At 72.5% G+C, this 55,944-nt stretch carries 52 protein-coding genes and 1 pseudogene (1 of these 53 running past the window's edge); 21 read left to right on the top strand and 32 right to left on the bottom strand.

All coding sequences use genetic code 11. The annotated features are described in order from the left end of the window. Positions 1 to 466 precede the first annotated feature (466 nt). Positions 467 to 913, top strand: coding sequence for a type II toxin-antitoxin system PemK/MazF family toxin (locus tag AMK33_RS25305; RefSeq protein ID WP_030863986.1), 447 nt, complete (start codon positions 467 to 469; stop codon positions 911 to 913). Here the strand turns inward: AMK33_RS25305 and AMK33_RS25300 are convergent. After that, a complete protein-coding gene (locus AMK33_RS25300) occupies positions 867 to 1,742 on the bottom strand; it encodes a TIGR02452 family protein (RefSeq protein ID WP_073935247.1) in 876 nt (291 codons plus the stop codon). The two genes, AMK33_RS25305 and AMK33_RS25300, sit on opposite strands and share 47 nt — an antisense overlap. Before the next feature lie 301 nt (positions 1,743 to 2,043). Here AMK33_RS25300 and egtA point away from each other — a divergent pair, with 301 nt between their 5' ends. Genes egtA through egtD form a run of 4 tightly spaced genes read left to right on the top strand, consistent with a single transcriptional unit; the run spans position 2,044 to position 6,411 of the window. Continuing rightward, the gene (gene egtA / locus AMK33_RS25295) at positions 2,044 to 3,384 is read left to right on the top strand and encodes an ergothioneine biosynthesis glutamate--cysteine ligase EgtA (protein WP_073935246.1); all 1,341 of its coding nucleotides are present in this window, start codon (positions 2,044 to 2,046) and stop codon (positions 3,382 to 3,384) included. After that, positions 3,381 to 4,697, top strand: coding sequence for an ergothioneine biosynthesis protein EgtB (gene egtB, locus AMK33_RS25290; RefSeq protein WP_073935245.1), 1,317 nt, complete (start codon positions 3,381 to 3,383; stop codon positions 4,695 to 4,697). Before egtA ends, egtB begins: the two co-directional genes overlap by 4 nt. Continuing rightward, the gene (gene egtC / locus AMK33_RS25285; RefSeq protein ID WP_073935244.1) at positions 4,697 to 5,452 is read left to right on the top strand and encodes an ergothioneine biosynthesis protein EgtC; all 756 of its coding nucleotides are present in this window, start codon (positions 4,697 to 4,699) and stop codon (positions 5,450 to 5,452) included. Before egtB ends, egtC begins: the two co-directional genes overlap by 1 nt. Continuing rightward, a complete protein-coding gene (gene egtD, locus AMK33_RS25280) occupies positions 5,449 to 6,411 on the top strand; it encodes an L-histidine N(alpha)-methyltransferase (RefSeq protein WP_073935243.1) in 963 nt (320 codons plus the stop codon). The genes egtC and egtD overlap by 4 nt, the downstream gene beginning before the upstream one ends. Before the next feature lie 28 nt (positions 6,412 to 6,439). Here egtD and AMK33_RS25275 read toward each other — a convergent pair whose 3' ends face one another. After that, positions 6,440 to 7,690, bottom strand: coding sequence for an extracellular solute-binding protein (locus tag AMK33_RS25275; protein WP_073935242.1), 1,251 nt, complete (start codon positions 7,688 to 7,690; stop codon positions 6,440 to 6,442). A gap of 186 nt (positions 7,691 to 7,876) precedes the next feature. Here AMK33_RS25275 and AMK33_RS25270 point away from each other — a divergent pair, with 186 nt between their 5' ends. Next, positions 7,877 to 8,092, top strand: coding sequence for a dodecin (locus AMK33_RS25270; protein WP_073935241.1), 216 nt, complete (start codon positions 7,877 to 7,879; stop codon positions 8,090 to 8,092). 30 nt (positions 8,093 to 8,122) lie between these two features. Here AMK33_RS25270 and AMK33_RS25265 read toward each other — a convergent pair whose 3' ends face one another. The 7 genes from AMK33_RS25265 to AMK33_RS25235 form a co-directional block, all read right to left on the bottom strand. Next, complete coding sequence (locus AMK33_RS25265) at positions 8,123 to 8,614, bottom strand: phosphatase domain-containing protein (protein ID WP_073935240.1); 492 nt, start codon at positions 8,612 to 8,614, stop codon at positions 8,123 to 8,125. Positions 8,615 to 9,068: 454 nt separating this feature from the next. Continuing rightward, complete coding sequence (locus AMK33_RS25260; protein ID WP_073935239.1) at positions 9,069 to 10,025, bottom strand: DUF2382 domain-containing protein; 957 nt, start codon at positions 10,023 to 10,025, stop codon at positions 9,069 to 9,071. Positions 10,026 to 10,128: 103 nt separating this feature from the next. Continuing rightward, the gene (locus tag AMK33_RS25255) at positions 10,129 to 10,929 is read right to left on the bottom strand and encodes a lysophospholipid acyltransferase family protein (protein ID WP_073935238.1); all 801 of its coding nucleotides are present in this window, start codon (positions 10,927 to 10,929) and stop codon (positions 10,129 to 10,131) included. Continuing rightward, a complete protein-coding gene (locus tag AMK33_RS25250; RefSeq protein WP_073935237.1) occupies positions 10,926 to 11,699 on the bottom strand; it encodes a GNAT family N-acetyltransferase in 774 nt (257 codons plus the stop codon). The genes AMK33_RS25255 and AMK33_RS25250 overlap by 4 nt, the downstream gene beginning before the upstream one ends. 277 nt (positions 11,700 to 11,976) lie before the next feature. Beyond that, positions 11,977 to 12,726: a succinate dehydrogenase/fumarate reductase iron-sulfur subunit gene (locus AMK33_RS25245; protein WP_073935236.1), complete on the bottom strand. Its 750-nt coding sequence runs from the start codon at positions 12,724 to 12,726 to the stop codon at positions 11,977 to 11,979. After that, on the bottom strand, positions 12,723 to 14,672 hold the full coding sequence (locus AMK33_RS25240) for a fumarate reductase/succinate dehydrogenase flavoprotein subunit (RefSeq protein ID WP_073935235.1): 1,950 nt from the start codon (positions 14,670 to 14,672) through the stop codon (positions 12,723 to 12,725). Before AMK33_RS25240 ends, AMK33_RS25245 begins: the two co-directional genes overlap by 4 nt. 2 nt (positions 14,673 to 14,674) lie before the next feature. Next, a complete protein-coding gene (locus AMK33_RS25235) occupies positions 14,675 to 15,346 on the bottom strand; it encodes a succinate dehydrogenase (protein ID WP_073935234.1) in 672 nt (223 codons plus the stop codon). 120 nt (positions 15,347 to 15,466) lie between these two features. Between AMK33_RS25235 and AMK33_RS25230 the strand changes: the two genes are divergently transcribed. Further along, on the top strand, positions 15,467 to 16,351 hold the full coding sequence (locus AMK33_RS25230; protein ID WP_073935233.1) for a LysR family transcriptional regulator: 885 nt from the start codon (positions 15,467 to 15,469) through the stop codon (positions 16,349 to 16,351). Positions 16,352 to 16,626: 275 nt separating this feature from the next. Here AMK33_RS25230 and AMK33_RS45250 read toward each other — a convergent pair whose 3' ends face one another. From AMK33_RS45250 to AMK33_RS25215, 4 genes are all read right to left on the bottom strand, one after another. Continuing rightward, the gene (locus tag AMK33_RS45250) at positions 16,627 to 16,752 is read right to left on the bottom strand and encodes a hypothetical protein (RefSeq protein WP_383460566.1); all 126 of its coding nucleotides are present in this window, start codon (positions 16,750 to 16,752) and stop codon (positions 16,627 to 16,629) included. A 167-nt stretch (positions 16,753 to 16,919) separates the two neighbouring features. Then, positions 16,920 to 19,061 (bottom strand): putative bifunctional diguanylate cyclase/phosphodiesterase, encoded by a 2,142-nt coding sequence (locus AMK33_RS25225; RefSeq protein WP_073935232.1) that lies wholly within the window; start codon positions 19,059 to 19,061, stop codon positions 16,920 to 16,922. Continuing rightward, positions 19,058 to 19,870, bottom strand: coding sequence for an SAM-dependent methyltransferase (locus AMK33_RS25220; RefSeq protein ID WP_073935231.1), 813 nt, complete (start codon positions 19,868 to 19,870; stop codon positions 19,058 to 19,060). Before AMK33_RS25220 ends, AMK33_RS25225 begins: the two co-directional genes overlap by 4 nt. Before the next feature lie 335 nt (positions 19,871 to 20,205). Continuing rightward, the gene (locus tag AMK33_RS25215) at positions 20,206 to 21,135 is read right to left on the bottom strand and encodes an SCO0930 family lipoprotein (RefSeq protein ID WP_073935230.1); all 930 of its coding nucleotides are present in this window, start codon (positions 21,133 to 21,135) and stop codon (positions 20,206 to 20,208) included. Between the two features lie 181 nt (positions 21,136 to 21,316). On the opposite strand from AMK33_RS25215, the gene AMK33_RS25210 reads away from it, so the two are divergent. Both AMK33_RS25210 and AMK33_RS25205 read left to right on the top strand, forming a co-directional pair. Then, entirely contained in the window at positions 21,317 to 21,922 is a 606-nt protein-coding gene (locus AMK33_RS25210; RefSeq protein WP_201263084.1) for a hypothetical protein, read from the top strand. A 36-nt stretch (positions 21,923 to 21,958) separates the two neighbouring features. Beyond that, complete coding sequence (locus AMK33_RS25205) at positions 21,959 to 22,723, top strand: bestrophin-like domain (RefSeq protein ID WP_073935228.1); 765 nt, start codon at positions 21,959 to 21,961, stop codon at positions 22,721 to 22,723. Positions 22,724 to 22,824: 101 nt separating this feature from the next. On the opposite strand, the gene AMK33_RS25200 is transcribed toward AMK33_RS25205, so the two are convergent. Further along, positions 22,825 to 23,322 (bottom strand): hypothetical protein, encoded by a 498-nt coding sequence (locus tag AMK33_RS25200; protein WP_073935227.1) that lies wholly within the window; start codon positions 23,320 to 23,322, stop codon positions 22,825 to 22,827. Between the two features lie 334 nt (positions 23,323 to 23,656). Between AMK33_RS25200 and AMK33_RS25195 the strand changes: the two genes are divergently transcribed. Next, positions 23,657 to 24,325, top strand: a complete 669-nt coding sequence (locus AMK33_RS25195) for a class F sortase (protein WP_073935226.1) — start codon at positions 23,657 to 23,659, stop codon at positions 24,323 to 24,325. Positions 24,326 to 24,356: 31 nt separating this feature from the next. Here the strand turns inward: AMK33_RS25195 and AMK33_RS25190 are convergent, their stop codons facing one another. Further along, a complete protein-coding gene (locus AMK33_RS25190) occupies positions 24,357 to 25,196 on the bottom strand; it encodes a polysaccharide deacetylase family protein (RefSeq protein WP_201263080.1) in 840 nt (279 codons plus the stop codon). A 146-nt stretch (positions 25,197 to 25,342) separates the two neighbouring features. Between AMK33_RS25190 and AMK33_RS25185 the strand changes: the two genes are divergently transcribed. After that, complete coding sequence (locus AMK33_RS25185; RefSeq protein ID WP_073935225.1) at positions 25,343 to 25,804, top strand: universal stress protein; 462 nt, start codon at positions 25,343 to 25,345, stop codon at positions 25,802 to 25,804. A gap of 33 nt (positions 25,805 to 25,837) precedes the next feature. Here the strand turns inward: AMK33_RS25185 and AMK33_RS25180 are convergent, their stop codons facing one another. Further along, positions 25,838 to 26,662: an alpha/beta fold hydrolase gene (locus AMK33_RS25180; protein ID WP_073935224.1), complete on the bottom strand. Its 825-nt coding sequence runs from the start codon at positions 26,660 to 26,662 to the stop codon at positions 25,838 to 25,840. A 57-nt stretch (positions 26,663 to 26,719) separates the two neighbouring features. On the opposite strand from AMK33_RS25180, the gene AMK33_RS25175 reads away from it, so the two are divergent. Then, on the top strand, positions 26,720 to 27,193 hold the full coding sequence (locus tag AMK33_RS25175; protein ID WP_073935223.1) for a MarR family winged helix-turn-helix transcriptional regulator: 474 nt from the start codon (positions 26,720 to 26,722) through the stop codon (positions 27,191 to 27,193). A gap of 6 nt (positions 27,194 to 27,199) precedes the next feature. On the opposite strand, the gene AMK33_RS25170 is transcribed toward AMK33_RS25175, so the two are convergent. After that, on the bottom strand, positions 27,200 to 28,354 hold the full coding sequence (locus tag AMK33_RS25170; protein ID WP_073935222.1) for a CapA family protein: 1,155 nt from the start codon (positions 28,352 to 28,354) through the stop codon (positions 27,200 to 27,202). 211 nt (positions 28,355 to 28,565) lie between these two features. Between AMK33_RS25170 and AMK33_RS25165 the strand changes: the two genes are divergently transcribed. From AMK33_RS25165 to AMK33_RS25155, 3 genes are all read left to right on the top strand, one after another. Continuing rightward, positions 28,566 to 29,111: a sigma-70 family RNA polymerase sigma factor gene (locus AMK33_RS25165; RefSeq protein WP_073935365.1), complete on the top strand. Its 546-nt coding sequence runs from the start codon at positions 28,566 to 28,568 to the stop codon at positions 29,109 to 29,111. A gap of 136 nt (positions 29,112 to 29,247) precedes the next feature. After that, positions 29,248 to 29,769: a hypothetical protein gene (locus AMK33_RS25160; protein WP_073935221.1), complete on the top strand. Its 522-nt coding sequence runs from the start codon at positions 29,248 to 29,250 to the stop codon at positions 29,767 to 29,769. A 151-nt stretch (positions 29,770 to 29,920) separates the two neighbouring features. Next, a complete protein-coding gene (locus AMK33_RS25155) occupies positions 29,921 to 30,574 on the top strand; it encodes a zf-HC2 domain-containing protein (RefSeq protein ID WP_073935220.1) in 654 nt (217 codons plus the stop codon). Between the two features lie 429 nt (positions 30,575 to 31,003). Here AMK33_RS25155 and AMK33_RS25150 read toward each other — a convergent pair whose 3' ends face one another. After that, positions 31,004 to 33,100, bottom strand: coding sequence for a SpoIIE family protein phosphatase (locus tag AMK33_RS25150; protein WP_073935219.1), 2,097 nt, complete (start codon positions 33,098 to 33,100; stop codon positions 31,004 to 31,006). A gap of 146 nt (positions 33,101 to 33,246) precedes the next feature. Between AMK33_RS25150 and AMK33_RS25145 the strand changes: the two genes are divergently transcribed. After that, a complete protein-coding gene (locus AMK33_RS25145) occupies positions 33,247 to 34,668 on the top strand; it encodes a lipase maturation factor family protein (RefSeq protein ID WP_073935218.1) in 1,422 nt (473 codons plus the stop codon). Here AMK33_RS25145 and AMK33_RS25140 read toward each other — a convergent pair. From AMK33_RS25140 to AMK33_RS25125, 4 genes are read right to left on the bottom strand one after another with little or no spacing between them, the layout of a single operon-like run. Beyond that, positions 34,656 to 35,498 carry an amidohydrolase family protein gene (locus AMK33_RS25140; protein ID WP_073935217.1) on the bottom strand — a complete coding sequence of 281 codons (843 nt, stop codon included), beginning with the start codon at positions 35,496 to 35,498 and terminating at the stop codon, positions 34,656 to 34,658. The genes AMK33_RS25145 and AMK33_RS25140 overlap by 13 nt on opposite strands. Continuing rightward, positions 35,495 to 36,475, bottom strand: a complete 981-nt coding sequence (locus AMK33_RS25135) for an aldo/keto reductase (protein ID WP_073935216.1) — start codon at positions 36,473 to 36,475, stop codon at positions 35,495 to 35,497. The genes AMK33_RS25140 and AMK33_RS25135 overlap by 4 nt, the downstream gene beginning before the upstream one ends. Next, entirely contained in the window at positions 36,472 to 37,227 is a 756-nt protein-coding gene (locus AMK33_RS25130; RefSeq protein WP_073935215.1) for an SDR family NAD(P)-dependent oxidoreductase, read from the bottom strand. Before AMK33_RS25130 ends, AMK33_RS25135 begins: the two co-directional genes overlap by 4 nt. Beyond that, positions 37,224 to 38,615, bottom strand: coding sequence for an L-fuconate dehydratase (locus AMK33_RS25125; protein WP_073935214.1), 1,392 nt, complete (start codon positions 38,613 to 38,615; stop codon positions 37,224 to 37,226). Before AMK33_RS25125 ends, AMK33_RS25130 begins: the two co-directional genes overlap by 4 nt. A gap of 122 nt (positions 38,616 to 38,737) precedes the next feature. On the opposite strand from AMK33_RS25125, the gene AMK33_RS25120 reads away from it, so the two are divergent. Next, on the top strand, positions 38,738 to 39,439 hold the full coding sequence (locus AMK33_RS25120; protein WP_073935213.1) for a FadR/GntR family transcriptional regulator: 702 nt from the start codon (positions 38,738 to 38,740) through the stop codon (positions 39,437 to 39,439). A 5-nt stretch (positions 39,440 to 39,444) separates the two neighbouring features. Here the strand turns inward: AMK33_RS25120 and AMK33_RS25115 are convergent, their stop codons facing one another. After that, on the bottom strand, positions 39,445 to 42,465 hold the full coding sequence (locus tag AMK33_RS25115; protein ID WP_073935212.1) for an alpha-mannosidase: 3,021 nt from the start codon (positions 42,463 to 42,465) through the stop codon (positions 39,445 to 39,447). Between the two features lie 82 nt (positions 42,466 to 42,547). Beyond that, positions 42,548 to 42,982, bottom strand: a complete 435-nt coding sequence (locus AMK33_RS25110) for a DUF3291 domain-containing protein (RefSeq protein ID WP_073935211.1) — start codon at positions 42,980 to 42,982, stop codon at positions 42,548 to 42,550. Positions 42,983 to 43,066: 84 nt separating this feature from the next. Between AMK33_RS25110 and AMK33_RS25105 the strand changes: the two genes are divergently transcribed. Beyond that, a complete protein-coding gene (locus AMK33_RS25105; protein ID WP_073935210.1) occupies positions 43,067 to 43,732 on the top strand; it encodes a MerR family transcriptional regulator in 666 nt (221 codons plus the stop codon). Between the two features lie 207 nt (positions 43,733 to 43,939). Continuing rightward, on the top strand, positions 43,940 to 44,335 hold the full coding sequence (locus AMK33_RS25100; protein ID WP_073935209.1) for a VOC family protein: 396 nt from the start codon (positions 43,940 to 43,942) through the stop codon (positions 44,333 to 44,335). Between the two features lie 29 nt (positions 44,336 to 44,364). On the opposite strand, the gene AMK33_RS41645 is transcribed toward AMK33_RS25100, so the two are convergent. The 7 genes and pseudogenes from AMK33_RS41645 to AMK33_RS25070 form a co-directional block, all read right to left on the bottom strand. Continuing rightward, entirely contained in the window at positions 44,365 to 44,538 is a 174-nt protein-coding gene (locus AMK33_RS41645) for a hypothetical protein (protein ID WP_107425205.1), read from the bottom strand. Between the two features lie 628 nt (positions 44,539 to 45,166). Next, positions 45,167 to 46,660, bottom strand: coding sequence for an SDR family NAD(P)-dependent oxidoreductase (locus tag AMK33_RS25095; protein WP_073935208.1), 1,494 nt, complete (start codon positions 46,658 to 46,660; stop codon positions 45,167 to 45,169). Positions 46,661 to 46,764: 104 nt separating this feature from the next. Continuing rightward, positions 46,765 to 48,192: a wax ester/triacylglycerol synthase family O-acyltransferase gene (locus AMK33_RS25090; protein ID WP_073935207.1), complete on the bottom strand. Its 1,428-nt coding sequence runs from the start codon at positions 48,190 to 48,192 to the stop codon at positions 46,765 to 46,767. Between the two features lie 252 nt (positions 48,193 to 48,444). Further along, positions 48,445 to 49,080: pseudogene (locus tag AMK33_RS40555) on the bottom strand (glycoside hydrolase family 2); the annotation flags it as partial. A 174-nt stretch (positions 49,081 to 49,254) separates the two neighbouring features. Continuing rightward, positions 49,255 to 50,475 (bottom strand): glucose-1-phosphate adenylyltransferase, encoded by a 1,221-nt coding sequence (gene glgC, locus AMK33_RS25080; protein ID WP_073935205.1) that lies wholly within the window; start codon positions 50,473 to 50,475, stop codon positions 49,255 to 49,257. A 51-nt stretch (positions 50,476 to 50,526) separates the two neighbouring features. Next, positions 50,527 to 51,678 carry a glycogen synthase gene (glgA, locus tag AMK33_RS25075; protein WP_073935204.1) on the bottom strand — a complete coding sequence of 384 codons (1,152 nt, stop codon included), beginning with the start codon at positions 51,676 to 51,678 and terminating at the stop codon, positions 50,527 to 50,529. Positions 51,679 to 51,716: 38 nt separating this feature from the next. Continuing rightward, the gene (locus AMK33_RS25070; protein ID WP_235618193.1) at positions 51,717 to 52,472 is read right to left on the bottom strand and encodes a (2Fe-2S)-binding protein; all 756 of its coding nucleotides are present in this window, start codon (positions 52,470 to 52,472) and stop codon (positions 51,717 to 51,719) included. Between the two features lie 210 nt (positions 52,473 to 52,682). On the opposite strand from AMK33_RS25070, the gene AMK33_RS25065 reads away from it, so the two are divergent. After that, positions 52,683 to 53,789 carry a DMT family transporter gene (locus AMK33_RS25065; RefSeq protein ID WP_201263078.1) on the top strand — a complete coding sequence of 369 codons (1,107 nt, stop codon included), beginning with the start codon at positions 52,683 to 52,685 and terminating at the stop codon, positions 53,787 to 53,789. On the opposite strand, the gene AMK33_RS25060 is transcribed toward AMK33_RS25065, so the two are convergent. Continuing rightward, positions 53,779 to 55,056: a transglycosylase family protein gene (locus tag AMK33_RS25060; protein ID WP_073935202.1), complete on the bottom strand. Its 1,278-nt coding sequence runs from the start codon at positions 55,054 to 55,056 to the stop codon at positions 53,779 to 53,781. The two genes, AMK33_RS25065 and AMK33_RS25060, sit on opposite strands and share 11 nt — an antisense overlap. A 366-nt stretch (positions 55,057 to 55,422) precedes the next feature. Between AMK33_RS25060 and gndA the strand changes: the two genes are divergently transcribed. Beyond that, a protein-coding gene (gene gndA, locus AMK33_RS25055) for an NADP-dependent phosphogluconate dehydrogenase (protein ID WP_073935201.1) crosses the window boundary here: on the top strand, positions 55,423 to 55,944 show its start. It continues 918 nt past the right edge of the window; the window shows 522 of its 1,440 coding nt (coding positions 1-522); it begins with the start codon at positions 55,423 to 55,425; its stop codon lies beyond the right edge, outside the window.

The following is a 55,944-nucleotide window of genomic DNA, read 5'->3' as shown; positions in this document are numbered from 1 at the left end:
CCGCGCGGACGGCCGAACGGTCCCGAGGCCGTCGTCCACGACCCGGCACGAGCCGACGCCCGCGCCGGGGCTGTCCCCCACCGCCCCACGGAGGTTGCCGTGGAGACCGCCCGCGCGCCGGCCGCCGGGAAGGTGCCCTCGCGGGCACTCGTCGAGCGGACGCCAGGACGGATCGAGGTGGCCCGGTCCTCCCTGAACACCTTCCGGACCGTACGAACGCAAGCCGCACTCACCGAAGCCGGGGCAAGTTTTCGCCGGTCGTGGCGGGCAGCGGCTGCGGGCGGGCGGTGCGGTGGTCGTCGGCGGGACCGGCACCTGCGGGTCCGGGCGGTGGTCGTTCGCGGACCGGTCGGCGCGCAGTGAGCCGCTGCCGGTGTCCCCGGCCTCGCGGTCGGGGGCGGAGCCGCGTCGGTGCGGGAGGTGGCCGGGGCCGTCGGCCGTGTGAGGGGTGCCGTACGGTACGCCTGTGACCGCCTTCAGCCCTGAGAACGCACCGGGCCGCCACGGCCCTTACGCCACCGTCGAGGCCGCGCCCCGTGAGGTGGGCCGGGTGCGTACCGAGTACTCGCCCGCGCACGACGGTGACCCCGACCCCGGGGAGATCGTCTGGACCTGGGTGCCCTATGAGGAGAACGACGGCCGGGGCAAGGACCGTCCGGTGCTCGTCGTCGCCCGGGAGGCGGCCGGGAGTTTCCTCGCCGTGCAGTTGTCGAGCAGGCGGCACGACGGGGACCGGGAGTGGGTGCCGATCGGCAGCGGGCCGTGGGACCGGTCGGGCCGCGACTCGTGGGTCGACGTGGACCGGGTGCTGCGGCTGCACGAGGAGGGCATGCGCCGGGAGGCGTGCGCGCTGGACCGGATGCGGTTCAACCTCGTGCGTCAGCGGCTGCGGGAGCGGTACGGCTGGAGCTGATGTCCGCCGGCCCGGGCAGCAGGTCCGCGAAGGTCCGCTCGAACACGGCGCGGACCGCGCTGTCGCGGGTGCGGTCCAGGATGCCGAACACCACGTGTGCGAAGGCGCCCGCGAAGCGTCCGCCCGGCTCCAGGTGCGACCGGAACGCCGCCGCCACCTGGGCGGGGTCGTTGCGGAACACCCCGCAGCCCCAGGCGCCCAGCACGAGCCGCCGGTAGCCGTGGGCGGCCGCGGTCTCCAGCACCCGTCCGGCCCGTACCACCAGGGCCTGCGGCACCTCGTCCGCCCGCTCCGGCGCCGTTCGCAGGATCACGCCCGCGTTGGGCGCGGGCGAGGTGAGGAAACCGGCCGTGAACGGCTCGTCGAGGAGGCGTCCGCGGTCGTCGCGGAAGACCGGCACGGCGGGTGAGTGGATCACGCGGTCCGTGTAGAACGGGTCGCGGTGGGCGCGGTGGTGGTCGTAGAAGCCGGCGGCCCGCAGCAGGCAGGTGTACAGCGCGGAGGCGCGGCACAGGGCCTCCTCCTGGGCCTGGGCGCCGTTGAGGTATCCCCCGCCGGGGTTGCGGGCGGAGGCGAAGTTCAGTACGGCCACACCGTCCGCGAGCCGTCGAGCGGCCTCCAGGCTGCTCTCGCCGGTGACCTCGAACCGGGTGCCGGCCGGCCGGAAAGCCGGGAACGGGACCGGCTGCGGCCCGTACGTCCGCGTTCCGCGGGCCGCGGCCTCGATCGCCGCCGCGACGGACACCTCGTGGCCGCCGGGTGCGCGGTAGGCACCCGCCGCCACGATCTGCTCGGTCTCTCGGGCGATGCCGCGCAGGCGCGCGCTCACGGCGCCACCCCCGTAGCCGCCGTGACCACGCGCCGCGCGGTCTCGCTCGTCGTGCTCATGCAGGCATCCTGAGCGATGCTGGTGAGGCGGCGCAACGGAGTTTCCGCCTCCCCGAAAGGCCCGGGAAACGGGCGGGAAACCGCCCGGGAACAGGCCGGACGAAAGGATGACCGAACCGGGACGCCCCGCCAGGCGCCCTTGTGCCCGCCGACGCGAAGGTTTTGGGTGGACGGGTTGACGCCGGCCGGGAGCGGAGAAGCTCCGGGCCGGTGACATGGTGGAATCTCAGGAGGATCCCGACATGTCCGATTCGGCAGGCGGCTGTGTGGAGCCGCGTACCGCCGTCACAGAAGCCGAGGTGGAAGCCCTGGTGCGGGGCATCTGCTTCAAGACCGGACCGCCGCGCCGCCTCGGGGTCGAGGTGGAATGGCTCGTCCACGAGCTGCGGGACCCGCGGCTCCCCGTGTCACCCGAACGACTCGAAGCGGCCTACGCCGCTCTGCGGACCGTGCCTCTGAGGTCGGCGCTCACCATCGAGCCCGGCGGCCAGCTGGAGCTGAGCTCGCCGCCCGCCGCCTCCCTGATGGAGTGCGTCGGTACCGTCTCCGCCGACCTCGACGCCGTCCGCGCGGTACTGCGCGAGGACGATCTGGTCCTCGTCGGCCTCGGCCACGACCCCTGGCACACCCCCCGCCGGTTCCTGCGCGAACCGCGGTACGACGCCATGGAGGCCTGTCTCGACCGCGCCAACCCCGCCGGCCGGGCCATGATGTGCACCTCCGCCTCCGTGCAGGTGTGCGTGGACGCCGGGTACGAGGAGCCCGGCCCGCTCGGCCATGTGCGGCGCTGGTGGCTGGCGCACCAGCTCGGCGCGGTCCTGGTCGCCGTGTTCGCCAACTCCCCGATCGCCGGCGGCCGGCCGACCGGCTGGCTGTCCACGCGGCAGCTCCGCTGGACACAGATCGGCACCGGCCGGGCGGGCGCCCCCGTCCTGGACGCCGACCCGCGCGGCGCCTGGGCCCGGCACGTCCTGGACTCGCCGGTGATGTGCGTACGGCGTGACGGCGGGCCGTGGGACGTGCCCCAGGGGCTCGCCTTCCGGGAGTGGATCAGGTCCGGCACACCCGGCCCGCCGACCCGGGAGGACCTCGACTACCACGTCACGACCCTGTTCCCGCCGGTGCGGCCGCGCGGCCATCTGGAACTGCGCATGATCGACGCGCAGCCCGGTGACGACGGCTGGATCGTGCCGCTGGCCGTGGTCGCGGCGCTGTTCGACGACCAGGAGGCCGCCGAGACCGCCTACCGGGCGGTGAAGCCGCTGGCCGAGCGGGCGCACGGCATGCCCGCGCCGCACAATCCGCTCTGGCGGGACGCGGCCCGCGTCGGCCTGGCCGACACGGAGCTGCTCGAGGTGGCCACCACCTGTTTCGCGGCGGCGCTGCGCGCCCTGCCCCGGCTCGGCGCGACCGCCGAGGTGGTCGACGCGGTCGAGGCGTACCGGGACCGGTATGTCGCCCGGGGCCGCTGCCCGGCCGACGACTCGCTCGACGAGCTGCGTGCGACGGTCCACGGCGCGCACCCCCGCCCCACGCACCCGCACCCGCACCCGCACCCGCACGGGAAGGACACCCCCTCATGACCGGCCCCGCCCTCGACGCCGAAGCCCTGCGCGAGCGCGCGGTCGCCTCGCTGATCACCGCACGGGACCGCACCACGCTGCTCACCAGCTGCGTCGACGGGCCCGACCTGACCGCCCAGCACTCGCCGCTGATGTCGCCGCTGGTGTGGGACCTCGCCCACATCGGCAACCAGGAGGAGCAGTGGCTGCTGCGGGCCGTCGCCGGCCATGAGGCGATACGGCCCGAGATCGACACCCTGTACGACGCCTTCGAGCACCCGCGCGCCGAACGCCCGAAGCTGCCGCTGCTGCCGCCGGAGGAGGCCCGCCGGTACGCGGCCGACGTGCGCGGCCGGGCGCTGGACGTGCTGGAGAGGGCCGCGTTCCACGGGACGCGGCTGACCGAGGCGGGCTTCGCCTTCGGGATGATCGCGCAGCACGAACAGCAGCACGACGAGACCATGTTGATCACCCATCAGCTCCGCAAGGGGCCGCAGGCCCTGACCGCCCCGGACCCAAAGCCGGTGCCGCTGTTCACGGGCCCGGCCGAAGTCCTGGTCCCGGGCGGCCCGTTCACCATGGGCACTTCGGACGAGCCATGGGCGCTGGACAACGAACGGCCCGCGCACCGGCGCGAGGTGGCACCCTTCCGCATCGACACCACTCCGGTGACGAACGCCGCGTACCGGGCGTTCATCGAGGACGGCGGCTACGACGAGCCCCGCTGGTGGACGGCCGAGGGCTGGGCCCACATCCGCCGCAACTCCCTCACCGCGCCGCTGTTCTGGCGCCGGGACGGCCGTCAGTGGCTGCGGCGCCGGTTCGGTGTCACCGAGGTGGTGCCGCCCGACGAGCCGGTGCTGCACGTGTGCTGGTACGAGGCCGACGCCTACGCCCGTTGGGCCGGGCGCCGGCTGCCCACCGAGGCCGAGTGGGAGAAGGCGGCCCGGTACGACCCGGCCGGCGACCGCTCGATGCGCTACCCGTGGGGCGACGCCGAGCCCGCCCCCGAGCACGCCAACCTCGGCCAGCGGCATCTGCGTCCGGCTCCCGCCGGGAGCTACCCGGCCGGTGAGTCGCCGCTGGGCGTACGGCAGTTGATCGGCGACGTGTGGGAGTGGACGGCGAGCGACTTCCTGCCGTACCCGGGGTTCAGGGCGTTCCCGTACAAGGAGTACTCGGAGGTGTTCTTCGGGCCGGAGCACAAGGTGCTGCGCGGCGGTTCGTTCGCCGTGGACCCGGTGGCCTGCCGGGGCACGTTCCGCAACTGGGACCTGCCGATCCGACGGCAGATCTTCTCCGGGTTCCGCACGGCGCGCTCGGAGGACGTCTGATGTGCCGTCATGTGGCGTACGTGGGCCCCGATGAGCCGCTGGGCGAGCTGCTCGTGAAGCCGCCGCACGGTCTGTACCGGCAGTCCTGGGCACCCCGGCGGCAGCGGTACGGCACGGTCAACGCCGACGGCTTCGGCGTGGGCTGGTACGCGGAGGGCGATCCGGTGCCGGCCCGGTACCGGCGGGCCGGACCGGTCTGGGCGGACCTGTCGTTCGCGGATCTCGCCCGTGTCGTACGGACCCGGGCGCTGCTCGCGGCCGTACGGGACGCGACCCTGTCGGGTGCCGACGCGGAGGCCGCGGCGGCGCCGTTCGCCGCCGGGACCTGGCTGTTCAGCCACAACGGGGCGGTGCCGGGCTGGCCGGGCTCGCTCGCGCCGTTGGTGGCGTCCCTGTCCGCCGAGGACGTGCTGTCACTGGAGGCCCGCAACGACTCCGCGTTCGTGTGGGCGCTGGTGCTCGCCCGGCTGCGGGCCGGTGACGAGGAGGGGCAGGCGCTGGCCGACACGGTCCTGGAGGTCGCCGCGGCGGCCCCCGGGGCCCGGCTCAACCTGCTGCTCACCAACGGCGACACCGTCACGGCGACCGCCTGGGGCGACACGCTGTGGTACCTCACCCGGGCCGGCGGCGGCACCGTCGTGGCCTCCGAGCCCTACGACGACGATCCGCACTGGCGTGAGGTCCCCGACCGCACCCTGCTCGCGGCGAGCCGTACGGACGTCCTGCTGACCCCGCTCAAGGAGCCCCTCACGTGAGTCCGTTCCACCTCACCCGCACTCTGCCCGAGGACACCACCGACGCCGCCCTGCGCGCCGACGTCCGCGAGGGCCTGACCGGCAGCCCCAAGACGCTGCCGCCCAAGTGGTTCTACGACGCACGGGGCAGCGAACTCTTCGAGGAGATCACCGCGCTGCCCGAGTACTACCCGACCCGCGCCGAACGCGAGATCCTGCGCGCCCGCGCCGGTGAGATCGCCGCGGCGTCCGGTGCCCGCACCCTGGTCGAACTGGGCTCCGGCTCCTCGGAGAAGACGCGGCACCTGATCGACGCCCTGACCGGGCTGCACACCTATGTCCCCGTCGACGTCAGCGAGAGCGCCCTCACGCTCGCCGGGCAGGCGCTGGCCGCCGAGCGGCCGGGACTGGACGTGCACGCGCTGATCGCCGACTTCACCGCCCGGCTGACCCTGCCCGACACGCCGGGGCCGCGGCTGGTGGCGTTCCTCGGCGGCACCATCGGCAATCTGCTGCCGGCCGAGCGCGCCGCGTTCCTCGCCTCCGTCCGTGCCCTGCTCACCCCGGGCGACGCCCTGCTGCTGGGCACGGACCTGGTGAAGGACGAGCGGGTGCTGGTCCGGGCCTACGACGACGCGGCCGGTGTGACGGCCGCGTTCAACAAGAACGTCCTGACCGTCATCAACCGGGAACTGGGCGCCGACTTCGACCCGGACGCCTTCGACCATGTGGCGCTGTGGGACGCCGGGCACGAGTGGATCGAGATGCGGCTGCTCTCCCGTACCGCGCAGACGGTGAAGATCCCCTCGCTGGGACTCGCCGTGGACTTCGCGGCGGGCGAGGAACTGCGCACCGAGGTGTCGGCGAAGTTCCGTCATAACGGAGTACGTGAGGAACTGTCGGCTGCCGGGCTGGAGTTGGCCCGGTGGTGGACGGACGGGGAGGCGCGGTTCGCGCTGTCGCTGAGCGTCGCGCGCTGACGGGAGCGCCGCCGGGCCGCGCGTCGCCCTAGTCGAAGGCCAGGGCCTCGGTGATGCGGCGCGCGGCGCGCTCGGCCTCGGTGGCCGGGTCGGACCCGGTGAGCACCTTGGTCATGTACTCCTTGATCGGGTTGTCCGCCTCGACCGCGCTCCACTGGGGTGTGATGGGGGTCGCCCGGCCCTGTGCGGCTCCGGCCGCCATGGCCGCGACCCCCTCCTCCCCCTCCACCGACTCGGCGAGTTCGGCCTTGTTGGGGACGTAGTTCATCGTGCGGGCCAGGTCGGTGTTCCACTTCGCGCCGGTGAGCGCGGCGACGACCTCGATGGCGTCCTCTCCGCTGTCGGTCTTGGCCGGGATCACGAGGTCGGAGCCGCCGGTGAAGACGGCACCGGGCTTGTCTGCGTCCTTGCCGGGGACGGGGAAGTAGCCCAGCTCGTCCTCGAGTTCCGGGTTCTGCTTGAGGATGGCGCTCGCCAGCCCCGGTACGGCCACGATCTGGGCGACCTTGCCCTCGGCGAACACGCCCGCTTGCGGCGGGTGTTCCTCGTCGGCGTCGACCGGTCCGTCGCCGAGCGCCTGGAGCCGGCGGTAGAAGTCCATGCCGCGCAGCGCCTCCGGGCTGTCCAGCGCGCCGCGCCAGACGCCGTTCCGTTCCTTGGCGAGGTCTCCGCCCTCCTCCCAGATGAAGCCGGCGAGCGTGTACCAGTCCTGTCCGGCGAGGTAGATGCCCTGGTTGCCGCCGGTGTCGAGCTCCTCGGTGAGGGTGAGCCACTCGTCGCGGGTCTTCGGCGGGGCGGTGATGCCGGCCTGCCGGAAGAGGTCCTTGCGGTAGATGACGACGCGGTTGGCCGCGTACCAGGGGATGCCGTACTGCTGGGAGCCCCACTGGCCGGGTTCGGCGAGACCGGGCAGCCAGTCCTCCCGGCCCCAGTCGCGCATGGACTCCAGGGTGAGGTCGAGCAGTCCGTCGCCCTCCGCGTACGTGGCGACCTGGGTGTTGCCGACCTCGATGACGTCGGGGCTGTCCTCCCCGCCCGTCTCCAGTGCCTTCTGCACCTTCTCGCCGATGCCGGTCCATTCCTGGATGCGGATGTCGAGGTCGAGGTCGGGGTGCTCGCGCTCGAACTCCTCGGTGAAACGGTCCAGGTACTCCTGCGAGGCGCTGTGCCGCATCAGCCACACGGTGACCGTGCTCCGTTCGGCATCGCCGGGCATCAGCCCACAGCCGCTGAGCAGGGAGGCGGACACACAGACAAGGGCGAGCAGGCGGCGTTTCACGAGGGGTCCTGTTTCTGTCTGACGGACAGGGCGGGTCCCGACGTGGGGGGCGAGCGGAGCTCGGGCGGGTCCCCAGCATCTTGGTATGGACCAATGCTCAGGTCAAGCCGTCGGGCGAACGGGGCCGACGCCTCGCGCTCCGCCTCGGTGTGGGGCACGGTGGAGTGAGGCGAGAGGAGCACTTGTATGTCGAATCACACCTACCGGGTCACGGAGATCGTCGGCACCTCGCCCGACGGCGTCGACCAGGCCGTACGCAACGGCATCGAACGCGCCTCGCAGACCCTGCGCAATCTGGACTGGTTCGAGGTGACCCAGGTGCGCGGCCAGATCGAGAACGGGCAGGTCGCGCACTGGCAGGTGGGCCTGAAGGTCGGCTTCCGGCTGGAGGGGGCGGACTGAGCCCGGGCCCGGGCCCGGGCCTTGGCGGGGTCAGGTCCGGCCTTCGCGCTCCTGCGCGTCCTTCAGCTCGCCGGACGGGGCCGTCCAGCGTGCCTGTACGACGGTGAAACCGGCCCGCCGGGCGTCCAGGCAGACCAGCTCGTCGTCGTCCACGAGCACGCGGATGTCCCGGGTGCGGGCGAGGCGGCGCAGGATCGCCAGCTTGGTGTGGCGGGCCGGCCGGCGGTCGGCGTTGCCGCGCATGTACACGTCCCCCTCGGGCAGTTCCTGGGCCGCGAGCCAGTCCAGCGTGTCGCGCCGGCAGCGCTCGGGGCGCCCGGTGAGGTAGACGATCTCGCACTCCCGCGCGCTCTTCTGGACCAGCGCGATGCCCTCGGCGAGCGGGGGGTCCTGCGGCGCGGCGGCGAAGAAGGCGTCCCAGTCACGGGGCCTGCGCTCCAGGAAGCGCTGCCGGTGCGCGGTGTCGGCGAGGGTGTTGTCGAGGTCGAACACGGCCAGCGGCAACTTGTTGCGATCGGTCACACGCCCGAGCCTAGACGCACGTACGCGCCTACGGGCGTGTCGCACCACCCACCACCACAGCTATGGGCAGTCACGCCACGGCCCACGCAGCCACGGGCAGTGGCACCGCCCGCCCCCGCAGCCGCGGGCAGCCGCACCGCCGTAACTACAGGCAGCCGCACCGCCGCAGCTGCGGGCAATCGTGCCTCCCCCAGTGCCTCAAGGGCCTGGGAGGTACCCCCAGGGCGGCACGACTGCCCGCGGAGAGCGGGCGGATGCGGCGCGACTGCACGCGGAGGGCGGGGTGTGCGGCGCGGCTGCACGCGGAAGGCGCAGGGGGCGGGGTGTGCGGCGCGGCTGCACGCGGGGGCGGTCGGCCGCGGTGGGTGGAGGGCCGGCCGCGGTGGGTGAAGGCGGGGTGGCGTGGCGGCGCGCCGGTGGTGTCCGCACCGGCGCGCGCTGGGAAGGGATGGGGTTACTCGCGGCCCCGCTTGGGGACGTCACGGCCGCGGCGGCCGGACTTCTCGTCCATCTCCGTCTCGGCCTCGATGCGCTCCTTGCGGACCTGGCCTCGGACGGTCTCGTCAGCGCTCTTCTCCTCCGTGGTCATCCGGACCCGCTCGACCGGCACCGCCTCGGTCTCCACGACCGGGCGCTCCTCGTACAGCGTGACCTCGTGCTCGTCCTCCTTGAAGGCCGGGCCCGACATGGCATCGCCGCGGTTGGCGTCCGTGATCGGCTCGCGCTCCACGCGGACTTCCTCGTGGCGCACCGGCACGGTCTGCTGGACCTCCTCCGTGACCACGTACTTGCGCAGCCTGGCCCGTCCGGCCTCGTGCCGCTCGACGCCGACGTGCATCTGCTCCTCGGAGCGGGTCATGGCGTCGTCGCCGTGTCCTCGGGTCCGGGCCTCGCTCCGGCGGCCCGCGGTGCCCGCGGTTCCGGCCGCACCGGCCGCACCGGCCGCACCGGCCGTGCCCGGCGCCGTCCGGGAGGTGTCGCCCCGACGGCCGGCCATGCCCGCCGCACCGGCGGCGCCCGCCGCTCCCGCCGTACCGGCCGTGCCCATACCGGGAGACCGGTCGCGTTCACCGGGCTCGGCCAGCACCGAGTCCCAGTCAATGCCGTAGTAGTCGTACAGACGGTGTTCCTCTTCCACCGACAGGTGGCCGCCCGCGTCGATGTCGACGTTGGGCGCGTCCTTGATCTTGTCCTTGCGGTAGGGGACCTCGAGGTGATCCTTCACCAGGGCGGCGTCACGGATGGGGATGAACGACTCCTTGGAGCCGAACATGCCCGTTTTGACGGTCACCCACTCGGGGCGTCCGCTGGCGTCGTCGAGGAAGACGTGCTTCGCGTCGCCTACCTTGTTCCCGTCCCCGTCGTAGACGGGATGATCCAGCAGGATCGAGATCTCTTCGCGGGTGATCATCTTCCATCACCCTCCTTTCGAAGGTCGCCTCTCACGGGTTCTCCCGGATGGCCTGCCGAAAACGGTATGAAAGCGACAAAAGGTACTGAATTTTCCACAGTGCTCACCCGCGGTGACCGCCCTCGTGTCCCGCCACCGCCTCCGGCTGCGCCGCGCGCGCCAGGGCCCGGCGGTCGAGATGGCTCCCCGGCGGAATGGGAGCCCGCACCTCGACCTCGGCGACCACGCCACGGGCCGACGCCACGCGCCACAGCGAGGCGAGGAGCGTGTCGTCGCCGACGAAGGCCGGTGCGGTGGCCGGGGTGCCACGCGCGCTCCGGTAGCGGATGCGCACCGGCTGCACCGGCACCCGGGCGTCCAGCGCCGCCTGGAAGACCGCGCGGCGGAAGTGTCCCCGGGCCAGGCCGCACCAGGTGCTGCCCTCCGGGAACGCCGCGACCGCCGCGCCGCCGCGCAGCATCCCGGCGAGCGCGGTGACCGTGCCGGGCAGGGCGCGCAGCCGGTCACGGTCGATGAACAGCACGCCGCCGCGCGCCGCCAGCGCCCCCGCCACGGGCCAGCGCCGTACCTCTGTCTTGGCCAGCATCCTGGCCGGACGGACCGCCGCGAGCAGCGGCACGTCCAGCCAGGAGATGTGGTTGGCGACGAGCAGCAGTCCGCCCGTGGGCACGGCGGTCCCGGCGATACGGACCCGGACCCCGGCGGCCCGTACGACCCACCGGCACCACCGGCGCACCACGCCGGCCGGGATCCGCCGCCCGAGCGGGAGCAGCGCGATCCCGGCGAGGACCAGCAGACCCACCGCCGCCAGCCGCAGCACCGCCAGCGGTACGGCCGTCGCGGACGCCGTCGGTTCCACACAGCCCCGCGGGGTGCAGGGCGCGCCCGGCAGCCAGACGCTCACCGGGCGGGGACGAGGGAGAGGAAGTGCCGCAGATAACGGGGGTTGACCCGGTTCATCGGCAGCAGCACATAGAGGTCGGCGACACCGAAGTCCACGTCGTGCGCGGGCTCGCCGCAGACCCAGGCGCCGAGCCGGAGGTAGCCGCGCAGCAGGGCGGGCAGCTCACCGGGGGCGGCGGGTGCCGAGGCCCTCGGCATCCAGGGCAGCAGCGGGCGCACCCGGTACTCCTCCGGCGCGAGGTGCCCCGCCCGCACCCGGTCCCAGGTGGCGGAGGCGAGCGCGCCGCCGTCGGCGAGGGGGACGGAGCAGCAGCCTGCCAGCCAGGCGTGGCCGCGGTCGGTCATGTAGCGGGCGATGCCGGCCCAGATGAGTCCGATGACCGCGCCGTCGCGGTGGTCGGGGTGCACACAGGAACGGCCGACCTCGACGAGGGACGGCCGTATCGCGTCGAGGGCCGACAGGTCGAACTCCCCCTCCGCGTACAGCCGCCCGGCGATCCCGGCGCGCTCCGGCGGCAGCAGCCGGTAGGTGCCGACGACCTGCCCGCTCGCCTCCTCCCGCACCAGCAGGTGGTCGCAGTACGCGTCGAACGGATCGACGTCCAGCCCCGGCTGCGAGCCGGACAACAGGGCGCCCATCTCCCCCGCGAAGACGTCGTACCGCAACCGCTGCGCGGCCCGCACGTCCTCCTCGTCGCGGGCGAGGGCGACGGTGTAGCGGGCGGGTGCGGTGGGCTTCGGGGGATGGTCGACGGTCAGCACGCCGGTCATGGCTCTCTCCTGATCACGCGCCGGAGCGGGGGTGGGGACACCCCTGTTCTCCCGACCGGGGTTGGCGTGTACGTGACCGGAGCCGGGAGTACGGATGTGGAGATGCTGAATCCCGGGAACGAAAAGCGAGACGGGGTCAGGAAGAGCACCTCTCCTGACCCCGCCCGTCCGCACCTTCTCGGCGAACGTTCACTGAAGCGCCCCGACAGGGGCGCGGGGAACTGCGCGATCAACCACAACGCAGCCGCACCCCGGCAACAGGCGTACCGAAGCGGCGCTACCGCTTACTCACCTTGCGAGTAGCCCGCAACCACTCCTTGTTCATCCCCGTGATGGAAGTGAGCGGAATGCCCTTGGGGCATGCTGTCGCGCACTCGCCTGCGAGAGTGCACCCCCCGAACCCCTCCTCGTCCATCTGCGCCACCATGTCCAGCACCCGCGTCTCCCGCTCGGGCGCCCCCTGCGGCAGCACATTGAGATGATTCACCTTCGCGGAGGTGAACAACATCGCCGCCCCGTTGGGGCAAGCCGCGACACACGCCCCGCACCCGATGCACTCCGCGTGCTCGAAAGCGAGGTCCGCGTCCGGCTTCGGCACCGCCGTCGCATGGGCCTCCGGCGCGGCACCCGTAGGCGCCGTGATGTAGCCGCCGGCCTGGATGATCCGGTCGAAGGCGGACCGGTCGACCACCAGGTCCTTCACGACCGGGAAGGCGGACGCCCGCCACGGCTCGACGTCGATGGTGTCGCCGTCCTTGAAGGACCGCATGTGCAGCTGGCAGGTGGTGGTGCGCTCGGGTCCGTGGGCGTCGCCGTTGATGACGAGCGAGCAGGCGCCGCAGATGCCCTCGCGGCAGTCGTGGTCGAAGGCGACCGGGTCCTCGCCCTTGAGGATGAGCTCCTCGTTGAGGGTGTCGAGCATCTCCAGGAAGGACATGTCGGGTGAGATGCCGTCCACCTCGTACGTGGACATGGCGCCGTCGGCGTCGGCGTTCTTCTGCCGCCAGACGCGCAGGTTGAGCTTCATGCGTAGCTCCGCTGGGTGGGGTGGACGTACTCGAAGACCAGGTCTTCCTTGTGCAGGACCGGAGCCTCGCCGGTGCCGGTGAACTCCCAGGCGGCGGCGTAGGAGAACTCCTCGTCCCTGCGCGCGGCCTCGCCGTCGGGGGTCTGCGACTCCTCGCGGAAGTGGCCGCCGCAGGACTCGGAGCGGTGCAGTGCGTCGAGGCACATCAGCTCGGCGAGCTCCAGGTAGTCGACGATGCGGTTGGCCTTCTCCAGCGACTGGTTGAACTCCTCGCCGGTGCCGGGGACCTTGATGCGCCGCCAGAACTCCTCGCGGATCTGCGGGATCCGCTCCAGCGCCTTGCGCAGCCCGGAGTCGGTGCGGGCCATCCCGCAGAACTCCCACATGAGTTCGCCGACCTCGCGGTGGAAGGAGTCGGGGGTGCGGTCGCCGTCGACGGACAGCAGCAGGTTGAGCCGGTCCTCGGTCTCGGCCAGCACCTCCTGCACCGCCGGGTGTTCGTCGGTGACTTCCCCCTGGTGCGGGGTGCGGGCCAGGTAGTCGTTGACGGTCGCCGGGAGGACGAAGTAGCCGTCGGCCAGGCCCTGCATCAGCGCGGAGGCACCGAGCCGGTTGGCGCCGTGGTCGGAGAAGTTGGCCTCGCCGACGGCGAACAGGCCGGGGATCGTGGTCTGGAGGTCGTAGTCGACCCACAGACCGCCCATCGTGTAGTGCACGGCGGGGTAGATCCGCATGGGCACCCGGTACGGGTCCTCGTCGGTGATCCGCTGGTACATGTCGAAGAGGTTGCCGTACTTGGCCTCGACGGCCTTGCGGCCCATCCGCTTGATGGCGTCGGCGAAGTCGAGGTAGACGCCCTGGCCGCCGGGGCCCACTCCCCTGCCCTCGTCGCAGACGTTCTTCGCGGCGCGGGAGGCGATGTCGCGGGGGACGAGGTTGCCGAAGGAGGGGTAGATGCGCTCCAGGTAGTAGTCGCGCTCGTCCTCGGGGATCTGGTGGGCCGGGCGGGTGTCGCCCTTGGCCTTGGGCACCCAGATCCGGCCGTCGTTGCGCAGCGACTCGCTCATCAGCGTCAGCTTGGACTGGTGGTCGCCGGTGCGCGGGATGCAGGTGGGGTGGATCTGGGTGAAGCAGGGATTGGCGAAGTAGGCGCCGCGCCGGTGCGCCCGCCACACGGCGGTCGCGTTGGAGTTCATGGCGTTGGTCGACAGGTAGAAGACGTTGCCGTAGCCACCGCTCGCCAGGACCACCGCGTCCGCGAAGTACGTGTCGATCTTCCCGGTGATCAGGTCCCGGGCGACGATGCCGCGGGCCCGGCCGTCGACGACGATCAGGTCGAGCATCTCGGTGCGCGGGTGCATCTCGACGTTGCCGGCGGCGATCTGCCTGCTGAGCGCCTGGTAGGCGCCGAGGAGGAGCTGCTGGCCCGTCTGGCCGCGGGCGTAGAAGGTGCGGGAGACCTGGACGCCGCCGAAGGAGCGGGTGTCGAGCAGTCCGCCGTACTCGCGGGCGAAGGGCACGCCCTGGGCCACGCACTGGTCGATGATCTCCACGGAGATCTGCGCGAGGCGGTGCACGTTGGACTCGCGGGAGCGGAAGTCGCCGCCCTTGACGGTGTCGTAGAACAGGCGGTGGACCGAGTCGCCGTCGTTGCGGTAGTTCTTCGCCGCGTTGATGCCGCCCTGTGCGGCGATGGAGTGGGCGCGGCGCGGGGAGTCCTGGTAGCAGAACTGGACGACGTGGTAGCCCTGTTCGGCGAGGGTCGCGCCGGCGGAGCCGCCCGCGAGGCCGGTGCCGACGACGATGACGGTCTTGCCGCGCCGGTTGGCGGGGTTGACCAGCTTGGCTTCGAAGCGGCGCTTGTCCCAGCGCTCGTGGACCGGTCCCGCGGGGGCCTTGGTGTCGGTGACCGGCTCGCCGGTCGTGTATTCGGTGTAGGAAGTCATGGTCAGCTCACCACTCCGGTCATGACGCCCACGGGTACGGCGAGGAAGCCGGCCGTGAGCAGCAGCGCGAGGGCATTGGCGGTGGTCTTGAGGGCGCGGTCGCGGGTGCGGCTGCCGATGCCGAGGGTCTGGGCGGCGCTCCAGAAGCCGTGCCGGATGTGCAGGCCGACGGCGAGCATCGCGACGATGTAGATGACGTTGCCGTACCAGGTGGAGAAGGTGTCCACGACGTTCTGGTAGGGCTTGCCGGTCTCGAAGCCGCCGGAGTGCACGGTGCCGGTGGTCAGGTCGAGGAGGTGCCAGACGATGAACAGGGCGAGGATGATGCCGCCCCAGCGCATGGTGCGTGTGGCGTAGCTCGCCCGCGCCTTCTTGTGCACGTACTTGCTGGGGCGCGCCTTGATGTCGCGGCGGCTGAGCTGGTAGGCGGAGACGGCGTGGGCGATCACGGCGACGACGAGGACGACGCGGACGATCCACAGCGTCCACTCGTAGTGCATGAACGGTTCGCCGACGGTGCGCAGCCAGTGGGCGTAGTGGTTGAACTCGCCCGCACCGAAGAAGATCTTCAGGTTCCCGATCATGTGGGCGACCAGGTAGAGCAGCATGACGATGCCGCTGACCGCCATCACCGTCTTCTTGCCGACGGTCGAGTCCCACACGGTGCGTGCCATGGACGGCCGTCGGCCCGTCCGCGTTGCCAGAGCCATGTCACCAGACGCTAGGGCCGGAGGGCCCCATCGGTCCAAGACATGGTGCGGCTCGTTTCGATAGGGCGAGCCTATGATGAGGCCATGCAGTTCCAGCAGCTCCAGTACTTCGTGACCGTCGCCGAGACCCGGCACTTCACCCGGGCCGCGGAACTGGTCCACGTCGCGCAGCCGTCACTGTCGCAGCAGATCAAGGCGCTGGAGCGGGAGCTGGGGGCGGATCTGTTCCGGCGGGCGCGCGGGAACATCACGCTGACCGACGCGGGTGAGGCGCTGCTGCCGCTGGCCCGGCGGATCCTCGCCGACGCGGACACCGCCCGGCACGAGGTGCAGGAGGTGGCGCAGCTGCGCAGCGGGCGGGTGCGGCTGGGGGCGACGCCGAGCCTGTGCACCGGGCTGCTGCCGGACGTGCTGCGCGCCTTCCACGACCGGTATCCGGGTGTACGGCTGTTGATCGAGGAGGGCGGTTCGCACGATCTGGTACGGGAGCTGGCGCGGGGTGCGCTGGATCTCGCCCTGGTGGTGCTGCCGCTGCCGACGCCCTCCCCCGCGCTCACCACGGTGGAGCTGCTGCGCGAGGACCTGGTGGTCGTCTCCTCCCCGGACGTCCCGCGGCCGGGACGGGGCCGGCGCACCGTACGCATCGCCGATCTGGAGGGTGAGCGGCTGGTGATGTTCCGGCACGGCTACGACCTGCGCGAGCTGACCGTGGCGGCGTGCCGGGCGGAGGGGTTCGAGCCCGGGTTCGCGGTGGAGGGCGGTGAGATGGACGCGGTGCTGGGGTTCGTGCGGGCGGGGCTGGGGGTGGCGGTGGTGCCGCGGATGGTGGCGGCGCGGTCGGGGCACGGGCTGCGGGTCACTCCGTTGGCGCGGCCGGGACTGTACCGGGCCATCGCCCTGGCCCACCGCAGTGATGTGGCTCCGCCCCGGGCGGCGCGGGAGCTGCAGCGGATGCTGCTGGAGCGCTGACGCGGGTGTGCGGTGGGTTTTCTCGCCCCCGCCGCCCCTTCCCGTCCCGTCTCTGGGGCTCCGCCCCAGACCCCGTCGAGCAGTTCCCCGCGCCCCTGGAGCCTGTGTGGTCGTCCCGCTTGTGCCAGAGGGAGCTGCGGCGGGCTCGGTGGCCGACGAGGTGGGTCTCGCAGGTGAGGTGCACCAGGTTGGGGCCAGGAGGACGCCGGTGGTCTCCGACGGTTCGTACGCCGGGCCGTCCGCCGAGCTGCCCGGGTGGTCGTGCAGCTCGGCGATCATCTCCTCGTGCGTGCAGCGCCGGCCTCGGTGAACTCCGGGTCCAGCAGGCGCGCCACTTCGGCACGCGAGGAACGCGCGGCCGGGTCCATGAGCCGCGGCTCCTCCTCGATCACCGCGCGCACCGAGTCTCTCCTGGCTCGTCCCCGTGTGATCCCTCTCCGTCCGTGCCGGCTGCGCACCCCAGGGGCGCGGGGCCGACACATGTGCGGCTCCGCCGCGTGGGCGCGACCGGCCACAGCGGCCCCGCCCCGCAGCCGCCACGCAGACCACGCGCCCCGAGCCGTCGGGCTCAACCCGTCGCGTCGACGAGCGCCAGCTCGTGCAGCCGGTCCGGCGGCCCCGGACGGGCGTAGTACCAGCCCTGCGCCGTGTCACAGCCGAGGATGCGCAACTGCTCGGCCTGCGCTCCCGTCTCCACGCCCTCCACCGTGACCGCGAGGTCGAGGCTGTGGGCCAGGGAGACGATCCCCTCGACGATCTTCAGGTCGACGGGGTCGGCCGGGAATTGCTGCATGCTCTGGGTGAAGGAACGGTCCAGCTTCAGGACGCTCACCGGGAGCCGGCGCAGGTTGGCCAGGTTGGAGTAGCCGGTGCCGAAGTCGTCCAGCGCGATGTCGACGCCCATCTCCGCCAGCCGGCGCAGCGGCTTCAGCAGGTCGTCGTCCGCGCCGATCAGCGCCGACTCGGTCACCTCCAGGCACAGCGCGTCCGGCGTCATCCCCGTGCGCTCCAGGATCTCCACCGTGTCCTGGACCAGCCCGGGATGCGTGAGCTGACAGGGCGACAGGTTCACGTTGATGCGCAGCGGGCCGAGCGCCTCACCCCCGTGCCGGTCCCGCCACTCACGGGCCTGGCGCACCGACTGTTCCAGCACCCAGCGGCCCAGCGGGACGATCAGCCCCGTGTGCTCGGCGAGCGGGATGAACCGGTCCGGGGACAGCACCCCGTGCTGCGGGTGCAGCCAGCGCACCAGTGCTTCCGCGCCCCGCACACTGCCGTCGCCGAGGTGCACCAGCGGCTGGTACTCGATGAAGAACTCGCCCCGGTCCAGGGCCGTCGGCAGCGCCGTGGTGAGCCCGTGCCGGGTGATGGCGCGGGCGTCCGCCTCCGGGTCGGCGAGCTCGAACCGGTTGCCGCCCGCCGACTTGGCCCGGTACATGGTGATGTCGGCGCTGCGCAGCACCTCCGCCGCGCTGCGTTCCCCGGCCGGTCCCTCGACGATGCCGATGCTGCCGCGCACGGTCAGCTCCCGGCCGTCCACACTGATCGGGGCGAGCAGCGCGTTCATGATGCGGGCGGCGAGCTCGTCGACGGTGCGCTCGGTCTCGGGGCCGGTGGTCAGCGCCACGAACTCGTCGCCGCCGAGCCGGGCCACCATCTCGCCGGACGCGGTGGCGCAGGCCTGCAGCCGGTCGGCGACCTCGACGAGCAGCCGGTCACCGGCCGCGTGCCCGAGGCTGTCGTTGACGGTCTTGAAGCCGTCCAGGTCGAGATAGCACAGCCCGAACCGCTGGCCCTCGCCGGCGCCGAGCGCCTTCTCCAGCCGCTCGAAGAAGAACGCCCGGTTGGGCAGCCCGGTGAGCGCGTCGTGGGTGGCCTCGTAACGCAGCCGGAGGTTGAGCAGCCGCCGCTCGGTGGTGTCCTCCATGAGGGCGAGCTGGTACTGCGGGTCGCCGTCGGCGTCACGCAGCAGGGACACCGTCAGATTGGTCCACAGGACCGTTCCGTCCGGGCGGTAGAACGCCTTTTCGAGGTGGTAGTGCTCGCGCTCACCGCTCACCAGCTCGTCGTAGAGCCGCCACGTCTGCGGGGCGTCGTCGGGGTGGACCCACTCCTTGACGCTGCGGCCGCGCAGGGCCTGCTCGGACAGGCCGAACATGCGCCGCAGCGCGCCGTTGACCTGGAGGACGTTGCCCTCCAGGTCGGCGATGCCGATCCCTATGGCCGCGCCCTCGAACACCGCGCGGAAGCGGGCCTCGGTGGCGTGCAGCGCCTGCGCCACCACGCCCTGGGCCTCCAGCGCGGCCCGCGCGATGGCCTCCTGCTCGGTCAGCGTCCGCTCGCGCAGCGCCTGCGCGAACCCGGCGGCCATGGCGTGCTGGAGCCGCGCGGAGCGCGCCCGCAGGTCCTCCCGGTCGCCGTCCTCGCCGCAGTACAGGACGAGATAGGCGTCCACGCAGTCCAGGGTCCGGCTGAGCGCCTCCGGGTCGGTGCAGTGCGCTTCCACCAGCGCGGCGCCGGCCGCCCGGCCCGCGTCCGCGTCGAACGACCGGGCCCGCAGCGCCTCGCTCAGCAGCCGGGCCAGCGGCAGCAGCCGCTCCTCGAACTCCGGGCGGGTCGACGACGTCGAGGTCACCGGGAAGACCGCCCGGCTCCAGATCGTCGCGAACCGGCGCAGTCTGTCCTCCGGCCCGTCCGGCTCCGCGCTCACGCCGTACGCCCCACGCCCGCGAAACCGGAGAACGCGTAGGGATCCTCGTCCTCCGGTGCGGTGTCCGGCCGCCACTGCGGCATCGGCACCAGTCCGGGTTCCACCATGTCGTACCCCTCGAAGAACCGCGCGATCTCGTCGCGCGTGCGCATGATCAGCGGGTTGCGAATGTCCTGGTACACGTCCACCGCCCCCTCGGCCCGCTCCGTCGGCAGCGGGATTCCCTCGTACGAGGCATGGGTGAGGACGAGCATGCTGCCGGGCGCGAGGGCCTGGCGCAGTTCGGCCACCGCCGTATACGGGTCGTCCGCGTCTTCCACGAAGTGCAGTATGGCAACGAGAAGCAGCGCCACCGGCCGATTCAGGTCGATCAGCCGCAGCACTTCGGGACTGTGGAGGATCTCCTGCGGCTTTCGGAGGTCCGCGGCGACGATGTCCGCGCCGTCGTCGCCCTCCAGAACGGCCTGGCTGTGCGCCACGGCCACCGGGTCGTGGTCGACGTACATCACACGGGCGTCCGGTACGGCCGCCTGCGCCACCTCGTGGACGTTGCCGAACGTCGGGATGCCGGAACCGATGTCCAGGAACTGGGTGATGCCCTCACCGGCCGCGAAACGCACAGCCCGGCGCATGAAGGCACGGTTCGCCTGCATGATCTTGGGCAGGCCCGGCATGAACTCCATGGCCCTGCGGGCCGCTTCCCGGTCGACCTCGAAGTTGTGCGAACCGCCCAGGTAGTAGTCGTACATCCGGGAGACGCTGGGCGCCGAGATGTCGATGCTCCGCGGGGCCCAGGCGGGACGCTCCATGTATCTCTCCAAGGCGTAGGCGATCCGGTGTTCGAGCAGAGGCTACTGATCGCCCGCCAAAGGAGCGACCCCAAACGGAAATTGACCATCCGTTCCCGGTCACTGCCAGTGGCACGTGCCTATTCGGCGCCCCGCGAAAGCGTGACGACATGTGCCCGCGGCATTCCGGAGAGTTCCGACACGCCGAGAAGTACGCGGAGAAGGCGGAGAAGAGTGCCGATAATTCCACGGGTGCCGGTGAATCACGGCAAAACGGTCCGCCCCTCCGCGGGCTGCGAAGGGGCGGACACGGGGCCGGCGACGTCCGGAGCGGACGACACCCTTGGGGGAGGTTGCTACTTCTCCGACGCGCCGACCGGCTTTCCGTCGGGCCGTACGGCGTACCAGGTACCGCCGACGCCCTGACCGTTGGTGTCGCCGGGAGCCTTGTCACCGGCGAAGGTGTAGATGGGCCAGCAGTTGATCGTCTGCTGGTCGGCGCCGTCCGGACGGGTGAAGGTCATGTAGCCCTTCTTCTGGATGCCCTTGGTGTCCTCGAAGTCGACCGGCGACACCACCGGCCACTTCTCCAGGCAGGCGCCGGTGCAGGCCGACACGGGTTTCGGCCAGGCCTCGTCCTTCATGAAGCGGTAGACGGTCATGCCGTTCTCGTCGACGACGATCTCGCCCAGCTTCGCGTCCTCACGGGTGGACAGTCCGGGCCGGTCGGCCGCCTGGGCCTTCTTGCCCTGGGGGTTCAGCGCGTACCACTTTCCACCCACGCCCTGGCCCTTGACGTCACCGGCGTTGACGTCCTTGACGTAGCGGTAGGCCGGCCAGCCGGCGACGGTGAGCTGCTTGGTGCCGTCGGCCCGGTCGACCGATCCGAGCAGCGCCTTGTCGATGCCCTCGCCGGCCGTGGCGTCGTCGGCGGGCACCGGCGGCCAGGTCTTGGCGCAGTCGTCCTCGCAGTTGGAGGCGGGCGGCTCGGCGGTGTCCTGGTCGAATCGGTACAGGGTCAGACCGAGGCTGTCGGTCACCACCTTGCCCAGTTCGGCGTTGGTGGAGACGTTCAGCTCGCCCGCCGTGCCGGAGGGGCTCGCCGACGCCTGGGCGCCGCCGCCCGCCTGGCCCGCGCCGATGTCGCCGACGTCCCCGGTCCCGGCCGTGGCACCCACGTTCTGGCTGGTGGCGGACGGCGGGCTGTCCTGACCGCACGCCGTGGTCAGGGCCAGCACCGCCGCGGCGCTCGCCACCAGTGAGGCGGTCCGCCAGGAGGTCTTCATCGTCAACTCCACATCATCGCAAGGGTCGTGCAGCGCCCTGCTGTGCCGCCGCTCGACGATGGGTACGCATGAAGGCACGGGTCGTGTTCAACGGTGGCCCGGATTTCTTTTGTTAACTCCTTCGGGGCAATCACCGGGATCCCGGGCACGGTCCGGCGGTTCACGATTCATGATCTTCGTCGTGCAAGCACTCGTACCGACCCAATCCCGCGCCACCGCACGCGCGTTGGCCGTGACGACGCTGATCTGGGCGCTCGTCGGCGCACCCGGCACGGCCGCGGCCGACGCCTGCGCGTACGCCTCGACGGGGCCGGGCGGCACGGAGGCGGTGGCGGTCGCGGGACACGTCACCTGGACGGATCCCCCGTTCTGCTCACCACCGCCACCGTCCCCCACGCCCACGCCCACGCCCACTCCTACCCCCACACCCACGCCCTCTCCGGAGCCGCCGCCCCCGCCCGAGCCCACGCCGACCACCCCGCCGCCGAAGCCCCGCCCGACCCCGAGGCCCGAGCCACCGCCCCCGCCGGCCGCCCGTCCGGCACCGCCCGCCGCCCGTCCGACACCGGCTCCCACCCCGCCGCCGCGCCACCCGCCGCCGCCGTCACCGGCCGCGACGCCGTCGGCCACGCCGAAGCCGCGTCCGTCCGTGACGCCCGTGCACTACCCGCGGTACCGCGCGGCCCCGGTCCGGCGGTCCTCCGGCGGTGCCACGTCACCGCTCACCTTCGTCCTGCTCATCACGGTTCCCGCGGTGGTCGCGATCGCCGCGCTGCGTCCGCGCTGAGGCCCGGACCGACCTGACCCCTTCTGGAGGCACCTCTTGCCGGAATGGCTTGTTCTCACCCTCGCGATGCTCGCCGCCTGTGTCGTCGTGGTGGTCATCACCCTCGTACGGCACCGCAGGGCGGCCGACGACGAGGATCCCAGCGAGACCCCGGACGTCATCGAGTACATGACGATGTGGATCGGCGTGGTGTACGCCATCGTCCTGGGTCTCGCCATCGCCGGCGTCTGGGAGGGACGCGGCGCCGCCCAGGAGCACGTACGGGCGGAGGCGGTGGCCCTGCACGAGATCTCGGAGCGGGTACGGGTCTACCCCGCCGAGGTGCGTGACCGTATCCGGGACGATGTCAACGCCTATGTCGGACACGTCGTCACCACCGAGTGGCGGGCCATGGCCGACGACGGAGAGGTCACCGAACGCGGCACCGAACTCCTCGACCGCGTCCGCCGGGACGTCACCGACTACGAGCCGCGGACGGACTTCGAGGCGCAGGCCTACCAGCCCCTCGTGGACCAGGTGGCCGCCGCCGACCAGGCGCGCAGCGCGCGGGCCGAGTCGACCGGGGAGACCATGCCGGGCGTGGTGTGGTTCGGGCTGATCACCGGGGCCGCCATCACCATCGGGATGATCTTCGCGCTGCAGATCCGGCGCACCACCCGGGAGATGGTCCTCGCCGGGCTGTTCTCGGCGCTGATCGCCTTCCTGCTCTTCCTCATCTGGGACTTCGACGCGCCCTTCGGCCGGGGCCTCGCCGCGTCGGCGGACCCGTTCCTGCGGCTCTTCCCGCACATCGAGGGCTGAGACCGCCCGCGGGTGAGCAGAGCGCCGCCCCGGATCCCGCGGGATCCGGGGCGAGCGGCGTGCGAACTCGTGCGAAACGGCGGCCCGGAGGGGACAGCGGTTCAGATCCGCTTCTCGGCGCGGCGGCGCATCCAGAAGACACCGCTGCCGGCGACCGCGGCGGCCACCAGGGCCCCGCCGATGGCCATGTCGGTCGGGGTCGTCCCGCTGGTGCTGCTGCCGCCGATACCGCCGCGGACACCGCCGATGACGGTGAAGGCGGCCGGCCGGGTCAGGCTCCGGCCGGAGCAGTGGACCGTGATGTCGTAGGAACCGGGACGGGCGTCGGCGTCGACGGTGGCGGTGCCCTTCGAGGTGTCGTTGGCACCGCTGATGGGCGTCAGGTTCGTCCGGGGGAAGGCGTTGGAGGTCGCCGTGCCGCCGTTGGGGCAGCCGTCGACCGTGATGGTCAGCTGGCCGCCGCGGGCGATGACGCTGGGCAGGGCGACGATGTTGGACGGGTTGGGAACCCGGCCGCCGTCCGCGACCGCCGCCGGGGCGGCGAGCCCGAGGACGGCGACCGCGGCGCCGGCGGCCGCCAGGGCACGTGAATTGCGCATGTGATCCTCCGCGGAAGACGCCCCGGGTCCCGTTCCCGGTCGATCGGCGAGAAAGCGCCTCCCGGAAAGACCCTCAGTTGCCCTGCGCGTACCCGCATTTCGGGAATGGTCCGTACCGGTGAGGCGAACCCCGTGCGGAAAACCGCGGTAGGGGATATCACCGCAGGTCACGGACCGTCAGAAAATCTTCGTCCGGTACCGCCCCGGATGGCGCACCCGGTTGCGCCGGGGCCACCCGTTCGCCGCCGCCCCGTCGCCGGTTGCGCGCACGGCATTTAGCGTTTTCCTCATGCGCGAGTGGTACGGCGACGGCCGTGTCGAGAGGGGAAGGCGAATGTCTGCTTTCGAGCCGGACGAAGCCGAATGGGAGGCACGGCGGAAAAAGCGCGCCCCGTGGGGCGTGATAGCGCTGGTTCTGCTCACCGGCCTCGCGCTCATCCGGAACGGTTCGGGGGAATTCGACGTGGGTCCGCCGCAGCCGGCCGGCGCGGCCGCCGCCGACAGCCGGACGCCCGGCGGCATCACGGTCGACGCCGTGCGGCCGCTGCCGTACGCGGTCCCGGACCGGGTCGTGATCCCGGGGATCCAGGTGGACGCGCCCGTCATTCCGGTGGGCCTGGACGCGGAGGGCTGGGTGGACGCGCCGCCGCCCCAGGACCCCAATCTGGCGGGCTGGTTCACCGGCGCCGTCTCACCGGGCGAGAAGGGCACGGCGGTCGTCGTCGGCCATGTCGACAACGCTCAGGGACCGGCCGTGTTCTACGGGCTCGGGGCGCTGAAGAAGGGAAACCGCGTCGAGGTCGCCCGCAAGGACGGGAGGACCGCCGTGTTCGAGATCTACGGCATCGAGGTCTTCGCGAAGAACGACTTCCCCGGCGACCGGGTCTACGCCTCCAAGGGGGCGGCGGAACTGCGGGTCATCACCTGCGGCGGTGGTTTCTCCAAGCAGAACGGCTACGACGGGAACGTGGTCGTCTTCGCCCGCCTGGCCGAGGTCCGCTGAGCGGTCCCGCGTCCGGGCGGGCGGGGCCCGCTCAGACGTACTGCCGGCGGGGCACGGTGATGTGGTACCCGGAGTCCAGCAGTTCGGGCAGGTAGGCGCGCAGGGCTCGTACGCTCTGCGAGCGGTCGCCCCCGGCGTCGTGCGAGAGCACCACGACGCCGGGGGCGGCGCCGTCCTCCACCCGCTCGACGATGGTGCGGGTGCCGGGCTCGGTCCAGTCGAGGGTGTCGACCGTCCAGGCCAGCGGTTCCATGCCCAGTTCGGCGCCGAGCTGGAAGGCGGCGCGGTTCCAGGCGCCGTAGGGTGCGCGGAACCACTCGGGGCGTTCGCCGTAGGCCTGCTCGACGATGTCGCTGGTGCGCTCCATCTCGGAGCGGATCCGGGCGCGCCGCAGCCGGGTGAGCAGGGGGTGGGACCAGGTGTGGTTGCCGACCACGTGTCCCTCGTCGGCCATCCGGGCCAGCAGGTCCCGGTTGTAGGCCGCCATCTCCCCGCACACGAAGAACATCGCCCGCACCTCGTACCGGGCCAGGGTGTCGAGGATGTGCGGGGTGTAGCGGGGGTCGGGGCCGTCGTCGAAGCTCAGCACCATGGTGCGGCCGTGTCCGGGCACGCGCAGCAGCGGCTCACGCCTGACCGGCGTCCTGCCGCGCGGGGTGTGCGGGGGCCCGTAGCCGGTCAGGGGCCGCAGGCGGTACTCGGAGGGCCTGAGCGGGCGGCGGGCCGCCCGGGCGCCGGCGGCCGGCGGCGGCGCGGGTGCGGCACTGTTCCCGGCGCCCGGCACGAACGCCGCGGCCACACCGGCGGCGCCCAGGGAGACGGCGCCGGCGAGCAGCGCCCGGCGCCGGGTGAGCAAGTGATCCTTCTGCATGACTCATCAGTCGCCCCACGGAGGGCCGACGCACCTCAGCGACACCGGTGCGGCGGCACGATTTCACCCGATCGGCGCAGTGTGGGGCGACGGACCTCGGCGGGCGCGTGAGGGCCGGCGAACCGGACTCCGATAGCCTCGCTGCCGTGACGGAACAGCGGTCCCATCGGTTCGAACGGGGCACGGACGGCCCGAAGGTGATCGTGGCCGGCGTGGACGGCTCCGACTCCTCGCTGCGCGCGGCGGCGTACGCCTCCGGTCTGGCACGCCGTCAGGGGGCGCTGCTCGCCCTCGTGTACGTGCAACCGGTGCTGGCCGCGGGAGCGGCGCTGGGCGCGCCGGTGGCCGACACGACCGAGGAGGTGGCCGAGGACCTGGTGGCGCAGGTCCGGGAGGCGATGGAGCGGATCAAGGGCGTCTTCGACCTCCGCTGGGAGTTCCACACCTTCCGCGGCGACCCCTACAACGGACTGGTGAGGGCGGCCGACGACCTGAAGGCGGACGCGGTGGTCGTGGGCGCCTCCGAGCAGGCCGGCCACCGGATCGTCGGGTCGGTCGCGGTGCGGCTGGTGAAGGCCGGGCGGTGGCCGGTGACGGTGGTGCCGTAGTCCCGTAGGGGCGGGCCCGGGTGCGGTTCGCCGTCAGCGGGCGCGGAGGGAGCCGAGGAAGTCCAGGAGGATCTTGTTCAGCTCCTCGGGCCGCTCCAGGTTGGGGTAGTGCGCGGTGCCGTCGATGGTCACGGAGCGGCCGTCTCGGACGGTACGGGCGAACCGTTCCGCCTCGGCGATCAGGTCGGGGGCGTCGAGGGCGCCGTTGACGGTGAGGACCGGGACGTCGATCTTGGGGACGCGGGCCCAGGTGTCGGTCATGGGCACGTGGTGGTTCTCCTCGTCCGGGGTGTGTTTGGCGAGGGTGCCCAGAGCCATCTCGCGCAACCGGCCCGGGATGTCCGGGTCGATGTCGGCGGCGGTGCGGTGCTCGCCGGGCACGTAGCGCAGGAACGCGGTGAGCCAGCCCTCCATGTCGCCCGCGCCCAGGGCCGCGGCCTGCTCGGCCAGCACCTGGCGGACCCAGGGGTCGGTGTACTCGAAGTCGCTGGTGGCCGCGCCACAGGCCACCACGGCGCGCACCAGCTCCGGATACTCCAGCACCGTGTCGGTGGCGATGGCGCCGCCCATCGACACACCGACGAGCACGGCCGGACCGGTGTCCAGGTGGCGCAGCAACGCGGCGAGGTCGTCGGCCCAGCGGAACGGCGCGGTGGCGTTGGCCGAGGCGCCGTGGCCGCGGACGTCCGGTGCGATCACCCGGTACCCGGCGGCCAGGGCCGGGATCTGGGCGTCGAAGACCCGGTGGTCGGCGAAGCCGGAGTGCAGCAGGACCACCGGGTCGCCGGAGCCGGTGTCGAGGTAGGCGAGGTCGCCGTCGGCGGAGGGGAAGAAGCGCAGATCCGAAGCACCATTCATGACAACCAAGGTGTCATCTTGCGCCGAGTTTGGCAACCCAGGTGTCATGATGGCGTGGTGACAGACACCGACGCCCCCCTCCCCCCGGACGAGCTCGGCCGCCGCCTCACCGAGGTGTACGACCTGGTCGGCCCCCTCTACCGGCGCGCCCAGCGCAGCGTGGAGCAGGGGCTGACCACCGACGGCCTGTCCGTGGGCGTACGCGCCGTGCTGACCCTGCTGCACCGCAACGGGCCGATGACCGTGCCGCAGATGGGCAGGGCGCAGGCGATCAGCCGGCAGTTCGTGCAGCGCATGGTGAACGACGCCGCGGCGCAGGACCTGGTGGAGGCCGTCCCGAACCCCGCCCACCGGCGGTCGTCGCTCATCCGTCCGACCGAGCGGGGCGCCGCGGCGATCTCCGCCGTCCTGGAGCGCGAGCACCTGCTCCTGCGGGAGGTCGGCGGTGGCCTCACGGACGCCGATGTGACGGCCTGCCTGCGGGTGCTGGGCGAACTGCTGACGGCGCTCGACCACGTCGACCTCGGCTGACGGTCCTCACTCCCCCATCACGAGCCCGTCCTGCGCGGCGCCCCGGCTCAGCACCACGTTCCGGATCCGGTCGCGCACGGACCGCACCTCGGCGCCCCGGGCGAGCGCCCGGTTGAGGTTGACGACCCGGCCGGCGTCCACGTCGAAGAGCTGCGGGACGAACTCGGCCCGGGTCACCTCCCAGCGCCCGCCGGGGCGCTCCGGCGGGGCGAAGGCGAAGCGGCCCAGGGTGGACTGGTTGCCGCGCGGGTCCTGGACGCCCTCGTGGTTGGTCATCTCGCCGGCGATCTGGTCGCCCATGCCGTAGATCACCCAGGTGCCGTTGACCTTCTCGTAGGCCTGCGGGACATGGGCGTGGGTGCCGAGGATCAGGTCGATGTCGGGGCGGCCCCCGGTGGCCGAGGCGGTGAGCGAGCGGGCGAGGGCGGTCTGCCGCTCGTCGGGGGTCTCCTGCCATTCGGTGCCCCAGTGCAGGGAGACCACGACGACGTCGGCTCCGGCCTTCCGGGCGGCCCGCGCGTCGTCGACGATCCGCGCCTCGTCGACGAGGCTGACGGCCCAGGGCTCGTCCGGCGGCAGCGGGAGGCCGTTGGTGTCGTAGGTGTAGGCGAGGTGGGCGACCCGCGCCGAGCCCGCGCGCAGCACGGTCGCCGTGCGGGCCTCCCGCTCGGTGCGCGCCGAGCCGGCGTGGCGCACACCGGCCCGGTCGAGGGCGTCCAGGGTGCGGCGGATGCCCTCGGCGCCGTCGTCCAGGGAGTGGTTGGAGGCGGTGGAGCAGCCGTCGTAGCCGGTGGCGGCGAGGCCGCGGGCCACCTCGGGCGGGGACTTGAAGAGGGGGTAGCCGGTGTAGTCGCCGCCTGTGCCGTACACGGTCTCCATGTGGCACAGCGCCACATCGGCGGAGTCGACGACGGAGCGGATGCCGGAGAGCATCGGCCGGAAGTCGTACCCGGTGCCGCCCGCGTCGTAGCGGGCGCGTTCGATGATCGAGTCGTGGGGCAGTACGTCCCCCGAGGCGACCAGGGTGAAGCCGCGGGGCCCCGTGGCGGAAGGGGCCGGACGCCCCGGTTCCGGCGGTCGGTGGTCGCGGGCCTGGCAGGCGGCGCCCGCGGCGAGGACGACGGTCAGGACCAGGGCCACCTGCCGACTGCGTGTGATCATCACTCCACCCCGCTGTAGCCGTATTTATGGATAAACAGGTAAGAAGCCGCATTACGCCCGTGGTCGCTCCGACACGCCTTTTAGGCCGTCCGGCGTGCGCGAACGGCCGCCCCGACCGTTCGTCGAACCGTTCGTCGACGCGATCGACCGTCCGCCGCACGCTCCTGCGCACGCCCTGTCCCCGCGTCGCGCCGTGCGCTGCCATACGGCCATGACGGCCGGAATCACACTCATGAACGGGACGACCGCCGAGCACGAGCTCGCCGCACTGCAGCGCGAGCACGGACGGCCCCTCTTCGCGCTGCTGCTCCGGCTCTGCGACGGGGACCGGCAGCGCGCGGAGGATCTGGTCCAGGAGACCCTGGTGCGCGCCTGGCAGCACCCCGAGGCCCTGCGCGCCGAGAACTTCGACTCCGTACGGCCCTGGCTGCTCACCGTGGGACGGCGGCTCGCCATCGACGCGCGACGGGCCCGGCAGGCCCGGCCGGCCGAGGTCGGGGACGCCGTGCTGGAGAACGCCCGGGTGACCTCCGACCACGCCGAACGGGCCGCGGCCGCGCTCGACGTCCGCGAGGCTGTGAAAACACTCACTCCGGAGCACCGTGAAGTCCTGGTGCTCGTGTACTTCCAGGGGGCGAGTGTGGCGGAAGCGGCGACGACCCTCGGGATTCCGCCCGGTACCGTGAAGTCCCGCGCGTACTACGCACTGCGCGCCCTGCGTCGGGTGCTCCCCGGATACGCCTCCGACATGCGATGAAACCGAAGGCAGAGTCAAACCTTCGCAAAGCGCCTTGCCGACCACCCCGGTTGAGTAATCGGCTGTCCTCATCCGTGTTCCGGACCGGGGGCCCGGGTTCGGGCGACGCGCACGCACCGGAGGAAGGCAGGAAGGGATGCTGCACAGAGGTCGAGAGAGCACGGACGGCACCGGCGACGGTGAACTGACCGTCCCCATGGCCTGGTTGTACGCCGAGTACATCGCCGACGAACTGCTGCGCAGCGGCGATCTGATGCCGCCGACGTCCTTCGAGTTCCGCGCGGGCCGGGACGCCCTGGCGCTGACCGTGTTCCTGTCCGACACCGACGGCGAGCTGTCCGGCATCCGGGTGGTCACCCAGCTGGAGACCTGGCTGTCGCTGACCGCGTACGACCAGCCGTGGCAGGAGTGGGTGCAGGGGCGCCTGCGGGACCTGACCGCGGACACCGCCGCGGCCGGCCGGGACGCGCCGGATCCGGACCTGGAGCTGGCCCGGGATGCCTGGCGCTGGCTGCGGGAGACGGAGCTGCTCGCGCCCGATCTGAACGCGGTGCCGGGCGGCGGCGCGGTGACCGGTGAGGACGAGGGACCCAAGGTGTGGACACCGGCGTGGCAGCTCGGGCTGCCGCTCGGTCACCTCGCCATCCATCTTTTCTAGATTCCTCGCCGATCCGACCAATCCGGGGGCCGGTCCGCTCCGAATCCCTTGGTTACGATTCGGCACGTGGCTTGAGTGATTCGGCTGCCTGGTGCGTACCGGTGGGAGCAAGGAGTAACCCCACCCGCACCCAACGGTACGAGGATTCGGCATGAGGTCCCTGGAGAGGCATCGCGACGTCGGCGCCTACGCGCTCGGCGTGCTGGACGAGGCGGACGCGTTCCGTTTCGAGGACCACCTCATGGAGTGCCCCCGGTGCGCTGTCCAGGTGACCGAATTCGGCCCCGCGGCACGCCAGTTGATGCTGTACCGAAGTGCCACCCCGCGGCTGGTGCACCCGCTGGCCAAGCCCGGTCCGAGGATGCTGGACCGGCTGCTGTCACAGGTGGCGGCCCGCAACCGGGCGGGGCGGCGCCGACTGCTGCTGGCGCTGGCCGCCTCGGTTGTGGTCGCGGTGTCCGCGCCGGTGGTCGCGGTGCTGGGGCGGGACGACGGCGGGAGCGCCGTGAGCGTCGCGGCGACCGACGAGCGGTCCGGGGTGTGGGCGCAGGTGACCGCTCAGGACGAGGCCTGGGGCAGCAACGTGGAGATCGAGGTCAAGGACGGTGCGGGGCCCCGCACCTGCCGTCTGGTGGTGGTCGGCCGGGACGGCTCCGAGGAGACGGTGACCAGCTGGAGCGTGCCCCGTCTCGACGCCCGCCCCCACACGGTGCTCGGCGGCTCCGCCATGCACCCCGAGGACATCGCCCGCTACGAGGTGCGTACGGCGGAGGGCGACCACCTGGTGACGCTGAAGCCCCGGTGAGGCCCCGTGCGGGCAGCGCGGCGCACGGCGCCCCTCGAGCCGCCGGCGTTCACCGGAGGGCGGTTCCGGCATGCGTCAGGAGTGCCGTCCGGGGCGCCGGCGGTCAGGCCGCTCGGGCACCGCGGCGGGCGTGACGGGGCCGCCCGGCACGGCACCGTCCCACGCTGCCGGCATCGCTCCGGGCCCGGCCGGCTCCCGGTACGGCACGCACTCCGCGCACTCCACGCAGCCCCGCCGCTGCGGCACGGTGACCGCGGGGCTCGCCCGTGCGGGCGGCGCTCCCCCGCCGTGCCCGGAGAATCTCCGAAGCCGCGTCGTCGGCGCCGCGGCGCCCGCGCGTGCTCAGGCCGGGTCGGGATCCTTCACCACCACGGCGCTCGCGGGTACTCAAACCGGGTCGGGATCCTTCACCACGGCGCCCGCGCGTACTCAAACCGGGTCGGGATCCTTCGCCACCACGAACTCGCTCCACACGCACTTGCCGCCGCCGCGTGCCTCCACGCCCCAGACGTCCGTGAGCGTCTCGATCAGGAGCAGGCCCCGCCCGGAGACGCCCGACTCGCCCGCCTCCCGGCGGCGCGGCAGGGCGCTGGAGGAGTCCTCGACCTCCACCCGCACACGCCGCTCGCTGCCGGTGAGGGCCCGCAGGGTGACGACCGCGGAGCCCTCGGTGTGCATCAGCACGTTGGTGATCATCTCGTCGGCGACCAGCTCGATCTCGTCGGCCCGCTCCCCCGCGCCCCAGGCACCCGCCGCCGTACGGATCATGCGCCGGGTCTCGGCGAGCGCCTCCGGATCGCCGGGCGTCACCCGCTGCTTGAGCCGGCCGCCGGGCCGCGCGCCGTCCAGGGCGCGGCGGCGCAGCAGGAGCAGCGCCACGTCGTCGCCGCCGCCGCGTTCCCCGGCCACGTCGATGAGCCGGTCGGCGAGGTCGCGTACGTCGTCGGGTCCGGCGGCGACCAGCGCCGAGAGGGTCTCCATGCCGTCGTCGAGGTCGGCGCCGGGCTGCTCGACCAGGCCGTCGGTGCACAGCAGCAGGGTGTCGCCGGGATCGAGCTCCATCGTGCCGACCGGGTAGTCGAGCCGCCCGAACTCCGCGGACAGGCCGAGCGGCAGCCCGCCAGGGACGAGGACGCGCCGGCAGGAGCCGTCGGTGCGGCGCACCAGCGGGTCGAGGTGGCCGGCCCGGACCACCTGGAGCACACCGGTGGACAGGTCGGCCTCGGCGTAGAGGCAGGTCGCGGACCGGTCGGTGTCGAGTTCGTCCAGGAAGACGGAGGCGCGGGCCATCACGGTGGCCGGCGGGTGGCCCTCGGCCGCGTAGGCGCGCAGCACGATGCGCAGCTGGCCCATGACGGCGGCGGCGTGCGTGTCGTGGCCCTGGACGTCGCCGATGACGGCGCCCACCCGGCCTCCCGGCAGCGGGATCAGGTCGTACCAGTCGCCGCCGATGTCCCGGCCGAGGGAGCCGCCGATGGTGGCGGCGCGGTAGCGCACGGCGAGGTCGGCGCCGGGCACGCTGGGGATGGTGCGCGGCAGCATGGCCTGCTGCAGCCCCTGGGCGAGGTCCATCTCCTGCTCGTAGAACATCGCGCGCTGCAGGCTCTGGGAGATGCTGCTGCCCAGGGCGACGAGGATGTTGCGCTCCTCGGCGGTGAAGCCGCGCCGGTCGCTGTAGAGCAGCCCCATCGCGCCGATGGGACGGGCCTGGACGATCAGCGGCAGATAGGCCGCCGAGGTGATGTTCAGCCCGGTGATGCCCTGCCACAGCCTCGGATAGCGCTCGGCGAACTCCTCCGGGGAGTCGATGAAGCACGGGCTGAGGGTGCGCACCGCCTCGCTCATCGGGTACGGCTCATCGATCCCGGTGACGTCGGTGCCCGGTACGAAGCTGCCCGCGGGGCCCTCCGCGATGAGCCGGATCCTGCCCGCCTCGACCAGACCCATCACGAGGCTGGTCGCACCCAGATGGGTGAGGCCGTGGGTGTCCTTGAGGACGTCGATGACGTCCTGCACGGTGCGGGCGTGGGCGAGGGCGGCGGTGGTGAGCTGGACGACGTTGGTCTGCTGTCGGCGTATGTCCTCCTGGGTGGCCTGCTCGCGTCTGGCCTCGCTGTCGCGGAGTTCCTGGGTGGCGTCCCGGACGATGCCGATGATGCGGCGGGGCCGGCCTGACTCGTCCCGGCGGATGTAGCCCTGGGTGTGGGTCCAGCGCAGGGAGCCGTCGCGGCGGCGGACGCGGAAGTAGGCGCCGTAGTTCTCGTGGCCGGCCTTCAGTGCCTGCGACACGGTGGTGTCCAGGCGCAGGGCCTCGCCGGACGGGACCCGGCTGCCCAGGGTCTCGGGGTGGTCGTCGTACTCGTCGGGGCGCATGTCGAAGATCTCGTGCGCCTGGGCGTCCATCTGCATCACCCCGGCGTCCAGGTCCCAGTCGAAACTGCCCATGCGGTTGAGCGCCAGGATCGGATCCGGGTGGTCCGGCCAGTCGTCCGGGAGAGACAGGGGGCTCGCTCCCCGATCAGCCATGGGCCCACCTTGCCAGGGTTCACGCGATTCTTCGACCGCTGGGAGCCGTCCGCGCGCCTCTCGCCCGCGGGTTGCGCGGCCCGCCCAGTGGTATACGGAGAGTCACGGAGGTGTCGGCGGGACGAGGCAGGAGGGAGCGTACGGCCGTGGAGTGGTTCACCGCGTCCGAGTACTGGCTGAGCCGGCTGGTCTTCCAGCGGGCGCTGGCCGGGCTGTATCTGGTCGCGTTCCTGGCGGCGGCGCTGCAGTTCCGCGCGCTGATCGGGGAGCGCGGCATGCTGCCGGTGCCGCGTTTCGTGGAGCGGGTGCCGTTCAGGAGGTCGCCGAGCCTGTTCCACTGGCACTACTCGGACCGGTTCTTCGCGGGGTGCGCCTGGACGGGCTGCGCGGTGTCGGCGGCGCTGCTGGCGGGGCTGGACTCGCTGCTTCCGCTGTGGGGAGGGATGCTGCTGTGGCTGGTGCCGTGGGCGCTGTACCTGTCGGTCGTCAATGTCGGGCAGACCTGGTACTCGTTCGGCTGGGAGTCGCTGCTCCTCGAGGTCGGGTTCCTGGCCGTGTTCCTCGGCAACGACGAGGTGGCGCCGCCGGTCGTGGTGCTGTTCCTGCTGCGGTGGATCCTGTTCCGGGTGGAGTTCGGCGCGGGGCTGATCAAGATGCGCGGCGACGAGTGCTGGCGGAAGCTGACCTGTCTGGACCACCATCACGAGACCCAGCCGATGCCGGGGCCGCTGAGCTGGTTCTTCCACCATCTGCCGAAGCCGCTGCACCGCGTCGAGGTGGCGGCGAACCACGTCACCCAGCTCGTCGTGCCGTTCCTGCTGTTCGCCCCGCAGCCGGTCGCCACGGCCGCCGCCTCGCTGATGATCGTCACCCAGCTCTGGCTGGTGCTGTCCGGCAACTTCGCGTGGCTGAACTGGATCACGATCGTGCTGGCCCTGCCCGCGGTCGCGTTCCCCGCCGATCCGCCCGCGGTGCCCGACGCTCCGCTGTGGTACGTGGTCGTCGTCCTCGCGGTGTGCGCGCTGCTGCTCGGCCTCGGCTACCGGCCGGTGCGCAACATGCTCTCCCGCCGCCAGGTGATGAACCGCTCCTTCGACCCGCTGCACCTGGTCAACACCTACGGGGCGTTCGGCAGCGTCAGCCGGATCCGGTACGAGGTGGTCGTGGAGGGGACGGCGGACGAGGTGCCCCGGAAGGACGCCGGCTGGCGGGAGTACGAGTTCAAGGGCAAGCCGGGTGATCCGCGGCGCTGGCCGCGGCAGTTCGCGCCGTACCATCTGCGGCTCGACTGGCTGATGTGGTTCGCCGCGCTGTCGCCCGCGTACGCGGGTCCGTGGTTCGGCGCGCTGGTGGAGCGGCTGCTGGAGGGCGACCGGGACACGCTGAGGCTGCTGCGCCGCTCCCCGTTCCCCGCGGACGCGCCGCCCCGGCACATCCGCGCCCGCCTCTTCCGCTACCGCTACACGACGTGGCGGGAGCTGCGGGAGACGGGCGCGTGCTGGGAGCGGACGTATGTGCGGGAGTTCCTGCCGCCGACCCGGCTGACGGGGCCGGCTCAGAGGCCGTAGACGCGGGTGGCGGTGGTCCCGAAGAGCTGACGGCGTCCGGTGGCGTCGAGGCCCCCGGTCAGCGCCCGCGCGGTGGCGAGGACGTCGCCGTACGCCGCCGCGAGGGTGCAGACCGGCCAGTCCGAGCCGAACATCAGCCGGCCGGGGCCGAAGGCGTCCAGCACGACGTCGGCGTACGGGCGCAGGTCGTCGACGGTCCAGGAGTCCCGGTCGGCCTCGGTGACCAGGCCGGAGAGCTTGCACACCGTGTTGGGCAGTGCGGCCAGGGCGCGGACGCCGGACGCCCAGGGTTCGAGCGTGCCCGAGGCGACGGGCGGCTTGCCCAGGTGGTCCAGGACGAAGGTGAGCCGTGGCAGCGACCCGGCCGCCGCCACGCAGGCCGGCAACTGGTGGGGCAGGACGACCAGGTCGTAGACCAGGCCCGCGTCGGCGACGGCGGCGAGTCCGCGCCGTACGTCCGGGCGCAGCAGCCACTCGGGGTCGGGTTCGCCCTGGACCTGGTGGCGGATGCCCTTCAGATACCGTCCGCCGGGCAGTTCCCGCAGCCGGGCCAGCTCGTCGGCGGTGTCGGGGCGGGTGAGGTCGGTCCAGCCGACGACCCCGGCGACCGGCTCGTGGGCCTCGGCGAGCGCCAGCAGCTCGGGGGTCTCCTCGGCGACCGTGACGGTCTGCACCAGGACGGTACGGCCGACACCGGCCGCGCTCGCCTCGGGCGCGAGGTCGTCCAGAGTGAAGTTCCGCCGCAGCGGGCGGAGTTCGGGGCCGGTGATCCAGTCCTGGTCGCGGACGGACAGGTCCCAGACGTGGTGGTGCGCGTCGACGACGTTCACGTCGGCTCCCCTTCGGGCGGCAGCAGACCGGTGTCGCGCAGTTCCCGCCAGAGGGAGTCGGGGACCGGGGCGGCGAACTGGTCGGCGCAGTCGTGGACTTCGGCGGCCGAGCGGGGACCGACCAGTACGCTCGCGACCGCCGGATGGGCGGCGCAGAAGGCCAGTGCGGCGGCGCGCAGGGTGGTGCCGTGCCGTTCGGCGGCCTCCTTCAGCCGCAGGGCGCGATCCAGCAACTCGGCGGGCGCGCGGGTGTAGTTGTACGTCGCGCCCGGTCTCGGGTCCGCGAGCAGCCCGGAGTTGAAGGCACCGCCGATGACGACCGATCTGCCGTGTTCCCGGGCGGCGGGCAGCAGGTCGGTCAGGGCGCTCTGGTCGAGCAGGGTGTGGCGGCCGGCGCACAGGACGACGTCGACGTCGGTGTCGCGGACGAAGCGGGTGAGCATCGCGGTCTGGTTCATGCCGGCGCCGATCGCCCCGACGACCCCCTCCGAGCGGAGCCGCTCCAGGGCCGGATAGCCCTCGCGGAAGGCCTGTTCGGCGTGGTCGTCGGGGTCGTGGAGGTAGACGACGTCGACACGGTCCAGGCCGAGGCGTTCCAGGCTCGCCTCCAGGGTGCGGCGTACGCCGTCGGCGCTGAAGTCCCAGACGCGGCGGTGGGTGGCGGGGACGGCGAAGCCGTGGGCGAGGTCGTCGCCGCCGGTGTGCGCGACGGGTTCGAGGCGGCGGCCCACCTTCGTGGACACCGTGTACGCGTCCCGCGGGTGCTCCCGCAGGGCCGCGCCGAGGCGGCGTTCGGCCAGGCCGAGGCCGTAGTGCGGGGCGGTGTCGAAGGAGCGGATGCCGCGCTGCCAGGCGGCCCGCACCGTCTCGTGCGCCGCCTCCTCGCCGACCTCGGTGTACAGGTTGCCGATGCCGGAGGCGCCGAAGGCCAGGGCGGTGACCTCGACGCGGCTGCGGCCGAGCCGGCGGGGGTTCACCGGTTCTCCGGGCGCGGCCGCAGTCCCTGCATGCCGCCGTCGACGGCGAGGGCCGTGCCGGTGGTGGCGCCGGACAGCGGGCTCGCCAGGTAGGCGACGGCGCCCGCGACCTCGGCAGCCGAGACCAGGCGGCCGGTGGGCTGGCGGGCCTCCAGGGCGGCGCGTTCGGCGGCCGGGTCGTCGGCCGCGTCCAGCAGCCGGCCGATCCAGGGGGTGTCGACGGTGCCCGGGTTGACGCAGTTGACGCGGATGCCCTCGCGGACGTGGTCGGCGGCCATGGCGAGGGTGAGGGAGTACACGGCGCCCTTGGTGGCGCTGTACAGGGCCCGCTGCGGCAGCCCTGCGGTGGCGGCGATGGAGCAGGTGTTGACGATCGCCGCGTGCGCGGAGGCGCGCAGGTGCGGCAGGCAGGCGCGGGCGGTACGGACCATGCCGAGGACGTTGACGTCGAAGACGCGGTGCCATTCCTCGTCGGAGTTGGTCTCCACCGTGCCCCGGGCGCCGACGCCGGCGTTGTTGATCAGTACGTCGAGGCCGCCCAGGCCGTCGACGGCGGCGGCCACCGCCGCGCGCACCGAGGCGTCGTCGGTGACGTCGGCGCGGTGCCCGGTGAGGGGCTCGTCGACCGTCGACGGGTCGAGATCGAGGACGGCCACCCGGGCGCCGCGCTCGGCGAGGAGTTCCGCCGTGGCCCGGCCGATGCCGGAGGCGCCGCCGGTCACCAGGGCCGTCAGGCCCTCGAAGTCGCTCATACGGCCTGCTCCTTGTCCTTGTCCTTGTTCTTCCGTGTGTCCGGGTCGGCGGCCCAGAAGTCGCCGTCAGGGTAGGTGTAGCGCGCCAGGGACTCCGGTCGCACGGCGGCGGAGAAGCCCGGCGCGAGGGGTGCCGTGTAGTGGCCGTCGCGGATCACCACCGGGTCGAGGAAGTGGTCGTGCAGATGGTCGACGTACTCGATGACGCGGTCCTCGGTGGTGCCGGTGAGGGCCACGTAGTCGAACATCGAGAGGTGCTGGACGAGTTCGCACAGGCCGACCCCGCCGGCGTGCGGGCACACGGGGACGCCGTACTTGGCGGCGAGCAGCAGGATCGCCAGGTTCTCGGGGACCCCGCCGACGCGGGCCGCGTCGATCTGGACGATGTCGACGGCGCCGGCCTGGAGGAGCTGCTTGAAGACGATCCTGTTCTGCGCGTGCTCGCCGGTGGCCACCTTCACCGGGGCGACGGCGCGGCGGATCGCCGCGTGACCGAGGATGTCGTCGGGGCTGGTGGGTTCCTCGATCCAGTACGGGTCGAACGCGGCGAGGGCCTTGGTCCAGCGGATCGCCTCGTCCACGTCCCAGCGCTGGTTGGCGTCGACCGCGATGCGCACGTCCGGTCCGACGACCGAGCGGGCCACCCGGCAGCGCCTCAGGTCGTCGTCGAGGTCGGCGCCGACCTTGAGCTTGATCTGCCGGAAGCCGTCGGCGACCGCCTGTGCGGCGAGCCGGGTGAGTTTCCCGTCGTCGTAGCCGAGCCAGCCGGGCGAGGTGGTGTAGGCGGGGTAGCCGCGCTCCAGCAGCAGGTCGGTGCGCTCCTCGGCGCCCTCCCGGCCCCGGCGCAGGAGGGCGAGGGCCTCTTCGGGGGTGAGGGCGTCGGTGAGGTGGCGGAAGTCGATCTGGCGGACCAGCCAGGCGGGGTCGGCTTCGGCGAGCAGCCGCCACAGCGGCTTCTCCGCGCGTTTGGCGGCCAGGTCCCAGAGGGCGTTGACGACGGCCCCGACCGCCATGTGCATCACGCCCTTCTCGGGTCCGAGCCAGCGGAGCTGGCTGTCGCCGGTCAGGTCGCGGTTCAGGAGGGAGGGGTCGGCGCAGAGTTCGTCGGCGGACCGTCCGACCACGTGGTCGCGGAGCGCCCGGATCGCGGCGACCTGGACGTCGTTTCCCCGCCCGATGGTGAAGGCGAACCCGTGCCCCTCGTGTCCGTCGGCGGCGTCGGTGCGCAGCACGACGTAGGCCGCCGAGTAGTCGGGGTCGGGGTTCATCGCGTCGGAGCCGTCGAGTTCGCGCGAGGTGGGGAACCGGACGTCGTAGGTGTCGACGGCGGTGATGCGGGCGGGTCGCGGGGGCACGGAGGACCTTTCGATGGGGGACGGAAATCGCATATTTATCAGACCACTTGCCGATGAGAACACCCTTTGGACGCACAGGCCCCGCCATCTGACCGGATTTGGTCCGACCACTTCCGTCGTTAGACTGCGGCGCATCCGGTGAGTGGAGGAGTGGCGTGGAGGAGACGGCCCCGCAGAAGGGCACGGTGACGCAGCGCGCCATCGAGCGGATCACGGCGATGATCCGCGAGGGTGAACTGGAGCCCGGCGAGCGGCTGCCCACCGAGCGGGAGTTCGCCGCCCGGCTGGGCATCTCCCGCAGTTCGATGCGGGAGGCGATCCGCGCGCTCACGGTGCTGGGAGTGGTCGAGGCCCGGCACGGCTCGGGCATCTACGTCACCCGGCTGGAGGCCGGGGACCTGCTGGAGACGTTCGGGGTGGTGGCGGATCTGTCCCGGGGGCGGCAACTGGTCGAACTGCTGGAGGTGCGCCGCGTCCTGGAGTCGAACGCGACAGCCCTGGCCGCCGCCCGGATCACCCCGGACCGGCTGGCCGAGGTCGAGAAGCACCTGGCGGCGATGAACGCCACCGACGATCCGGAGGAGATCCTCGCCCACGACCTGGCCTTCCACCGTGAGATCGCGGCGGCCGCCGGCAACGGGACGACGGCCGCGATCCTGGAGGGCCTGTCCTCGCGCACCTTCCGGGCCCGGGTCCGGCGCGGGTACCAGGAGGAGGGCGCCTTCGCCCGCACCCGGCGCGAACACGCCGCGATCCACCGCGCCCTGGCCGCCCGCGACCCGGAGGCGGCGCGGGCGGCGGCGGCCGCGCACGTGGGCGCGGTGGAGGAGTGGCTGCGCGCCCGGCTGGAGGACTGAGCCGGTCAGGCCCGCTTCAGCCGCAGCGTCATCAGCTGGAAGGGGCGCAGGCGTACGGTGATCCGGTCGCCGTCGAGCGGGGGCGCCTGGGTGTCCGCCAGCGGGCGTTCCAGCAGGTCGGTCACCTCGACGCCGGTGGCGGCGAAACCGGTGGTGAGCGTGGCGCGGGCGCGGGCGCCGTGGGCCTCGTGGAAGCGGACGACGACGTCACCGCTGCCGTCGTCGGCCAGTTTGACCGCCGTGATCACGACCGCGTCCCGGTCGGCCGTCACCAGCGGGGCGACCTCACCGGCCCCGGTGAGCCTCCGCTCGGGCAGATTGATCCGCCAGCCCTCGCGCACCGTGTCACCGATCGGCGCGCCCGGCACCAGCGCGTGCCGGAAGCGGTGCACGCCCTGGTCGGTCTCGGGGTCGGGGAAGCGCGGGGCGCGCAGCAGGGAGACGCGGACCGTGGTGGTCGTACCGCCGTCGCCGTCGGTGCGCACCGTACGGCTCACATCGTGGCCGTACGTCGAGTCGTTGACGACCGCCACGCCCCAGTCCGGCTCCTGGAGGTGGACGAAGCGGTGGTTGCACGCCTCGAACTTGGCGGCCTCCCAGGAGGTGTTGGTGTGGGTGGGCCGGAAGAAGTGCCCGAACTGCGTCTCGGACGCGTACCGTTCGGCGTGCAGGTCGAGCGGGAAGGCGAGCTTGAGGAACTTCTCCGTCTCGTGCCAGTCGATCTCGGTGTCCACCACGAGCCGCCGCTCCCCCGGCGGCAGCGTCAGCATCTGCGTGACCCGTGAGGCGCCGAAGGAGCGGACGATCCGCACCGAGGCGCCGTCCTCCCCTCGGGCGACCTCGTCCGCGTCGGTGAGATCGGTGACCGTGTTGCGGTAGAACTCGTCGACGTCCCAGGCGTCCCACATGTTCGGGAAGTCCGGGTGCAGTTGGAGGAGGTTGCCGGCCCGGCCGGGGGCGATGGTCTCGCGGTCGGCGTCGATGTCGTGGGCGGAGACCACCAGGCCCTGGGCGTCGATCTCCACCCGTAGCAGGCCGTTGTCGAGGACGTGACCGCCGCCGGGGCGCGCGTCGAGCGTCGTACGGCCCTCGACGACCGCCGGGCTCGCACCGCCGGCCGGGACACCCGCGCGGGTGTGCGGGGCGGCGTTGAAGACCAGCGGGACCGTCCCCTCACCGGCCAGGGCGCGCTGGGCGGAGTCGATGACGCCGTTCAGTTCGGCGGCGATGCGGGCGTAGGTGGCGCGGGCCTCGCGGTGCACCCAGGCGATGGAGGAGCCGGGCAGGATGTCGTGGAACTGGTGCAGCAGCACCGTCTTCCAGATCCGGTCCAACTCCTCGTAGGGGTAGGGGAATCCGGTGCGTACGGTGGCCGTGGCCGCCCACAGTTCGGCCTCGCGCAGCAGGTGCTCGCTGCGGCGGTTGCCCTGTTTGGTGCCGGCCTGGCTGGTGAGGGTGGCCCGGTGCAGTTCGAGGTACAGCTCTCCGACCCAGACGGGTGGTTCGGGGTACTCGGCCTCGGCCTTCGCGAAGAACGCGGACGGTGTCTCCCAGGTCACCGTCGCCGAACCCTCCAGGTCCCGCAGCCGGGCCGCCTTGGCGACCATCTCGCGGGTGGTGCCGCCGCCCCCGTCGCCCCATCCGGTGGGAGCGAGGGAGTGGCGGGCCGCGCCCTTGTCCTTGAAGTTGCGGACGGCATGGGCGATCTCGGCGCCCCTCATGGAGCAGTTGTAGGTGTCGACGGGCGGGAAGTGGGTGAAGATCCGGGTGCCGTCGACGCCTTCCCAGCGGAAGGTGTGGTGCGGGAAGCCGTTCGTCCGGGACCAGGAGATCTTCTGCGTCAGCAGGTACTTGGAGCCCGCCGCCTTGATGATCTGCGGCAGTCCGGCGGCGAAACCGAAGGTGTCCGGCAGCCAGACCTCGTCGTTCTCGACTCCGAACTCGTCGAGGAAGAACCGCTTGCCGTGCACGAACTGCCGGGCCATCGCCTCCGATCCGGGCATGTTGGTGTCCGACTCCACCCACATGCCGCCGGCCGGCACGAACCGCCCTTCGGCCACCGCCTTCTTCACCCGCGCCCACACCTCGGGCCGGTGCTCCTTCACCCACGCCCACTGCTGGGCCTGCGACATGGCGAACACGAACTCGGGTTCGTCGTCGAGCAGGGCCGTCATGCTGGCCGCCGTACGGGCGACCTTGCGCACGGTCTCGCGCAGCGGCCACAGCCACGCCGAGTCGATGTGCGCGTGGCCGACGGCGCTGACGCGGTGGGCGGAGGGGACGGCGGGGGCGGACAGCACCTCGGTGAGGCGTGCACGGGCCCGCTCCGCCGTGCTGTTCACGTCCTGGAGGTCGACGGCGTCCAGCGCCTTGTCCACCGCCCGCAGGATCTCCCAGCGGCGGGGCGAGTCGACCGGGAGTTCGGCCATCAGCTCGCCGAGCACCTCGAGGTCGATCACCAGCTGCCACACGTTCTCGTCGAACACGGCGAGATCCATACGGGCGAGGGTGTACTGCGGTGCGCTGCCCGCGGTCTCCTTGTCGCCGAGCGGGGTGGGCAGGAAGGGGTGGTACCCCAGAACGACGGGGTTGGAGGCGGCCTCGATGTGCAGGCACACCTCCTCCCCGCCCTCGGCGGGCGCGCCGACGCGCACCCACTGGTTGCGGGGGTTGAGGCCCTTCACGGGGGTGCCGTCGGGCCGGTGGACCAGGCCCTCGCACTGGAAGCCGGGCATGTTCTCGTCGAAGCCGAGGTCGAGAATCGCCTCCACGGTCCGCCCGGCCCAGGCCTCGGGCACGGTCCCGGTGACCCGGAACCAGCTGGTGCCCCAGGGCGCGCCCCAGCGGGCGCCCACCTCGACGGGCTCGGGTTCGGCCGCGAGGCCCTCGGCGACGGGCACGGGTTCGCCCGGGGCGTGCCACACCGCGACCTCGAGGGGCACGGACTCGGGGTACACGGCGGGGCGGATGCGCTCGTCGAGGACGCGCTTGAGGCGGGCTTCGGCCAGGGTGCGGTCGTCATGCATACGGGGCGCTCCATGGGTGCGGGCGGGTGGTCACCAGGGGTACCGATCCCCCGGCGCGCACCCGCTCGAACCAGGCCGCCGTTCAGTGGGCGGCGCCGTGCCCGTCCGGGGCACCGGCCTGTGCCTGTGCCTGTACCTCCAGGCGGCGCTTGGCGTCGTTCCAGTCGATCGGCAGCCCGTCGACGGGCACCTCCCAGAAGGTGAACGTCGAGTCGCGCATCGCCTCGCGCACGCCGGTCATGACGCTCTTGTGCGGTTCGGTCCGGGCGTAGGTGTAGAGCGCGTCCCGGCTCTCCCACGCGGACAGCGTGTAGAAGACCTTGCCGAACGGCCGGGCCTCCAGGGAGGCGCCGAGGGCGCCGGGTGCCTTGCGGACCTGGCCCCAGGCGGAGAGGGACTTCCAGAAGAAGCGCGGGACGTCCTTCAGCGACCGCACCTCGAAGCGGGAGGCCATGACGAAGGCGTGGGTGGTGTCGGGGCCCACCGGGTTCGGCGTGACCCAGGGAAGAGTAGGCACGGTAGTCTCGCCTCCATAGTTGGACAGTGACACTATCCATATTAGACAGTGACGCTATCCAATGCCAGGGGAAAGTGGGAGAACGTGAGAATCTCGGAGCTCAGCCGCCGCAGTGGGGTGCCCAACGCGACGATCAAGTACTACCTGCGCGAGGGGCTGCTGCCGCCCGGCCGGGCGACCGCGGCGACCCAGGCCGAGTACGACGAGACCCATCTCAGAAGACTCCGCCTGATCCGTGCGCTGACGGGGGTACGGGGCCTGTCCGTCGCCTCGGCCAAACAGGTCCTGGACGCCATGACCGAGCACCGGACCGACACGCATGAGCTGCTCGGCATCGCCTTCGGCATCCGGCCGCCCGACGGCGGCACACCGGGCGAGGACGAAGGCGAGGGTGCGGGTGAGGCCCTCACCGAGGCGAACCCCGAGGCCGCCGCCCTGGTCGACGCGATGGGCTGGTCGGTCTCCGCGCGGAACCCGGCCCGGCAGGTCATCGACGAGACGCTGCGGACCCTGCGCTCACTGGACGTCGAGTACGACTGGGAGGCGCTCCTCCCCTATGCCGAGCTCGCGGAACGGACGGCCCGGCACGACCTCGACAAGCTGGAGACGGTCACGGACCCGCTGGAGAAGGCCGAGCGGGCGGTGCTGCTGACGTTCCTCCTGGAACCGGCGCTGATGGCCCTGCGCCGGCTCGCCCAGGAGAACGAGTCGACCGCGCGCCACGGCGGGGACGAGCACACCTCGGCCTGACCGCGACGGCATTGCGGTGATCGATCGCGAGGGTCTAGGGTCGGCCGGGTGACTGCCGGGTCGGCCATGGGCCATTCACGTAAGGCGCTCCCGGCCTCGGTGTGAGGCCGGTGCGGGGCACGCCCCCGCTCGCGCGCGCCCGTGGCCCGCCTCTTCTCCGCGTGTTCCCTCCCATCACGGAAACCGACACCGGAGACGAATCCAGCCATGTCCGCAGTACAGCACGTCCAGTTGAACCACACCGCCGTCTACGCCAGTGACCGCCGGTACTCCGCCGAGTTCCTCGCCGGGATACTGGGCCTGGAGGTCGGCGCCCCGTTCGGCCCGTTCCTGCCGGTCGACCTGGGCAACGGCGTGACCCTCGACTACTACGAGAAGCGGGACGAGCCGGTCCAGGGCCAGCACTACGCGTTCCTGGTGCCCGAGGAGCGGTTCGATGCCATGATCGCGCGCCTGGAGGCGGCCGGGGTCACCTACTACGCGGACCCGAGCCACACCGAGCCCGGCAGGGTCAACGACCTCTTCGGCGGACGTGGCGCCTACTTCGACGACCCGGACGGCCACAACATGGAGATCATGACCCGGCCCTACGCCCGGCCGTAGCGACGGGGCGCGCCCGCCCGCACGTGCCGTCAGTCGACGCTGGGCAGGATGTGGGGCTCGGCGAGGTCGTCCTCGTAACCCGCGAGGCGGATCGGGGCCGAACGGGCCCACACGTCGAGACTGCCGAGCTCTCCCGGCCGGCGGGCGGCGCGCTCCGTGCGTTCCTCGGGGCGCTGATCGCTTTTCGTCTGCTCCGGTGTCACCGCGCACTCCTTATGTGTCGGTCACCCTCGGGACGTACTGCGTCGGCCCTGCGCCTGGCGTCCGACGTCCGCTCGGGTCTGAAAAGAAAACCGTTCGGACGCGGTGGCGCCGGCGACTCGAGGGAGAGCAGGCCGTTGTGAACCGGCTGGTCCCATGACGGACCGTGGGTGCGGGTAGAACCCTGAACTGCTGTCCGTCCGAATCAGAGTAACCAAATGAGCGGCCCCCCGCTCGATGGGGCTCAAAACTGACGGTAACAATCCCGCGTCGGACGGTGCTCAATAGACCGGAATATTCCCCTATTTCCGGATGAGCGCGACTGACTGTAGTCACCCGTCCGAAGTACATCGGCGTCGACGCTTCCGACCGGGCCGCGCGGCCGGAGGCGCGGTTCAGGTCCCGTCGGCCGGTACGCTGCCGCCCGGCGACGGCCCGCTCCCGGGAGGCCCGGCGCATGGAACCGCGCACCGCCGCGCCGCGGCCGGGCGAACCAGGGGCACGGGCCGGCCGCGCGGGGACGAGGAGGCCCGCGCCGTCAGCTTCGACGCCGGTGTCCTGGAGGACCGGCGCACCGTGCCGAAGCTGCCGGCGGCCCGCAGCTCCCGGCCGGCGGGCCGCCGGCCGCCCTCACCACCGGCCGGGCGCGTAGTCCTTCATGAAGACGCCGTACAGGTCCTCGCCCGCCTCGCCGCGCACGATCGGGTCGTAGACGCGGGCCGCGCCGTCGACCAGGTCGAGCGGGGCGTGGAAACCGGCGTCGGCGAGGCGCAGCTTGTCGAAGTGGGGGCGCTCGTCGGTGATCCAGCCGGTGTCGACCGAGGTCATCAGGATGCGGTCGGCGTCGAACATCTCCTGCGCGCTGGTCCGCGTCACCATGTTCATGGCCGCCTTGGCGGCGTTGGTGTTGGGGTGGCCCGCACCCTTGTAGCCGCGGTCGAACACGCCTTCCATCGCGGAGACGTTGACGACGTACGCGCGCCCCGTGGACGCGCGGCGCGCGGCCTCGGCCATCGCCGGACGCAACTTGCTGATCAGGATGAACGGCGCCGTGTAGTTGCACAGCTGGGTCTCCAGCAGCTCCACCGGGGAGATCTGCTCGATGGTCTGGACCCAGGTGTTGGTGTCGACGACGTCGGGGAGCAGGCCGCCCGCGTCGATGGCGGTGCCCTCACGGTGCCGGACCACGCTGGCGTTGCCCGCGACCAGGGCGAGGTCGGCCACCTTCTGCGCTTCGAGTCCGCTGACGCCGACGGGCAGCGCGGTCAGTCCGTCGACCGCGCCGGAGTTGAAGGCGCCGATGACGTGGTGGGCGGGCAGCTCACCGGCCGGCAGCGGGGCGCCCTCGCCCTCGACGAGCGCGGCGTACGCGGACGGCAGCCGACGTACGGTCTGGGTGGCGTTGTTGATCAGGATGTCGAGCGGGCCCTGCTCGGCGACCCGGTCGGCCAGCGCGACGGCCTGGGCGGGGTCGCGCAGGTCGATGCCGACGACCTCCAGGCGGTGCATCCACTCCGCGGAGTCGTCCATGGCCTTGAATCGGCGGATGGCGTCCTTGGGGAAGCGCGTGGTGATCGTGGTGTGGGCGCCGTCGCGCAGCAGCCGCAGCGCGATGTACATGCCGATCTTGGCGCGTCCGCCGGTGAGCAGCGCACGCTTGCCGGTGAGGTCCGCGCGGGCGTCGCGCCGGGCGCGGTTCTCCGCGGCGCAGTTCTGGCAGAGCTGGTGGTAGAAGTAGTCGACCTCGGTGTAGCGGGTCTTGCAGGTGTAGCAGGACCGGGGACGCTGGAGTATCCCCGCGATCTTGCCGGGCTCGACGCGGGAGGAGGGCAGGATGCCCTCGGTCTCGTCGTCGATGCGCTCGGCGGAGCCGGTGGCGGTGGCCTCCGTGACGGCCTTGTCGTGGGCGGTCTTGGCGGCCCGGCGCTCCTGGCGGCGGCGCTGCTTGACCGTGCGGTAGATGTGCGAGGTGGCCCGGCGGACCAGGATCGCGTCCGGGTGGTCGACGTCGAGTTCGTCGAGTTCCCGCAGCACGTCGAGGCAGACGGCCAGCCGCTCCGGGTCGATGCCGGGCCCGTGTGCCACCGCGTCCATGGCCTCGGGGCCGTCCTGTGTCACCGTCATCGCCGCTGCCGTTTCCCGCTCTGCTTCTCGCGGCGCTCCGTTCGCGCACGCTGTCGAACGGGGGATTTTACGGAGCGCCGGGCCGCAGCACCAAACCGGATACGTCAGTGATCGCAGACGGCGGTCAGCGTCGTCACCTCCTCGGTCAGCGCGCGGGCCAGCCGGTCGAGGTCCGGGACGGCCGCGCCGTCGGCGACCAGCCCGTAGTGGACGCGCCCGCGGTAGGTGGAGACCGCGACCGCGAGGGAGTGGCCGGGGGCCAGTGGCGCGAGCGGGAAGACGGCGCCGAGCGGGTCGCCGCCGAGCCGCAGACCGAAGCCGGGCAGCGGCACGCTGGTGACCAGGACGTCGAACCAGAGCCGGGCCGCCTGGCCGAGCAGCGGTCCGCCGAGCCGGTGGCCGAGCGGCGGCACGTGTTCGGCGAGCAGGGCGACGGCGCCCGCGCCCCGGTGCGGACCGGCGTCCTTGTTGCGGTCCATGGCGGTGCGCACCAGCGCGAGGCGGACGAGCGGGTCCCGCTGGTCGACGGGGAGCTGTATCAGGTACCCGGAGAGCCGGTTGCCCTGTGGGTGCGCGGTGCGCGGCCGGCGCCGGGAGACGGGGATGAGGGCGCGGGGCGCGACGCCCTCGCTGCCGTCGCCGCGCTCGTCGAGCCAGCGGCGCAGGGCGCCCGCGACGACCGCGATCAGTACGTCGTTGACGGTGCCGCCGGCGCTCTTGCGGATCCGGTGCACGTCGTCGAGGTCGACGACCGCGCCGGCGGTGCGGCGGGTGCCGCTGGGCGCGCAGGTCAGCGCGGGTGAGGAGCGCACGTCGAGGGTGGAGCGGGCGACGGCGGCGCCGATGTCCAGGGCCCGGCCGGCGTCGGACAGGGCGTCCCGGACGAGGCCGGGCACCTCGCGCACGTCCGGGAGGAGTCCGCGCGGGGGCTCGGCGGGGCGGGGCCGTGGTGCGGGGAGGTCCATCGGGTCCATCAGCGCGGCGGCGAGGGTGAGGGCGCGCAGCCCGTCGGCGAGCGCGTGGTGGAACTTGAACAGGACGGCGAAGGAGGTGCCGTCCTCCCCCGGCAGCACATGGGCCTCCCAGGGCGGCCGGGTGCGTTGCAGCTGGCGTCCCATGAGCCGTCCGGCGGCGGTGTGGAAGTCGGCGGCCGGGGGGTGCAGCCGTACGTGGTCGAGGGGGTCGAAGCCGGGGTCGGGTTCGCGGGCGGCGCCGCCGAAGGCGAGGGAGCGGCGCAGGGCGGAGGCGAGCGGCTGCCGCAGCGCGGCGGCCAGGGGCTCGCCGGGCGTCGGCCAGGTGCGTCGGAGCGCCGACAGCGGCCGCCGCAGGGTGAGCGGCTGCCAGGTGTCGCGGATGCGCATGCGCAGTCCGGGCACGGCGGCGGCCCGGGACGCCAGCAGATCGGCCGCGTGGGCCGCCGCGGAGGGCGAGCCGGCGGAGAAGACGCCGAGCGCCGCGAGGTGCATGGGATGACCGGCGGACTCGATGTTCCAGAACGCCAGGTCGAGAGGGGCGAGCGGATCTGCGGTCATGGGCGGGGCCTCGCGTCGACGACGGGAACGGATCAGCAGTCAATCGCTCCCGGCCGATTACGGTCAAGTACGATCTGGCTACACATAGTTAACAGCATGTGACGTCTCCGCCCCTCCCGCCGGTGCGGTGGAAGGGGCGGGACGGGAGTGACGGACGGGGCTACCGCGGCGCGATCACCGCCTCACGGGTGACGGACGCCACCCGGACGGGCGCGGCCCACCGGAGGAGGTTCGTCGCGCGGCGCCCTCCGCGGCCGGGCAGCCCGCGGGCTGTACCCGTGAGGCGTTCCGGATCAGGGCCTCGTGGGCGGCCTTCACCCGGGCCACGTCCGGCTTCATCACGCGCCGGTCGTAGGTGAGCGGACCGTTGAGCTCGCCCTCGACGTCCGTGATCTGGTGCAGACGGCGCCGTTGCCGCCCCGGCACACCAGCGCGCGCACCTCGTCGAGCTCGGTGAGGTGGTCCTCGGTGCAGGCCGCCGGGTCGACGTCGGCGTACGACTGCTGCACGGACCGGGCGTGTCCGGGCACCGCGGGACCGAGGCCGCCGTACTCGCCGCTGACCAGGGCACGCTTCCCGTCCGGGCCGGGCGGCAGCGCGGGGCTGGGGCGTCCGTGCTCGTCCATGATGTCGCCGGCGTTCCCGTCGGCTCCCAGGTCGAACCCGGACCGGTTGCTGACCAGCCGGCTGGGATCCCGGGCCTTGGCCTGTCCTGCTCGGGTTCTTCCCGGCCGTCATGGCGGGCACGTCCTGCCACGCCGGCAGTCCGAGCCGGTCGGCCCAGCAGAACCAGCGGTCCGGTTCGACCTTGATGTGCTCGCGCACGGAACTGAAGCCGAGCCGCTTGTGCGCCTTCAGGCCGTGGATCTCCACCGGATCGTCCTCCGCCGCGGTCGCGGCCGGGACTGCCGCGGTGAGTCCGGTGACTCCCAGCGCGGCGGCCAGCAGAAGCGCGAACCGGTCCTGGGCCGTCTGATGCGCACGGGTTCCGTCATTCGTCCAAGGACATGACAAAGGCCCCTGCGGGCGGAGGCGGTTTCCAGGGGCCTCTCCCTTTCGTCCCTAGGGCACGAGCTGTCCCTTGCCGAGCGCGATCACCCCGCTCTTGGACACCGTGTACAGCTCGGCGTCCCGCTCCGGGTTGACGCCGATCGTGGCGCCCGGCGGCACCTCGACGTTCTTGTCGAGCACGGCGCCGCGCACCACCGCGCCCCGGCCGACGTGCACGTTGTCGTGCAGCACCGAGCCCTGCACCACCGCACCCGGGTCGACCACCACGCCCGGCGACAGCACGGACCGGGTGACCTGGCCCCGGATGAGGCAGCCGGCGCTGATGATCGACTCGCTCGCCATGCCGCCCGCGTTGAAGCGGGCCGGGGAGAGCTGGCCGGAGTGGGTGTAGACGGGCCACTGCCGGTTGTAGAGGTTGAACGCGGGGCGCTCGGCGATCAGGTCCATGTGCGCCTCGTAGTACGCGTCCAGCGTGCCGACGTCCCGCCAGTAGCCCTGGTCGCGGCTGGTCTCGCCGGGCACGTGGTTGGCACTGAAGTCGTACAGCGCGGCCTCGCCCCGCTCGGTGAGCTGGGGCAGGATCGAACCGCCCATGTCGTGCACCGAGTTCTCGTCCTCGGCGTCCCGGTGCAGGGCCTCGATGAGCGCCTTGGTGGTGAAGACGTAGTTGCCCATGGAGGCGAACACGCACTCGGGGTCGTCGGCCAGTCCGGGCGGGTCGGCGGGCTTCTCCAGGAAGCGGTCCACGGACTGTCCGTCCGAGCCCGGCGTGATCACACCGAAGGCGGAGGACTCCGAGCGCGGCACCCGTATCCCCGCCACCGTGACCCCGGCCCCGCTCTCGATGTGCTGGGCGAGCATCTGGCGCGGGTCCATGCGGTACACGTGATCGGCGCCGAACACGGCCACGTACTCCGGCCGTTCGTCGTAGACCAGGTTCAGCGACTGCAGGATCGCGTCGGCGCTGCCCAGGTACCAGCGCGGGCCGAGGCGCTGCTGGGCGGGGACCGGGGTGACGTAGTTGCCGAGCAGGCTGGACATCCGCCAGGTGGTGGTGATGTGCCGGTCCAGCGAGTGCGACTTGTACTGCGTGAGCACGCAGACGCGCAGGATGTCGCCGTTGACCAGGTTGGACAGCACGAAGTCGACCAGGCGGTACGTGCCGCCGAAGGTGACCGCCGGTTTGGCGCGGTCCGCCGTGAGGGGCATCAGGCGCTTGCCCTCGCCGCCCGCGAGCACGATTCCCAGGACCGAAGGACCTCCACGACGCACGGCCGCTCCCCTCACGCCGAATTTTCCCAACACTGCCCCGGACGGGCGGGACTAAGCCTGTTCGAGGATCTCCTCGTAGAGCCCGGCCGTACGGCGGGCCACCGCGCCCCAGCCGAACTCCGAGACCGCGCGCTCCCGGCCCGCCTCGCCCATCCGCCGTGCCGCCTCCGGATCGCCGAGGACCGAGTCGAGCGCCCGTGTGAGGCCCGCCTCGAAGTCGTCGTCCGCGTCCACGAGTACCCCGGTGTCGCCGTCCGCCACGACCTCGGGAATCCCGCCGACCCGGGAGGCGACCACGGCGGTGCCGCACGCCATGGCCTCCAGGTTGACGATGCCGAGCGGCTCGTACACCGAGGGGCAGGCGAACACGGCGGCGTGCGTCAGGAGCTGGATCACCTCGGGCCGCGGCAGCATCCGCGGGATCCAGTGCACGCCCTCGCGGACCCGGCTCAGCTCCTCGTACAGCTCGCGGAACTCCCGGTCGATCTCGGGCGTGTCCGGGGCGCCGGCGCACAGCACGACCTGCGCGGCCGGGTCGATGCCGCGCACCGCCCGCAGCAGCTGGGGCACGCCCTTCTGCCGGGTGATCCGGCCGACGAACAGCACGTACGGGCGGGAGCGGTCGAGGCCGATCCGGTCCAGGGCGTCGGTGCCGGGGTCGGGGCGGTACAGGTCCGTGTCGATGCCGTTGTGCACGACGTGCACGCGGGCGGGGTCCAGCGCCGGGTAGGAGGCGAGGATGTCGTCGCGCATGGCGCCGGAGACGGCGATCACCCCGTCGGCCGCCTCGACGGCGGTGCGCTCGGCCCAGCTCGACAGGTCGTAGCCGCCGCCGAGCTGCTCGGCCTTCCAGGGGCGCAGGGGCTCCAGGGAATGGGCGGTCATCACGTGCGGGATGCCGTACAGCAGCTTGGCGAGGTGGCCGCCGAGGTTGGCGTACCAGGTGTGGGAGTGGACGAGGTCGCGGCCCTGGAGGGCGGCGGCCATGGCGAGGTCCACGGAGAAGGTGCGCAGCGCGTCGTTGGCGCCGTCGAGCGCGCTCCAGGGGCGGTGGCGCAGCACGCCGTCCGTCCCGCCCTCGCCCCAGCAGTGCACCTCCAGGTCCACCAGGGGCCGCAGTTCCCGGGCGAGGAACTCCACATGGACTCCCGCGCCGCCGTACACGTCCGGGGGGTACTCCCGTGTCAGCAGTCCCACTCGCACCCGTGAACCCCCTGTCTGAGCGGACGTTCCCTTCATGGTCACCCAGATGGGGCGCGTGGGGAAGAGCGGGGCGGCCGTGCGAGGCAGCAGTCGCCGCAGACGCCCCCGCCGGGCACCCGGTAGTACAGACAGCAGCTGCGGCGCCGGAAGGCGGTGCCCGTGAGGGTTCCGGTCCCGGCGAGCAGGGGGTGCGCGAGGAGTTCGGCCGCCAGGAGGCGGGCGCGGGCGGTGACGTCCGTACGGCCGTGGCGGCGCCCCCAGCGGTCCAGTTCCCGGGCGGCGCCCGCGAGCGCGGAGGCGGCGTTGCCGCGCAGCAGGCCCGGTGCGAGGCGGTGGCGGGAGCGCAGGGCCGCGGCGAGGGGTTCGAGGTGGCCGTGCAGTACCAGCTCCGCGACCGTCGCCGCGTCGCCGGGCAGCGGCCGTACCTCCGTCAGCCACAGGTCGTCGGGGGCGCTGCCCTCGGGGTCCCAGCGCAGCAGCGGCGGGGCGAGGTCGGGGACGGCGCCGTACAGGGCGGCGGAGCCGAGGGCCACGGACCACAGGCGGGCGGCGAGCCCCTGCTGGGCCACCGACGCGGCGACCCGCGCCTCGGGGGTGCGCAGGGCACCGGCGACCCTGCGCACCCGCGAGGTCAGGAAGTCGCCCTGAACATCCGGGGGTCGGGGTCCGTATGCCTGGGCGAGCGTGGGCAGGCAGCGGTCGGCCACTCCCACCGTGCGCAGTACGAAGAAACCACCGAGGCGGTGAAGGGCGGTGAGAGACGGGTCGAGGTCCACGACGTGCAGTAGTACCAAGGCCCCTAGGGGTGGCGACCAGGGGCCCTCCACCCTGGGGCACCCACCCTGGGGATGACGGGGCCGCCGTCGTACTCCATCGGCAGTAGGACCCATTGAGTGCTCAGGGACGACGACGGGAACACTCTGACACGGCATCGTGTTGGTTATGAAAGCCGACCGTTCGCCGTGCCGGGCCCACCGCCCCGGCCTCACGCAGAGGAGCAGCCGATGAGCGCCCTCGCGTTGTCCGTGCTGCTGTCGTTCGTCTCTGCCGTGGCGTACGCCGGTGGAGCGATCGTGCAGGAGCAGGTCGCGGTCTCCTCACCCGGCGCGCAGCAGTACGCACCGCTGCGCCGGCCGGGCTGGTGGGCGGCGGTCGCGCTCAACGGCCTCGGCGGACTGCTCCACGTGGTGGCGCTCGCCTACGGCCCCCTCAGCCTCGTCCAGCCCCTGGGCGCGCTGACCATAGTCTTCGCCCTGCCCATGGCCGCGCTGTTCGTCGGCCGGAAGGCCGGGGCGACCGCGTGGCGCGGTGCCATCATGGCGACGGTGGGCCTCGCGGGGCTGCTCTCCCTGGTCGGCGCGTCCGACGCGCAGTCGCTGGACACCGCGCAGCGGGTGGCGGCGGCGCTGGGGACGGCCGGGGCGGTCGTGGCGCTGATGGTCGCGGCCCGCGCCGCGCACCGGCATCCCGCGGTGCGCAGCATCCTGCTGGCCACCGCGTCCGGTGTCGCGTTCGGTATGTCCTCCGTCTTCACCAAGACCGTCGCGGTCGACTGGACCGGCGGGGTCTCGGCGGCGAACCTGCCGTCCCTGGCGGTGATCGGCGTCCTGGCCACGGCCGGCATGCTGCTCTCCCAGGCCTCCTACCGGGGCGCCGGCCTCGCGGCCCCGCTGGCCACGCTGACGGTGGTGAACCCGGTGGTGGCGGCCGCGGTCGGCATCACGATGTTCGGCGAGACCTTCCGCTACGGCACGACGGGCACGGCGCTCGCCCTGAGCTGTGGCGTGGTGGCGGCCGGCGGTCTGATCCTGCTCACGACGGAGCGGCTGGCACGCGAGCACCAGGAGGCGCGGGCGGCGGAAGGCTCCGTACCGGAGCCCGCGCCCGAGGCGGTCCCCGCGGGGGCCGACGAGCAGCCGGCCGCCGACCCCGCCGAGCGGCTGCTGGCCGCGCTCGAACTCCCCGAGGACGTACGGATGCCGGCACCGGGCGGCGCGCCGGACGACGCGGATTCCGCCCCGGTGCCGCTGGTGTCGTACGCGCCCTTCTACGGCGGCCCGTACGTGCCGGTGGCGGTGGTGGACCGGCGCAGGACGCGGGTCACATCCTGACGCCGCCCGCCCTCAGGTAGGCGACCGGGTCGATGTCCGATCCGAAGCCGGGCCCCGTCCGCACCTCGAAGTGCAGATGCGGGCCCGAGCTGTTCCCGGTCGAACCGGAACGGCCGATGCGCTGGCCCGCGCCGACGGACTGCCCGCTCCTCACGGAGATCGCCGACAGGTGCGCGTACTGGCTGTAGCGGCCATCGGCGTGCCGGACCACCACCTGATAGCCGAACGACCCCTCCCAGCCCGCGCTGACGACGGTGCCGGCCCCGACCGACTTCACGGACGTGCCGGTGGGGACGGGGAAGTCGACGCCCGTGTGGTAGCCCTTCGACCAGGCGGATCCGGCCTTGTGGTACGGCGTGCCGAGCGCGGCGCTGACCGGGGCGACCAAGCCTCCGGTGGTCTTGGTGGCGCGGTCCGCACGGTCCTCGGTGCGCTGGGAGGAGGCTTTCTTCTCGGCCTTCTTCTCAGCCTTTTTCTCGTTCTTCTTTTCGGTCCTCTTCCCGGTCTTCTCTTCGGCCTTCTCGGCCTTCTCGGTCTTTCCGGCTTTCTTCCCGTCCGACTCGGCCGGTTTCCCGGCCGCCTTCGTCGTCCCGTCGGGCAGGGCGAGCCGCTGGCCCGGAATGATCAGGTCGGGGTCGCCGCCGATGGTGGAGCGGTTGGCGTCGTACAGCTTCTGCCAGCCGCCGCCGACCCGTTCGCCCGACGCGATGCCGGAGAGGGTGTCGCCGCGGACGACGGTGTACATCTCGGCGCGGCCCGCGCGGGACTGGGGTGTGGTGTGCGGTTTGACGTCCTCGACGGAGGACCCGCCGGTCTTCTTGCCGCTCTTGCCGCTCTTCTCGTTTCCGTCCGGCTTGTCGGTGGCCGGCCGGATGTCGGGGGTGTCGCCGCCCCGGGTCAGTCCGGCCCGTACCGAGCACACCGGCCAGGCGCCGGGCCCCTGTCCGTCGAGGACCTTCTCGGCGACGGCGATCTGCTGGTCCTTGGTGGCCAGATCCGCGCGCGGCGCGTACCGGGTGCCGCCGTACGCCTCCCAGGTCGACTGGGTGAACTGGAGCCCGCCGTAGTACCCGTTGCCGGTGTTGATGTTCCAGTCGTTGGTGGACTCGCAGGCGGCGACCTTGTCCCAGGTCTCCACGTCGGCCGCCTGGGCGGGGCCGGTGCCCAGCAGCGGGAGCGCCATTCCGGCGCCGCCCGCGGTGACGGTGAGCGAGGCCCGGTTGATCCTGTTCGGCTGATACCGGCGGTGCCGGCCGCGCACGGCCATGGAAATCCCCCTCGACAATGCGTCAGGAGGGGCAAAAGTAAGCGTTGCGAACTGGCCGTGACAAGACGGCTATCAGCCGCACGGATGCGCCAAGTGGCCGGGAGTTTTCGCCCGTTGCGCCCCCCTTGGCGCTCCGTGGGGAGCGTGCGCGGGCGGGTGTGTCCGTCCGCGGGGGCACGCGGGTGCGTGCGCCCGCTGAGTGCGCGAGGGGCATCCGCGCGTATGTGCCTGAGCGGTGTCACGACGACCCGCGCGTGCGCGCGCAGGTGCGGCACGTCAGGATGGTCGACGGCAGGACTGGCGGAGATCGACCGGCAGCACCGAGACTCGGCAGTACCGATACCAAGTTCATGAGGAGCCACCCCAATGAGCAGTTCAGCGCAGATCGGCGTCACGGGACTCGCGGTCATGGGCCGCAACCTCGCACGTAACTTCGCCCGCAACGGCTACACGGTCGCGGTGCACAACCGGACGGCGGCACGTACGCACGCGCTGGTGGAGGAGTTCGGGCACGAGGGCGGCTTCGTGGCGGCCGAGACGGCCAAGGAGTTCGTGGCGGCGCTGGAGCGACCGCGGCGGCTGGTCGTGATGGTGAAGGCGGGTGAGCCGACGGACGCGGTGATCGAGGAGTTCGCGCCGCTGCTTGAGCCCGGTGACATGATCATCGACGGTGGCAACGCGCACTTCGCGGACACCCGTCGCCGGGAGAAGGCGCTGCGGGAGCAGGGCATCCACTTCGTCGGCATGGGCGTCTCCGGCGGCGAGGAGGGCGCGCTGAACGGGCCGAGCATCATGCCGGGTGGCCCGAAGGAGTCGTACGACTCGCTCGGCCCGATGCTGGAGAAGATCTCCGCCAAGGCGAAGGACGGCTCCCCCTGCGTCACGCAC

The organism is Streptomyces sp. CB02400 (assembly GCF_001905725.1).
GTDB classification, from domain to species: domain Bacteria; phylum Actinomycetota; class Actinomycetes; order Streptomycetales; family Streptomycetaceae; genus Streptomyces; species Streptomyces atrovirens.
Note: the sequence above shows the minus strand (reverse complement) of the source record. Positions and strands in the feature narration are given on the sequence as shown.

Coding starts and splice junctions, on each gene's coding strand:
- egtA (WP_073935246.1), top strand. CDS start 2,044: ATGTCCGATTCGGCAGGCGGCTGTGTGGAGCCGCGTACCGCCGTCACA.
- egtB (WP_073935245.1), top strand. CDS start 3,381: ATGACCGGCCCCGCCCTCGACGCCGAAGCCCTGCGCGAGCGCGCGGTC.
- egtC (WP_073935244.1), top strand. CDS start 4,697: ATGTGCCGTCATGTGGCGTACGTGGGCCCCGATGAGCCGCTGGGCGAG.
- AMK33_RS25270 (WP_073935241.1), top strand. CDS start 7,877: ATGTCGAATCACACCTACCGGGTCACGGAGATCGTCGGCACCTCGCCC.
- AMK33_RS25260 (WP_073935239.1), bottom strand. CDS start 10,025: ATGATCACCCGCGAAGAGATCTCGATCCTGCTGGATCATCCCGTCTAC.
- AMK33_RS25250 (WP_073935237.1), bottom strand. CDS start 11,699: ATGACCGGCGTGCTGACCGTCGACCATCCCCCGAAGCCCACCGCACCC.
- AMK33_RS25245 (WP_073935236.1), bottom strand. CDS start 12,726: ATGAAGCTCAACCTGCGCGTCTGGCGGCAGAAGAACGCCGACGCCGAC.
- AMK33_RS25240 (WP_073935235.1), bottom strand. CDS start 14,672: ATGACTTCCTACACCGAATACACGACCGGCGAGCCGGTCACCGACACC.
- AMK33_RS25235 (WP_073935234.1), bottom strand. CDS start 15,346: ATGGCACGCACCGTGTGGGACTCGACCGTCGGCAAGAAGACGGTGATG.
- AMK33_RS25230 (WP_073935233.1), top strand. CDS start 15,467: ATGCAGTTCCAGCAGCTCCAGTACTTCGTGACCGTCGCCGAGACCCGG.
- AMK33_RS25220 (WP_073935231.1), bottom strand. CDS start 19,870: ATGGAGCGTCCCGCCTGGGCCCCGCGGAGCATCGACATCTCGGCGCCC.
- AMK33_RS25215 (WP_073935230.1), bottom strand. CDS start 21,135: ATGAAGACCTCCTGGCGGACCGCCTCACTGGTGGCGAGCGCCGCGGCG.
- AMK33_RS25200 (WP_073935227.1), bottom strand. CDS start 23,322: ATGCGCAATTCACGTGCCCTGGCGGCCGCCGGCGCCGCGGTCGCCGTC.
- AMK33_RS25195 (WP_073935226.1), top strand. CDS start 23,657: ATGTCTGCTTTCGAGCCGGACGAAGCCGAATGGGAGGCACGGCGGAAA.
- AMK33_RS25190 (WP_201263080.1), bottom strand. CDS start 25,196: ATGCAGAAGGATCACTTGCTCACCCGGCGCCGGGCGCTGCTCGCCGGC.
- AMK33_RS25180 (WP_073935224.1), bottom strand. CDS start 26,662: ATGAATGGTGCTTCGGATCTGCGCTTCTTCCCCTCCGCCGACGGCGAC.
- AMK33_RS25170 (WP_073935222.1), bottom strand. CDS start 28,354: ATGATCACACGCAGTCGGCAGGTGGCCCTGGTCCTGACCGTCGTCCTC.
- AMK33_RS25165 (WP_073935365.1), top strand. CDS start 28,566: ATGACGGCCGGAATCACACTCATGAACGGGACGACCGCCGAGCACGAG.
- AMK33_RS25160 (WP_073935221.1), top strand. CDS start 29,248: ATGCTGCACAGAGGTCGAGAGAGCACGGACGGCACCGGCGACGGTGAA.
- AMK33_RS25155 (WP_073935220.1), top strand. CDS start 29,921: ATGAGGTCCCTGGAGAGGCATCGCGACGTCGGCGCCTACGCGCTCGGC.
- AMK33_RS25150 (WP_073935219.1), bottom strand. CDS start 33,100: ATGGCTGATCGGGGAGCGAGCCCCCTGTCTCTCCCGGACGACTGGCCG.
- AMK33_RS25130 (WP_073935215.1), bottom strand. CDS start 37,227: ATGAGCGACTTCGAGGGCCTGACGGCCCTGGTGACCGGCGGCGCCTCC.
- AMK33_RS25125 (WP_073935214.1), bottom strand. CDS start 38,615: ATGCGATTTCCGTCCCCCATCGAAAGGTCCTCCGTGCCCCCGCGACCC.
- AMK33_RS25115 (WP_073935212.1), bottom strand. CDS start 42,465: ATGCATGACGACCGCACCCTGGCCGAAGCCCGCCTCAAGCGCGTCCTC.
- AMK33_RS25100 (WP_073935209.1), top strand. CDS start 43,940: ATGTCCGCAGTACAGCACGTCCAGTTGAACCACACCGCCGTCTACGCC.
- AMK33_RS25095 (WP_073935208.1), bottom strand. CDS start 46,660: ATGACGGTGACACAGGACGGCCCCGAGGCCATGGACGCGGTGGCACAC.
- AMK33_RS25090 (WP_073935207.1), bottom strand. CDS start 48,192: ATGACCGCAGATCCGCTCGCCCCTCTCGACCTGGCGTTCTGGAACATC.
- AMK33_RS25065 (WP_201263078.1), top strand. CDS start 52,683: ATGAGCGCCCTCGCGTTGTCCGTGCTGCTGTCGTTCGTCTCTGCCGTG.
- AMK33_RS25060 (WP_073935202.1), bottom strand. CDS start 55,056: ATGGCCGTGCGCGGCCGGCACCGCCGGTATCAGCCGAACAGGATCAAC.